The organism is Melioribacter sp. Ez-97, assembly GCF_051488665.1.
Lineage (GTDB): Bacteria > Bacteroidota > Ignavibacteria > Ignavibacteriales > Melioribacteraceae > Melioribacter.
The window spans coordinates 288,357-345,082 of the sequence record NZ_JBPSEG010000002.1; the positions used below are offsets into that span (position 1 = coordinate 288,357).

Consider the following 56,726-nt stretch of genomic DNA (forward strand, 5'->3'; position numbering starts at 1 on the left):
CCACAGAAGCGCTGCGGCTATTCCAATCATCATTATAAAAGCGTAAAATTGAACGAAGCCGTTTTGAATTTTCCTGATTACTCCTGACAAACCGCCGATAACACGAGCCGTTCCGTTAACGATCCCGTCAATTACGGCTGCGTCGGTAAACTTCCAAAGAATTTTTTCGGAGCCTTTCTGGATAGGCTGAACTACGGCGGCTTCGTATATTTCGTCCACGTAGTATTTATTCAATAAAATTTTGTAAAGCGCGGCAAATTTTTCTGACATCCTGCGGGCGATATCAGGTTTTTTAGTATAGATTTGCAAAGCGGCATAAATACCCGTCAGAGCCAGCGCTACCGAAATAGCCATCAACAATATTTCTTCGAAATGAGTATGGAAACCGTATACGGATAATTTTTCCATTGCCGGCTGATAAACCGGCGCAAGCCATACTTCGAACAGATTTCCATGCTCGCCCGAAAACACTTCCGGTATTCCGATGTAACCCCCGACAACCGATAGAAACGCCAGAACCATTAAAGGCGCCGTCATTACCGCAGGAGATTCGTGCGGATGAACTTCGTTGTGATTAAACCTCTCTTTGCCCAGGAATGTAAGCGAGAAGAGTCTGAAAATATAAAACGCCGTCAACATTGCGGTTATAGCGCCGACGATCCAGTAGAACAAACTGCCGTTTGCATAAGAATACCATAAAATTTCATCTTTGCTGAAGAAACCGGATAAGCCCGGAAAGCCTGCGATTGCCAGCGAGGCAATTAAAAACGTTATGTAGGTTTTTGGCATATACTTTTTAAGACCGCCGTAATGACGAATATCCTGTTGCTCGTGCATACCGTGAATTACAGAGCCTGCGCCTAGAAACAAAAGTGCCTTAAAAAACGCGTGAGTCATTACGTGAAATATCGAAGCTCCGAAAGCGCCGACGCCGGCTGCAAGAAACATGTAACCCAATTGACTTACCGTCGAATATGCCAATACTTTTTTAATGTCGTTTTGGACTAATCCGATAGTCGCCGCAAAAATAGCAGTAGCCAATCCGATTACGGCAACCACGGTCATAACTGCCGGCGCGGATGCAAATATGATCGAAGCTCGAGATACCATATAAACTCCGGCCGTAACCATCGTAGCGGCATGTATTAATGCCGACACGGGCGTTGGACCTGCCATTGCATCAGGGAGCCATACGTAAAGCGGTATTTGAGCCGATTTACCGGTAGCTCCGATAAATAAAAACAATGCTATTAATCCGAAAGTTGTTTCCGATACAGGGAACGAAGCTGCTTTGCTGAAAACTTCGTTAAACGTAAGCGAATCAAAAGTGTAGAAAATTAAAAACATGCCGAGAAGAAAGCCGAAGTCGCCAATTCTGTTTACAACGAACGCCTTTTTTGCAGCTTCGGAAGTTGTGCCTTTTTCGAATTTTCTGTCGTACCAGAACCCGATCAAAAGATATGAACAAAGACCGACGCCTTCCCATCCAAGAAACAGAAGCACAAAATTATCGGCGAGAATAAGATTCATCATAGCGAAAATGAATAAATTCAGATACGCAAAGAAACGCCAAAAAGCTTTGTCGCCGTGCATATAGCCGATCGAATAAACATGAATCAAAAACCCGACTCCGGTTACAATCAAAGCCATGGTAAGAGAAAGCTGGTCTACCAGATAAGCGGCGTTTATTTTCAAACCCGCTACGGATATCCACGTAAACAATTCAACCGTATTAGATCTTTGATCGGCCGGTAATCCGAGAGTTTCGACAAAAGCCAGAACCGTAATAATGAAACCGAGTCCGACGGCGCCGCTGCCGATTATACCGATTATTTTTTCATTTTTAATCTTTCTGCCGAATAGTCCGTTAATCAGAAATCCGATAAACGGAAATACAACAGTTAAATAGATTAAGTCGATCATTAATACCTTACCATTTGAAAATATTGATTTCGTCTATATTGACCGTAAGTTTATTACGGAAGATTGCTATAATTATCGCCAGTCCGACGGCTGCTTCGGCTGCCGCTACCGTCATTACAAAAAATACGAACACCTGACCGGCGGGATTTCCCAAATACGAAGAAAAAGTAACCAGCGCCAAATTCGCAGAATTGAGCATCAATTCGATACACATAAAAACAACAATTGCATTCCTGCGTAAAAGCACGCCCGTAACGCCTACGGTAAACATAAACGCGCTTAAAACAAGATAATATTCCATTGGTATGTTAGTCATTACAACGGCTCCGTAGGAATTTATTCAAATTTTTTCTTTGCCAGAATCAAAGCTCCTATTGTGGCAGCCAACAGCAAAAAGCCCGCCACTTCAAAAGGAATAATATAATTAGTATAAAGCTCTTTTCCGATTGATTGGATTGTCCCGATTTCAACGCTTTTCATTACGTCGGGCGACAGGTTTCTCGACGGGGCTCCGTAAAAGATGATGTATGCCACCTGAAGAAATACGAATATCGAGATTCCTATTGCAAAATATTTCAATAATTTCTTTTCGCTGAAGATCCTGGCTTCGCTGTCGGTACGCAAAAGCATAATTACAAAGAGGAAGAGCACCATAATCGCGCCGGCGTAGACGATAATTTGAGCGACTGCAATAAATTGCGCGTTGAGCAATAAATAGAGTCCGGCGAGCGCAAAGAAATTCAGTACCAGAAAGAGAGCGCTTATCACCGCATTCCTTCTCGTAATCATCATAACCGACGAAACTGCCGCAATGAGCGCCAGGATAATAAAAAGTGCTAATTCCATCTAAGGTGTATTCCTGTATATCATTCTGGGAAATGGTATTGCTTCTCTTAAGTGTTCAAGACCGCAAATCCAGCTGACGGTTCTTTCCAAACCGAGCCCGAAGCCCGAATGCGGTACCGAACCGTATCTGCGCAAATCAAGATACCACTCGAAAAATCCCTGCGGCAGATTGTGCTCTTTTATTCTGGAGATTAGCGTATCGTAATCGTCTTCTCTCTGGCTTCCTCCGATAATTTCTCCGTAGCCTTCGGGCGCAAGCACGTCGACTGCCAATGCAAGTTTCGGATTTTCGGGGTCTCTTTTCATATAAAACGCTTTAACTTCCGCAGGGTACCGGTGAACCATTACAGGACGATCGAATTGTTCGGAAATGATTGTTTCGTCGGCTCCTCCGAAATCGTCGCCCCATTTAAAATCGACCCCGTTTTTCTTCAGGATTTCGACCGCTTCGTCGTATGTAATTCTTGGGAACGGTCGCATTACTTTTTCGAGTTTCGAAGTATCGCGTTCAAGTTCTTTCAATTCTTCTTTTCTCTCTTCGAGAACCGTTTGAACTATATATTCCAGAAATTCTTCCGCCAAATCCATATTATCGTTCAAATCGTAAAATGCCATTTCCGGCTCTACCATCCAGAACTCCGTAAGGTGTCTTCTGGTTTTCGATTTCTCGGCTCTGAATGTGGGACCGAAAGTATAAACTTTTCCCAGAGCCATTGCCCCGCTTTCGGCGTAAAGCTGACCCGACTGCGTAAGGTAAGCTTTTCCCAAATCGAAATAATCCATTTCAAAAAGAGTCGAAGTGCCTTCGCATGCATTCGGGGTTATAATCGGCGCGTCGAAAAGAGTGAATCCGCGCGAATCGAAAAAGTCCCGAATTGCTTTAACAATACGATGCCTAATTTTAAGGATAGCCACCTGTTTTTTCGACCTTACCCACAAATGACGGTGATCGATCAAAAATTCGATGCCGTGTTCTTTAGGCGTTATCGGATAGTCCTGCGAAAGGGAAATTAAATTGAGATCCGTCACGTCGAGTTCGTAACCGCCGATAGCGCGTTTGTCTTCCCTTACAACGCCCTTGACTTCAAAAGAAGATTCTTGCGTTATTTTATCGGCTAATTCAAAAATCTCGGGAGAAACATTCCCTTTGAAAACGACGCACTGGAGATAGCCGGAGCCGTCTCTCATAATAAGGAATTTGATTTTTCCGCTGGAGCGTTTGTGGTAGAGCCAGCCTTTTAAGCTGACTTCTTTACCGACGTGCTCTCCTAAATCTTTAATATAAACAGAAGGTCTCATTATCTGGAAATTCTCGAAAAATTATAGTCAAATATAATGAAGTGACTTATTATAATGCAAAAAAAGATGACTCTTTATGCTCATTGTTTCACCAATTCGGTATAAACCTTTTTGCCGAAGACTTCCTCAAACAGTTTTTTCCTGCGCTCCAGGTTCCACAACTCGATGGCAGGTTCCATACTATTTTTGTGCGTAACCGTAATTTTTACTCTCTTGCTCTCGATCGAAGCGTTAAGATGGCTTACAATCTTTCTGTGCGTCCTGTCGAAAGAATCGGCAATTCTCAGGATCGACGAAAGTTTTTTTACCGTTTCTCTTGTCTCCTGGTTTAATTTCATAAATTCAGAATGCCCCGGTTTGGGATGACTTTTTCTGTGATATCTGGCGGTGTGAGCTATTATGTCGATTTCGTTTTCAGAAAAACCGAGCAGCTCGCTGTTCTTAATTATATAATAGCTGTGGTGATGATGATTTGTATGGGAAATGTGATAGCCGACGTCGTGCAATATCGCTGCGGCTTCGAGGTACTCTCGACATTCCGGTTTTAATTTATGAAGCGGAACAAGGTCGTCATAAAGCTCCAAAGCCAATCGCGACACATGAATGCAATGTTTTCTGTCGTATTCGCATTTCTCAGCCAGATGCATAACGGATTCCTTGCGAATATTCGCCAGCACCGGCTTCGATTTTTCCGACGCGCTCTTTTGCAACGTATCGATGATTATGCCTTCGCGAAGGGCATATCCGGAAATTGTCATTTCGTCGATATCGAGCAGATCGAAAATCGTGTCGAGTATTATAACGCCTGCGGGAATAATATCGGCGCGTTTTTCGTCGAGCCCTTTTATTTTTTTTCTTTTTTCAGGCGTTTTTTTGGAAAGCGTTTCTTTGACGACTTCCTTTAATTCGCTTTTGGAAAAAGTAAAATTGTTGAGAATTGCCGCTTCGTTTGGCTTTTTCTTCTTGGCATTAATCATAAACCCGCACGACATTATTGTGCCGGAAGAACCGACAATTTTATCGAGACGGTATTGTTTCAATTGATTTGCCAGTGGAAAGATTTCGCCTTCCACCCATCTTCTGCAGGTTTCGATGCGCGAATTAGTTACCTTGAAATCCGGGAAAAATTTTTCAGTAAGCCGCACGGCGCCCAATTTCAAGCTGACCGAGAAATCGATGCGCCCTTTCAATCCCACTACAAATTCGGTGCTGCCGCCGCCGATGTCCACGAGCAAAGTTCTGCTGTCATAAATCGGAAGGGCTTTCAATGCGCCCAGATAAATCAAACGGGCTTCTTCGTGCCCGCTGACTACTTCTATATCAATTCCTGTTTTTTGCTTTGCCAATTCTATAAATTCGTTTCGATTGTGCGCTTCCCTAACGGCGCTTGTGGCAACTGCCCGAATAACCGCGTTATGCGAAACGGCAATTTCCTTGAATCGTACCAGGCAGTCGATTGCTCTTTCCATCGCTTCGGGCAGTATTTTTTTAATATCGGTGCTGCTGCCTTCGCCGAGTCGAATAACTTCTTTTTCGCGGTCGATAATTTCAAAATTTCCTTTGTTCTTAATTTTAACCACAATAAGATGAAACGAATTCGTGCCGATATCGATGGCGGCAAGATTTTTATTTATCATTGCTCTTTATCCCGTGAATTTAAAATGGAGTTGCATAAAGATATAACCTCTTCGACGCTGATGTCCGCAACCAGGTCGGATTTTCTCAGGAAAAATTTATTATTTCCCAGAGGAGCCCAATTGAAAGGATTCGTCGGCCCGAAAAGCGAAATCTGCGGAGTATTAGTAGCTCCCGCCACATGCATTATTCCGGTGTCGTTCGTAATAAAAAGATCGCTGATGGAAATCAAAGCGGCAATTTCAGGGATGCTTCGGTTAATAAAATATCCGACTTCAAAATCGATATTATTCCGGAGGAACTCAATTTCGTTTTTATCGGCGGAGCTTCCTGTAAAGTAAATTTTCGCCTTGAACTTTTCTTTTACATACAGAATCAGTTTCAGAAAGTTTTCCATCGGCCATCTGTTCTGAGGCTTTCCTGCGCCTACATGAAACCCGATCAGCGTTTCTCCCCGGAGTCGCGACGCGAATTTCCGGGCATAGTCGAGATCTTTTTTGTCGAATTCGATCCCGGATTTGAAATCTTTAGTCGATACTTTAAACGGTCTGACAATATCAAGGATAAAGTCCGAAACATGAGCGTCCGGGTTAACCCGCCAGTCGAGGTCAATCCTGTAATTAAACAAATACGATATGTAATTTTCCTTGCCGTTCAAAGAAGCAGGACCTATCTTAATCCCGCTGTTCGAAAATACCGCCAAGATGCAACTTGTTTTCGAAATTGCAACGGTTGCCGGCACTATCGCCACATCGTATTTTTTCCGCAAAATGCGAAATAACTTTATAAGGTAAAAGGGATTGAATATTTTTTTCTTATCGAAGACAAAGAGTCTGTCGACAAATTTATTTTTCGTTACAGCATAAAAATTTTCGGGACTTGCGATCAAAGTCGTTTCAGCCTCCGGGAACGATTCCTTAACCGCTCTGAAAAGGGAGACGCTTGCCAGCATATCTCCGAGCTGATTATGCTGACGAACAATCAGGATTCTTTTCGGCTGACCCAGGTCGAAGTCGTTCAGGCTTTCGGCTGAGAAATACTTTTTCAGAAATGATTCGAAAGGATTTTTATTTTGACGGGGCATCAGGAATTATTATTATTTTCTTTCGGTTTAATTTCTTCGAATTTTGCTTCTATTACGTCTTCTTTATTGATTTTATATTTAGAATTCTTTCCGGACTCAGGTTTCTTATGCGATTCCGAACCGCTCGATTTGAGGACGCGGTACACAGTTTTAATCAATCTGTAAATTATCGTTATTAACAGTATCCATATAATAACTCTCAAAATACTAATCATTATTGCTCGCCTCCGGTTTGAAATACTCGATAAATCCTCTGTCTTCCCTGAATATCTGCTCGTAAAGTTCGTCGAAATCCTTTTTATTATTTACAAAATCGATTTCAGATGTATTGACAATAAGCAGAGGAGTTTGGCTGTATTTGAAAAAGAAATTGTTGTAGGCTTCGGACAATTCTACAATGTAAGCCCGGGTCAGGTGTTTTTCCATAGGCCGGGCTCGTTTTTTGATGTTGTTCATCAATCGGTCGATGCTCGCCTGAAGAAAAATCACCAAGTCCGGTTTCGGAATATCCCTTTCCAATAAAGGGAAGATCGACTCGTAGAGTTTTAATTCTTCTCCCTGTAAATTGAGATATGCAAAAATCTTATCTTTGTCGAAAATATAATCGGATACGATATAACGCGCGAATAAATCCTGCTGGTTGAGCCGCTGCTGTTGTTTGTAACGATTGATAAGAAAAAACATTTGCGTCTGGAACGCATAGCGATGTCGGTCTTCGTAGAATTTTTCGAGAAAAGGATTTTCCTGAAATTCTTCGAGAATCAGATTGGCGTCGAGCTTTTCTGCAAGCATTTTTGCCAGCGTCGTTTTACCCGCTCCTATAACGCCTTCGATTGCTATGTATCTGATATCCTGCACCGTAAAACGCCTTATATTAAAGTTGAATCGAGTTTGCCGATAATATATCGATCGAGATCGGAGAAATCAATTTCCCTCAGTTTTTTCTTTTGACCGGGCGGCACGTAATCCGGCGCAATTTCCAATAATGGAACAATTACAAAATCTCTTTTGAAAACCTCCGGATGGGGAATAATAATATCGCCGGTGTCGTAGACCAAAGTATTGAGGAAAAGTATGTCGAGGTCGATTTCGCGCGGACCCCATTTTACGTCGTCTTCTTTTCTGCCCAATTCCTTTTCGATGCTTTTAAGAAATTCAAACAAACCGATTACTCCAAGACCCGTATCGATTTCAATTACCGCGTTATAAAAATTCTCCTGGTTGGGATTGCCGTACGGTTTGCTTTCGTAGACCGAGGAGACGGCAAGAACTTTGCAACTTTCGTGCTCTTTGATTTTTTTAACGGCTTCTCTCAGGTACTGAATGCGATTTCCTTTGTTCGAGCCGAGACCGATATAGATATTATCTACCATTTTCCTTAACTACCTCCGCTTCGACATAATCGATTACACCGCCGACGGGAACGTGATGCTTTCTTACGCGTACCGCAACTTTCTTTATTGAAGGATATTTCTCCAATAATCCGTCGGCAATAATTGTCGCCAAAGTTTCGATCAAATATAATTTTTTATGATAAACGAGACTATTGATGTACTTATATACTTCGTCGTAATTGATTGTAAGTTTAAGATCGTCCTTTGCGGCGGCTTCGGAGAAATCCGTATAGATGTCGACGTCCGCTTCAAACTTACCGCCGATGTTTTGTTCTTCCTGCAAGGCGCCGTGATACGCATAGAAAACGGCATTCTTCATCCGGATAATATTCGTCATATATTCACTCTGCTCCTGCGCATATGAAAATATTTTATTAACCCTTTAAAATTAGCAAATAATATTCCGATAAGCACTAAAGAACTTCCTATTATTACTCTTTTAGAAAAATATTCGTCGAGTATCAGCCATCCCAGAATAACCGCAATAATCGGAGTAATAAACGCGCTTAAAGAAAGTATCACAACGTTCATTCTTTTTAACAACCAGTAATATGTCGTAAACGTAATAACAGTGCCAAAGAAAGCAAGGTACAAAATCGAGCCTATCGATTTTGCGTCGAAAATCCATTCAGACGGATTTTCGAATACAAACGCTACCGGGATCAATACAATACCGGCAATTAAGAGGGGTAGAAAATTCATTGAGAGCGGATGCAGGTGACCTCCGTGTTTCTTCATTGCAACCGCAATAAAAGCCTGCATCATCGAACTTACGAGCACGGCAATCATTCCCCACAAATAATTTGTGATTTCGATATTAATATTTTCCGAAAAAATTATCACGATTCCAGCAAAGCCCAGAACCACGCCTGCAATTTGGCTTAAACTAACGCGGTTTTGCGGCAGCATTAATCGCGAAAATATTATCACGCCGAAAGGCATTATCGCGAACAATATCGAAGCAAGCCCGGAGGGTATAAATTGTTCAGCCCAGTAAACCAATCCGAACGGAATTATAAATGAAAAGAACGCCAGCATCAAATAAATTTTGACAGACTTTTTATCTACCTGAAGGTCTAAATCGTTGAATTTCATCAAAGAATAGATAAAACCGGAAGCCAACAGAAATCGTATACCCACTGATATAATCGGGTCGATCGAATCGAGCCCCAGTCGAATTGCCAGCCACGTAGAGCCCCAAATAATACATATCAAAATATAGCCGCCTGCAATTTTTAAGTTTTCCAAATTTTACTCCTTCATATAAATTACTCCGAGCGCTCTGCCCGATAGTTTGCCGTCCCTGCGGTAAGAGTGAAGCAAATCTTTTTCCTTAAATGTGCATCCCTCATAAATTTCGACGTTCGATTCGGGTATGCCGTAATTGAGCAAAACGTCGACACATACGCCTTTCAAGTCCAGATAATATTTCCCGTCGTTCTTCAAAAAATATTTGTCATCGAACTGAGACGCAACCTCCTGTCCGACTTCATAATTATCCCTCGATATCGAGGGACCTAAATAAACGAACAATGAATCGGGATTAACGTCGAAGTTATGCAGTAAATAATCGAGCGTTTTACCCAAGATATTTGCTTTTGTGCCGCGCCAGCCTGAATGTATGCCTGCAATTATTTTTTTCTTTTTATCGTACAAGAAAACCGGGATGCAATCCGCGACAGAGATTGCAATTGCTATACCCGGCTGGGTTGTTATCATTGCGTCGGATTCTCCGACAAAACCGCCTTTGTCCACAACTTTTATAATATCCGAATGGATTTGCTTTTGATATGCTACATTTTCGGACGCTATTCCAAGACATCCGAAAAATGCTTCCCGGTTTTCTTTCACTCTGTTGGCATCGTCTCCAACGTTGTACGACATATTAAAATAATACGGAGCTTTTCTTTCGAGCCCTATCTTAGTCGAGAATCCGAAAACGAGATTGTCAAATTGTTGAAACAGCTTGCTTTGAATTATTTTTATCATAAATCCGCTTATGAAAATCTAGATAATTATAAAAATAAAATTAACGCCGGAATTATCAAGAATAAAATTTAGATAAAAAAAATAATTCTTGACACTTCCAAATTCGATGGCTAAATTAAACAGGAGATTTGCCTCTCATTAAAATCCGGAGGGTTATATGAAGAAACTAATAGTATTATTATTAATGATTGCCGGAACTATTACGGCTCAACCCGAGCAAGGGAAATTTTCTTATAAAGATTTTAAGAAACCCGAATTCTGCAGGTCGTGTCACAACGATTTTTATCAACAGTGGAAACAGGCAATGATGTCCCGGGCATATACTCACGAATGGGACGAAATAGAATATTTCAAATTGGCTGTGCCGCACGCTGAGAAGGACGAGAAAGTGGCGGAAGTAAAAGCCGGTTGCAACGGCTGTCATTCGCCTATCGCTTATGTTACAGGCGATACTCCCCCTCCCCTGCCAAAAGAGAATTCGCGCGCAAACGAATCGGTCTCGTGCGATGTTTGTCACAGCATTAAAGGCTATTCCGGAGACGTACCGTATAATTTCAATTATATCATCGACCCGGGTAAAACCAAGTTTACGTCGAGAAAAAACAGCGTTGATTCGCCCGTGCACGAAATTGTCGTTACGGAGCTTCATAAGAGCGGAGATTTTTGCGGCATCTGCCACAACGAAAAAAGTCCCTACGGCGTCTGGGTAAAATCGACTCATCTGGAATGGAAAGAAGGACCGTATGCCAAAGAAGGCGTACAATGCCAGGATTGTCATATGACAAAAGGCGAAATGAAAACCGCATCGATGGGACCCGCATATAAAGATGCGAAACTTCATCTGTTTCACGGCGCGCACGATCCGGGCAAAGTACGCGGAGTAATTGAACTGCGTATCAATCCGGATATGCGCGAAGCCGAACCCGGCGAAACCGTAAAATTTACGCTGGCTCTTTTCAATCAAAAAACGGGTCATAAATTTCCTACCGGGTCAGTAGAAGATCGTATAGTATGGCTGCATGTGGAAGCAGTCGATGCAAACGGAAAAGTTTATCATCTGCCGGTCGATAAAAAAGGCTTCGAAGGGGAAGAATATACAATAGCAAGTAAAGAACTCGCTTATCAGGATATGGGAATTGCGCTCGGCAATCCGGATTTCAAAGGAGTCGAACGCGACGGTGTGCCCGAAGGCGACAGAATTTTCAGAATGCCTTACTTCGATCCTCAGGGCAGAATGACTATTCAACAATGGAACACTGCGTCTTTAGGCGTCGATTACAGAATCGGTCCGCGCGAAACCAAATTGGAAACGTTCACTTTTCACATACCGGACGACATGCCGCCGGGCAAACTCAAAGTGACCGCCGTTTTAAATTATCAGTTGTTGGTTAAACCGGTAGCCGATTTTCTCGGGGTTCCGGAAGAAGAATCGAGAATTGTAGAAGTCAACAGGCACTCGACCGAAATCGAAATTTTACCATAACAAAACGCGGGCTATAAGATGAAAAAATTAATACTCTTATTCGCGCTTATTATTTTTTCGGCTGAATTCATTTACGGCATACCTGCTTTTGCCAGAAAATACAGAATGAGCTGTCAAACTTGCCACGCTCCTTTTCCTAAATTGAAACCTTACGGAGACGAATTTGCAGGCAACGGTTTCAGATTATCCGATCAGGAAGCGCCGCGATATTACATTAACACAGGCGACGACGATCTATCCCTTATCAGAGAACTGCCGCTTGCAGTTCGTCTTGAAGGCTACACAACTTACAATATGAACAATTCTGACAAATTTGACTTTACAGCTCCGTATATCTTAAAATTACTTTCGGGAGGCGAACTGTCGAATAAGATTTCATATTATTTCTATTTCTTTTTTAGCGAAAGAGGCGAAGTGGCAGGCATCGAAGATGCTTTTCTTATGTATAACGACCTGTTCGGATACGACCTCGATATTTATTTGGGTCAATTCCAGGTGTCCGACCCGCTGTTTAAAAGAGAGTTGAGACTTACGCTCGAAGACTATTCGATCTACAAAGCCAAACCGGGATATGCCAAAGCCGCCTTAACTTACGACAGAGGATTAATGATAACGTACGGCGCTCCAAGCGGAACTGATATCATCCTGGAGATACTCAATGGCAACGGAATCGGGGAAGCAAATAATCTGAAAATATTCGACGACGACAAATATAAAAACGTTTTGTTGAGAATATCACAGGACGTAAACGATAATCTAAGACTCGGAGCATTCGGTTATTACGGAAACGACGAAATCGAGGACGATTTCGGCTACAATTTCACAAACGAATTTTATTCATGGGGCGCAGATTTTACTTTATCGTATGAACAAATATGGGAACTGAACGTTCAATATCTCTACCGGAACGACAAGCAAGCCACGTACTTTAACAACGACATAGAAACCCAGGGCGGCATGGCAGAATTGATTTTCAGTCCCCTGGGAGACGAAAGCAAATGGTACGGAGTCGCTCTATTCAACTGGGTCGATTCCGAATGGAATCCTCTCGACTATAAAACCGCAACTCTTAGTATCGGTCATTTGTTGAACCGGAACATAAGATTGATAGGCGAATGCACTTACAACATTAAGAATGAATTCGCTCAGTTCAGCCTTGGTATAATCTCGGCGTTTTGAGATCAATGAGTTCCCAATAATTATTGGGAACTCATTTTTTTTCTTCGGCTTTAAGTTTTTGCCCTTCGATTATTACAGAAGCAACATAAATAATAAATAAGCCCGAAGCCAATAAAACGGCAGCCACATCGATTACGGTTACAATCCTTCTGCCCCATAAAAACGGGAAAGCGCCGAAATAATAAAGAATCGTATTCAAAATTATTATAAATACTCTTACTTCGGTTGGTCCGATTTTGTAATAAGACAATCGGAAGACGCCCTGGATATAAGTTCTGATATATACAAGTATCGACATAAGAAAGTAACTGAGAAGCGCCATTAATACAAATTCAAACTGCGCGTACGGTGAAAGACCTATTCCGAAGGCAATGAAAATCATACTTATGGAATCGAGCGTGTGATCGATAAAAAAACCGTAACGCGGTCTTTCGATATGACGATACCGAGCCAATGTTCCGTCGAGACTGTCGCCGAACCAATTTATTACGAGTCCTAAACTTGCCAACCACAGATAATTTTTATCGTAGTTGGTCATATAATAACTCCATCCTGTAAGGAAAGAACCAAACAATCCCAATAACGTTAATTTGTCCGGCGTCATAAATTCCGGCATTTTGGATGCAAGCCACTTGAGCGCGGGTCTTTCGAGCGGTCCCAACAAAATATCATTAATTCTTTCGTGCGGTTTTTGCATTGCTCTCTTAAAATATTGTGAATTATTAAAAGAAATATAAGAAATACTTATAACTTTCCATTATTATCTCTCGAATACATTAGAAAGAATCAATATATTCGACGTTTAATTTTTGTCTGAATTTTTTATTGAAGCCCTGCTTTTATCATGGTAACGCGCCAATTCTTTAAAAACAAAAAAGGATGATTTCTCATCCTTTTTTAATGGTGGGCAGAGACCACGCCTCCGTCGTGGTAAACTCCATCTCACCGCCGTATCTTCTTTAAAAACAAAAAAGGATGATTTCTCATCCTTTTTTAATGGTGGGCAGAGACCACACCTCCGTCGTGGTAAACTCCATCTCACCGCCGTATCTTCTTTAAAAACAAAAAAGGATGATTTCTCATCCTTTTTTAATGGTGGGCAGAGACGGAATCGAACCGCCGACACAAGGATTTTCAGTCCTTTGCTCTACCGACTGAGCTATCTGCCCAACCTAAAACAGCATATTGCCACTAAATTGTGGCAACAAATCTATAGAAAAAGAGAAATAAAATCAAAACATTTTCGCACAAAATTACATTACGAGAGCCATAATTGCTTTTTGTACGTGCAATCTGTTTTCGGCTTCGTCGAAGACTACGGAGTTAGCAGAGTCGATTACATAGTCAGTCACTTCGTCGCCTCTGTGAGCGGGCAAACAATGCATAAACAAATAATCGTCTTTTGCATTTTTAACCAACTCGCTGTTGACCTGATATTTTTCAAAATGTTTGCGGCGCTCGTTAGCTTCAGCTTCCTGTCCCATGCTTGCCCATACGTCTGTGTAAACAATGTCTGCGTCTTTTACGGCTTCTACCGGGTCGGAAGTAATAATGATTTTACTTCCCATGTAATCCGCATTCTTTTGGGAATTATCCACTATTTCTTTCTTGGGCGTATAACCGGATGGAGAAGCTATTGCAATATCCATTCCGACTTTCGAACAGCCGTGAAGCAACGAGTGAGCCATATTGTTGCCGTCTCCGATATAAGCGAGTTTTAATCCCTGCAGTTTTCTTTTCTTTTCAAGAATCGTAAAAAGATCGGTCAATACCTGACAGGGATGGAGCAAATCCGTTAAACCGTTGATTACCGGGATATCCGCGTATTTGGCTAACTCAATTACATCGTCATGCGAAAATGTTCTGATCATAATACCGTCGAGATATCTCGACAACACTTTTGCCGTGTCGTGAATATTTTCGGACTTTCCGAGCTGCAAATCGTCCGGTCCGAAATAAAGCCCTAGACCGCCCAACTGGTAAATTCCGGTTTCAAAAGATATTCTGGTTCTTGTCGAACGTTTATGAAAAATCATACCGAGCGTTTTGCCTTCCAGCAGTCGATGAGGCTCGCCGGTTAATTGCTTTTCCTTCAAAGTTTTCGACAAGTCGAATATTTGATAAATTTCTTCTAATGTTAAATCGTTGATGGAAATTAAATCTTTCCCTTTCATGTTGATTGCCATAAGTCACCTGAAATTTTAATTTAATGCAAAAATAAAAAAGATTTGGTTAGGACGGAATAATTCTTGTCCCGCAATTCTCTTTTTCTATTTCTTCTTCGTTTGTAATAACTGCTTCGTTGCCTGTTTTTTCTACAAATTGAATGGCGGCGAGAATTTTCGGGCCCATGCTTCCTGGCGGAAATTGTCCTTCGTCGTATAATTTTTTGGCTTCTGTAACGGTTAATTTATCGAGCTGCTTCTGATTTTCCTTTTTGTAATTTATATAGACCTTCGGCACGTCCGTAATGATGTAAAAACGGTCGGCTTTTATTTCGCTTGCCAGAAGTCCCGACGCCAGGTCTTTGTCGATAACAGCTTCGATGGCTTCAAGATATTTCGTATCCTGATGCCAGTAGACGGGTATTCCTCCGCCGCCCACGCCAATTACGATATGACCTCGTTCGACCATTTCTTTTATTACCTGCTTATTCATAATATCGACAGGCTTGGGCGAAGGCACAACTCTTCTCCATCCTCTTTTGGCTGAATCTTCTTTGAATATCCAACCTTTCCGCGCGGATAAATCGTCGGCTTCTTCTTTTGAATAAAATCTGCCGATCGGTTTTGTCGGATTTTGAAACGCCGGGTCGTTGATGTCAATAAGAACCTGAGTAATAATCGCCAGGACGTTCCTTTGAATGTCCGTCTTACTCATGGCGTTTCTCATTTGCCTTTCAATCATGTAGCCGATTCCTCCCTGGGAATCGGCTACGCAAATATCTAAAGGCATTTTGGGAATATTGAATTGATTGTAGCCGGCTTCGTTTCTCAGCAATATATTGCCGACTTGAGGACCATTGCCGTGAGTAAGAACGAGATTATAACCGTTCCGTAACAGACCGATCAATTTTTCGCACGTTTCAAGCGTATGCTTTTCCTGTTGCTCGATTGTTCCGGTTTCGTCCCCCCTCAGCAGGGCATTACCGCCCAATGCGACAACGGCTATTTTATTCATAACAATCCTTTTGACCTTAACACGGACTCTAAAGTATTTTCGCCTTTTTCGTCGAGTTCGTACATTACTCTCGTTGTCGGTTTGTTTATTTTGAGTATTCGTCCAAGATCTATCGGAGTGCCGATTACAACCGAGTCGCAATCGGTGCGGTTAATTGTTTCTTCAAGATCTTTAATTTGCTGTTCGCCGTAACCCATTGCCGGCAAAAGAACGCCGATATTCGGATATTTTTTGTAAGTGTCTGCAATCGACTTAACGGTGTAAGGTCTGGGATCGACTATTTCTTTTGCATTCAGCTTTTGGGCTATTACGGTGCCGGCTCCGTACTTCATTTCCCCGTGAGTCAAAGTCGGACCGTCTTCAACAACCAGAACGCGTTTTCCGGTTATCAACTCTGGTTTATCGACTGTAATGGGAGAAGCCGCTTCGATTATAACCGCATTCGGATTTACATTGCGGACGTTTTCCCTTACCGTTTCGATGCCTTCTTTTGTTGCCGAATCGATTTTATTTATGATAACGGCATCGGCCATTCGAAGCGAAGTATTGCCCGGATAATATCTCAATTCGTGACCCGGACGATGCGGATCGACAACGGTGAAAGTAAGGTCGGAATGATAAAACGACATATCGTTATTGCCGCCGTCCCAGAGAATTATGTCAGCTTCCTGTTCGGCTTGTCTTAGAATTGCTTCGTAATCGACTCCCGCATAAATTACGCCGCCTCTTGCAATATGAGGTTCGTATTCTTCGCGCTCTTCAATTGTGCATTCATATTTATCCAGATCTTCGTAGGATGCAAAACGCTGTACTTTTTGTTTAACAAGGTCGCCGTATGGCATAGGATGACGAATTGCCACAACTTTCTTTCCCGCTTCCGACAATAATTTTACTATTTTTCTGGAAGTCTGAGATTTACCGCATCCGGTTCTTACGGCAAGCACCGATACAACCGGTTTGCTGCTTTTAATCATAGTTTCCTGAGCGCCCATTAATCTGAACGATGCGCCGGCGGCATTAACAATCGACGCTTTAGTCATCACGTACTCAAAAGGCACATCCGAATAAGCGAAGACGACTTCATCGGCTTTGAGTGTTTTGATTAAATCGACAAGTTCGCTCTCGTCGTATATTTTAATACCGTCGGGATAAAGCTTGCCCGCCAATTCCGCGGGATAAACTCTTCCTTCGATATTGGGAATCTGTGTTGCCGTAAAAGCGACAACTTCGTAATTTTCATTGTCCCTGAAATAGACATTGAAGTTATGGAAATCGCGTCCGGCTGCGCCCATAATAATTACTTTTCTTTTAGTCATACTACACCTCAGTTTATTTATTCTACAGTTACGCTTTTAGCCAAATTTCTGGGTTGATCTACATTCAATCCTCTCTTTACAGCCACATGATATGCAAGCAGCTGAAGCGGAATAACGCTTAGTATCGGTTGAAGCATATTAATTGTTTTAGGCACTCTTATAACGTGGTCGACCAATTTCTCAATATAATCGTCGTCTTCGTTAACAATAGCCAGAATTCTTCCCTTGCGGGCTTTAACTTCCTCGATGTTGCTGATAACTTTATCGTAAACAGCATCTTTGGTTGCAATAAAAACAACCGGCATATTTTCGTCTATCAATGCAATCGGTCCGTGTTTCATTTCGGCTGCGGGATAACCTTCCGCGTGTATGTAGGATATTTCTTTCAGCTTGAGAGCTCCTTCCAGAGCGACGGGGAAATTATATCCTCGTCCCAAATAAAGGAAGTTTCTGCACGACATATACTCTTCGGCAATTTTTTCTATCTGGTCGTTCGATTCAAGAATTTTTTTAACTTTTTCGGGCAGCGATTGCATTTCGCGTATAATGTTTTGACCTTCAATAAGACTCAGATTTTTCTTGCGCGCAAGCAACAAAGTAATCAATGAGAGAACCACCAACTGGGAAGTAAACGCTTTGGTCGACGCCACTCCTATTTCGGGACCCGCGTGTATATAAACGCCGGCGTTGCTTTCTCGAGCAATCGAGCTTCCGACAACGTTACAAATACCGAGGCAGAGCGCGCCCTTTTTCTTAGCCTCCTTGAGCGAAGCCAACGTATCCGCGGTTTCGCCGCTTTGGGATATAAAGATTACGGTATCTTCGGGACGAATTATCGGGTGTCTGTAACGGAACTCAGAGGCATATTCGACTTCCACCGGAATGCCCGCATATTCCTCAAGCATATACTCGCCCACAAGCCCCGCATGCCAGGATGTGCCGCACGCCGAAATAATAATTCTTTGCGATCGTACAATCCTGTCCTCGTATCCCTGAAGTCCGCCGAGTTTGGAAATTCCTTCTTCGAAGAGCAATCTGCCTCGCATCGAATTAAATATCGAATCGGGCTGTTCCATTATTTCTTTGAGCATATAATGCGGGTAACCGCCTTTTGTTATTTCGTCGACGTTCATGTCGACCTTGTGAATTTCTTTGATAATTTCTTCGTCGTGAATTGTTTTTGCGTGGAAATGGTCTTTATAGATTTCGGCAATTTCGCCGTCTTCAAGATAAACGACCTGACTGGTATGAACAATCAGAGCATTCACGTCGGAAGCGATAAAATTTTCGTTTTTCCCTATCCCGATTACCAGAGGCGAACCTTTTCTTGCGGCGATAATTTTGTCGGGTTCTCCTTTGTATATGACGGCGAGCCCGTAAGTGCCTTCAACTTCGTTGAGCGCGTAGCGTACCGCCTGGAATAAATTATTTTTCAGTTTCAGGTAATAATCGATTAGATGCGCCAGAACTTCGGTGTCGGTTTCGCTGACGAAAGTATAGCCTTCATTAATCAAATTATTTTTTAGCGTGGAGTAATTTTCAATAATGCCGTTATGAATAATAAAAAGAGTTTGCTCTTTATTGCTATGGGGATGCGCGTTTGTAACGCTCGGCTCGCCGTGAGTAGCCCAACGGGTATGACCGATGCCCAAATTAGCGGATATATTTTGTGAATAGACGTTTTTTTCCAGCTCGGAAACTTTGCCCTTTGTTTTGATTGCCCTGCATTCTTCCCGACCGACAACAGCGATTCCCGCCGAGTCGTAACCCCGGTACTCCAAGCGTTTGAGCCCCTCGATTAAAATAGGAACGCAATTCTTGTCGCCAATATAGCCAACAATACCACACATAGATGGTTCTCCTATGTTTTGATTAAATAAAAATGATTTTCAATATAAGGAAATTAGTGGTCAGGGCAAGGACGCAACAGAAGGAGTTCCGAGGAAATAAAGAGTCTGTTTGTTTTATGAGGGTGCTTAATTAACATATTCGCAAAAATTTGTTATCAGAATTTATAAAAAATCTTTGTGAATAGTCAATACCGCCCTTAAATCAATCCCATGGATTTCTCTTATAAAGATTATTCAACGGATGAAGTTCTTTTCGCCCGTCGGCATATACGGCTACCCATTCAGCCAGGCGTTTTCCTAAACGTCGACACGCTTCAATTTCTTTATCGAGTCTCGGTTCGCCGGCTTGAACGGCTCCGTAATGAGCGGTAAACTGATGACCGCTATAATCAGTAACGCCGAATACCAGAAATCCGTAATTCATCAAAACCGTCAGAATCGACATACAGGTTAATTCGCCGCCGCCTCCCCAGCCTCCCTGGGAACTGAATGCGCAGCCGATTTTACCGTCGATTCTTTGCCAATCCGGGAGCAAATCTTCCCAGAATTTTTTCATCCCGGAAGATAGAATTCCCAGATGAGTCGGCGAACCGACAGCCACTCCGTCGCACCAAATTATATCCTCTCTCGAAGCGGTATTGGTGTCTTTCAATCGAATTTCGGTGTCCGGAATTTGCGAAGCTCCTTCCGCAACGTACTTAGCCATTTTTTCCGTATTGCCGTCCTTGCTGTAATACAGGATAAGTACTTTGCCCATCTCTGCCCTGAGAAATTTTTTTGTATAAAAATTTTTAAAATGCCCTGCAATTCAAGCAGTTACAGATAAAAAGTCTTATGATTTCAAAACTATATCGTCGAGAGAAATTTTAGTAAATCTCATTGAATGCACTTTGTTCGGAACAGGGATTACAACCTGAGGCTTAACATATTTTTCGAACTCGTCTCTGAATCTCTGAATCATAAATTTAACCGGCCATGCGGCGGCGTCTCCGAGAGCGCAAATCGTATTTCCTTCGATATTCTGAGCGACGCTTACCAACAAATCGAGGTCTTTCGAAGTGCCATTACCCTGGTCAATTCTTTTCAGAATTTTTTCCATCCATCCTGTGCCTTCGCGGCACGGCGTACACTGTCCGCAACTTTCGTGATGATAGAAGTGAGTAATTCTTAGCAAAACTTTGAGGAGGTTAGTATCCTCGTCCATAACGATAACGCCGCCCGTACCGATAGCCGAGCCTGCTTCTTTAAGCGATTCGGCGTCCATTCTTATTCCTTCTAGTTGGTCTCCTCTCAGCGGAGGCATAGAAGAACCGCCCGGAATAACGCATTTTATTTTCTTATTGCCCGGCACGCCTCCCGCTACATCGTAAATTAATTCCGTTAACAAAATACCCGTAGGCAATTCATAAACGCCGGGTTTGTTTACATGTCCGCTAATGCCAAACAGCAGAGTGCCGGGATGTTTCGGCGCTCCGATTTTGGAGAACCATTCCCACCCCTTCAAAATTATCGGCGGTACGTTTGTAATTGTCTCTACGTTGTTTATTGTAGTAGGGCATCCCCATAAACCTTTTTGAGCCGGGAAAGGCGGTTTGACGCGCGGATAGCCTCTTTTTCCTTCAATCGAATTCATTAATGAAGATTCTTCACCGCAGATATAAGCGCCTGCTCCTTTATGAATATATAAATCGCAATGAAAATCGACGCCGAATGTGCTCTTCATTTTTTCGCCGAGATAACCTCTCTCATAAGCCGTATCGATAGCCTGCTGCATCAATTTAATCCATTTATGGTATTCGCCTCGAATGTAGAGGTATGCGGTTTTTGCTCCAATAGCGTAACAAGCAATGATAGCGCCTTCGATTAATTGGAAAGGATTGTATTCGAAAATTTGTCTGTCTTTGAATGAACCGGGTTCGCTTTCATCTCCGTTAATGCAAAGATATTTGGGCATATCCGTAGTCTTAGGCATAAAGCTCCATTTCAAACCCGTCGAAAACGCCGCGCCGCCTCTTCCTCTCAATCCGGATTTCTTCACATGGTCGATAATATCGTCGGGAGATTGGGAAAAAGCTTTTTTAGCAGCTTCGAAACCGCCATTCTGAAGATAGACGTCGATTTGATTTAAATTCGGTATTTCGGGTAATACAATTCTTTCCATTATCAATAGACCTGATATTATTTCAGAGAATTGAGAATTTCTTCAACTTTTTCTTTTGTCAAATTTTCATAATAATCTTCATTGACCGCAATCATAGGCGCATAGCCGCATGCGCCCATACATTCTACTTCTTCGATCGAAAACTTCCCGTCGGGTGTCACTTCCATATTATCGATTCCGAGTTTGCTTTTAACCTGTTCCCAAATTTCATAACCGCCCCGCAGCATACACGAGACATTCGTGCAAACCTGAATATGATATTTGCCGACGGGTTTAGTATGAAACATAGTATAAAATGTTACGACCCCCAGAACGTCCACTTTGTCGATACCGAGCACATCGGCAATTTCAGCCATAACTTCGTTAGTAATATAACCGTTTTGCTCCTGCGCAATATAGATTGCCGGCATTACGGCAGCTAACGACTCCGGATACTTTTTACGAGCTTCTTCTATTCGCTTGAGATTTTCTTCTGTAAATTTAAAACTCATATTCAATTATTCCCGACAGCTATTTAAATAATTATTTATCGGCTTCGCCCATAACGGGGTCGAGACTTCCGATTATTGCAATAACATCCGATATCATGGCGCCTTTACAAAGTTGCGCTATTGCTTGCAAGTTGCAGAACGAGGGCGAACGAATTTTCAATTTCCATGGATTTCCTTTGCCGTTGCTGACAATATAGAATCCCAATTCTCCTTTCGGATTTTCGGCCGAAAAGAAAACGTCGCCTTCAGGAGGATTAATTCCGTAATTAATTATCATAAAGTCGTGTATCAACTCTTCCATCTTCGTGTAAATTTCGGTCTTGTGAGGCAGTACGTGCTTCGGATCGTTTGCCATAACTTCACCCGATGGCATTTTATCGAGAATTTGATAAAGAATTTTGACGCTTTCCCGAACCTCGTCGCCTCTCAGGAAATAACGCGCAAGACAATCGCCTTCGGTATAGACAGGTATATTAAAATCCATTTCATCATAAAACAAATAGGGCTTTGCTCTGCGAACATCGTATGCCACTCCGGAAGCTCTCAGATTGGGACCGGTAACTCCCAATTCGATTGCGTCCTCTTTGGTAAGAACTCCGATGCCTTCAAGTCGGTCTATGAAAATTCTGTTTGCGAGCAAAAGTTTATCCATTTCTTCCAAAGCCGGATGGAACTGGTCGAGGAAATCGCGCACCATTTTCAGAGTTTCGTCGTCCGCGTCGGATGCGACTCCGCCTATTCTGGTATAACTCGTTGTAAATCGCGCTCCGGCAAGCCGGTCGAAAATATTTTGAATTTTTTCGCGTTCCCGGAATGTCCACATCACCATAGTAACGGCGCCCACATCCATAGCGTATGTGCCGATGGCGACCATATGAGCCGCAATACGCGATAACTCCGCTACCATCATACGGATATATTGAGCGCGTTTCGGCGCTTCGATTCCCAATAACTTTTCAACAGCCAGAACATAAGCGACGTTATTGCACATTGTAGCCGTATAGTCGAGGCGGTCGGTATGAGGAATAAATTCGATATAACTCATCTCTTCTGCCATCTTTTCGTAACCGCGATGCAGATAGCCGAGTTCCGGCACGCAGTTAACCACTGTTTCGCCGTCGATGCGCAGTAATAGTCTGAGCACTCCGTGAGTAGCCGGGTGCTGAGGACCCATATTGATAACCATCTCGTTTTCGAGAGCGTCTTCGATGGTTATGTTTGAATCTTCCAATAATTTTTTGTAAATCTTTTCGTCGGTATAAACTTTTTTATTATTCGTCATAGTTATTCCGGTTTTTCTGGCAGTGGTAATGAGCCCGGTATTCCTAAGACAGGAAATTCTTTACGAAGAGGATGATATTCGAATCCTTCGGGCATATACATTCTTCTCAAATCGGGATGATTCCGGAAACTAATGCCGTACATATCGTAAGTTTCGCGTTCGTACCAGTTTGCGCTTCGCCAAACAGAAGTAACTGAATCGATCGCAGGCGGTTCTTCAGAAATGTTGGCTTTGATTCTGAGATTAAAATTATTTTTAAACGAATAGATATGATAAACGACGGTAAATCGATTTTTGCGAGTAGCCCAATCGATTGCCGTAACGTCCTTGCACATTACGAATTGAAGCTCTTCGTCGTTTTTAAGAAAGCCGGCAATCTCAACTATTTTGTTCGGGTCAACGGATATTGAAACGTCGCCTCTGAATTCAGCAATTTCAAAAACCGATTCTCCAAATTTCGCTTTGATTTTTTCAGTAATATTTTTTTGATCCATATTATCTATTTCTGCAGTTCTAATAATGGTTTGTCCTGAAAATCCCGCGCGCGGGTTTTGGCAATTTTCTGTTGAATAGTCATAACCGCATTTATCAGGTTTTCCGGTCTCGGCGGGCATCCCGCAGTATAAACATCGACGGGAAGAAACTGGTCGATACCCTGAACGACGTTATAAGAACGATACATCCCGCCTGAAGAAGTGCAGGCTCCCATTGCAATAACCCACTTGGGTTCGGGCATCTGGTCGTAAATTCTTCTGACCACCTGAGCCATTTTATACGTAACCGTGCCGGCGACAATCATCAGGTCGCATTGACGCGGCGTGAATCTCATAACTTCGGAACCGAATCGCGCAAGGTCGTATTTAGGGTCCGCCGAAGCAATCATTTCGATAGCGCAGCACGAAATACCCATCGGCATCGGCCAGACGGAACTTTTACGAGCCCACGCTATAACTGCGTCGATCGTTGTCGTAATAAAACCATCCTGCGTCAGCTTGGCTTCTAATCCCATTTCAATCCTCCTTTCATAAGGATGTACAAATACCCGAGCTCGAGTACAACCAAAAAGATAAACATCGGCATAAAAGCGAATAATCCGTGCGAATGGAACATATTTCTGAATTCGACAGCCCACGGATAAACATAAATAACTTCGATATCAAAAATTATAAACAGCATTGCGACAAGATAATATTTTACAGAAATTCGCTCGTGGGTGCTGCCTACCGGGTCTTTACCGCTTTCATACGAAAGATTTTTTACTTTGTTGGGTCTGTAAGGTCCGAATAACCGTGAAGAAAAGACTATTGCCAGACTTACGATTACGGAAAATGCAAGCACCAGAAAAATTGGGAGATAGTCTAATAACATGAGTAAATCTATTTTTTTTATTCGGTAAAATAAGCTAAAAGAGGGTATAAAGTCAAAGTATCTCAATTAAAAAGGGAAGGCTTTCTCACCCGGAAGTTTTTTGTATATGGTGAGAAAGCCTTTCGGTTACGCCAATACCGCGGCAATTTTATCGGCGGCTGCGTCGAGATCGGAATAATCGATCGTAAGGGGAGGAAGCAATCTCAAAACCGTAGCGCCGGCAGGCAGCGTTACGACTCCTTGCGACAGTAATTCGACAATGTACGGTTGAACTTTTTCTTTCAGCTCAATGCCAATCATCAAACCGATCTGGCGTATTTCTCTTACTTTGGATAGTTGACGAGCTTCGAGCTTTTCCCTGAAATATTTTCCTTTCGCTGCCGATGCTTCCCATAATTTATTTTCCACCATAAAGTCGATAGCTGCAATTCCGGCTGCGCATGCGAGGGGATTTCCGCCGAAAGTCGAGCCGTGTTTCCCTCTTTCGATCTGAATTTTATCGGAACAGAGCAGGGCTCCCATCGGAAAACCTCCGGCAATTGATTTTGCAAGCGTCATCATATCGGCTTCGATTCCGTAATGTTCGATTGCAAACATTTTTCCTGTTCTGCAAAAGCCGGTTTGTATTTCGTCGATGATGAGCAAAATATTTTTCTCGTCGCACAATTCGCGTACTTTCCGGAAATATTCCTTGTCGCCGATATTAATTCCTCCTTCCCCCTGCACAACTTCGAGAATAATACCCGCGGTGTTTTCATCAGCGGCTTCCGTCAATTTTTCAAAATTATTATACGGTACAAAAGAAAAGCCGGGCACAAGGGGTTCGAATGCTTCTCTGTATTCCTTCTTAAATGTCGCGCTCAGCGCTCCCATTGTTCTGCCATGGAATCCTTTCATAGCGGCAATGAAATTTCTCTTTTTGGTGGTAAATCTGGCAAACTTGATTGCGGCTTCAACAGCTTCGGCGCCGGAATTGGTTAAAAATGCTTTTTTAAGATTTTTAGGCGCAACAGAAAAAAGTTTTTCCAGGAACAGCGCTTTTTTATCGTTATAAAACGTATTTGCGCAAGTGATTAGAGTATGCGCCTGTTCGGAGATTGCTTGCGCAACCTGTTCGTTGGAATGTCCGATATTTGCGACGCTGATTCCGGAAGACAAATCGATATATTCGTTTCCCTTGTCGTCCCACAATCTGGAATTTTTTCCTTTTACAAAAACCACGTCCCTCATCGGATAAACGTCGATTTCGTATTGTTGCTGCAGAGTTTTGAAGTCTTTCATAACACACCTTTATGAAATTGTTGTTCCTTTTCCGTTAAGAGCGTCGTCCACAGGATGTTCGGTTCTGCCGTCTGATATTATAACGGTAGTAGGCGAGCCTTCGAACAATTTTCTAAGAGCAAGTATTTTTCTCTTCATCCTGCCTTCAACTTTTTGTTCCATCGCTTCAAGTTCATAGCGGGAAATATTTTTAACCAAGGATTCCGGGTCGTTTTTGTCGAGTAAGAATCCCGGTGCTTCAATCAGCGAAATTATTTTATCCGCATTAAATTCTTTCTGAAGGAGAGCCAGAATATCGTCGTTCTCGGAATTAACGGCGAAATTATTTTCGTCAATCAAAGGCACCGACAAAACCGGCGTATAACCGTTTTCAAGGAGCAGATCGAGCAAATGTTTGTTGATCGATTTCGGCTTGCCCGAAAAATCTCTTAGCAAAAGCGTTTTGCCGTTTTCCCGCACACGAATGCCGCTGTTGCGTTTGGCTTCCATAACTTTTCCGTCCAGCCCGCTTAAACCGACGGCGTTTATTCCGTTCTGATGGCACAATTCGACTATTCTTTTATTTCTGAGTCCGGCGTATGTCATCATCATCAAATCGATTGTTTCCTCGTCGCTGAAGACGGAATCGTAGCCGGAAACAGAAGTAACAACGCGTTTGTTGTACCCGAGCTTTTTGCCTATGTTATCGCGCAACGCATTTGCCCCGTGCAGTAAAATAAATTTGTCGTCAATTTTGGCGAGGTCTTCTATAATTCCTTTTATATTGATATCCGCCCCGCCGCCGATTTTAATCAAAAGCATTTGAACTCCGTTATTGATTCGTTTTCAATTTTTTGCCAGCCGGATTCACCCGGGAAAGGATCCGAACAAACGAGAACGAGATCGTCCTCAATCTTTTTGTGCATTGTAAAATAATCGGGGTCTTCGCCGAACTTAGAATAAACATAAGCGAAGTCGTTATCGGCTAAAATGATATTCATAGCTCTTATATAAGCGCTTTTCTTTTCGATTATCGAAGCTCCTTTCAGGATTGCGTCTTTAATCGATCCCTTGTCGAACCTTTTAATGTAATTAAAAATTTTTTCGGCGCCTATTCTTCCTCCTTCTTTTATTCTTACGCCTCGCAATTCTCCGTTAAAAATAAAAACATACTTATCGTCGTAAAAAGGCATATTGTTTCCAACAACTATACCTTCATCCCTGAAAGCGCTGCGGGCGTGCGCAATAATTCTGTTCGTAAATCCGAATTGCGAAAGGTCGTCTTCCCAGATCGGTTTAATATTCTTATAAATTTTACGTTCGCCGTCGATCCAATACGCCATACCCCATCCGTGCCCCTGAAATTCCTTACTGTTTTTGGAAATAAGGGCAAATTTTTCGAGGTATTCTCTGGCATTAATTTTTTCTTTCGAATTAAGATAGAATAAACGGCACATATCCGGTCCGGTTAAATTGGATGAAGACCCGGGAATTCGAGCCCGGTTTTTTCATCGAATCCGTTCATAATATTGAACGCCTGCAGAGCCTGTCCGGCGGCGCCTTTCATCAGATTATCGATTGCGCTTATTACGACCAGTCTGTTCGACAATTCATCCTTCTTAAAACCGATGTCGCAATAATTCGTTCCTGCCAATAACTTCGGTTCGGGGAATCTGTAAATTCCTTCGTTTTCCTTGACGATTCTGATAAACGGTTCTTCAGAATAATATTTGCGATAAATTTTCCAGATGTCTTTTTCTTCAAGATTTTCTTTCAGGAAGAGATGGCAAGTGGCAAGCAAACCTCTTACAAGGTCGATTGCCGTCGCAGAAAAATGGACGTTAATATTTTTTCCGAAACTCAGTTCCTGAATTATCTCTGCAGTATGTCGATGCCGCGTCGGCATATAAGAGCGAACAACATTGCTGCGCTCGGGATGATGAGAACCTTCATTTGCTTTATTGCCGCCTTCGCTCGAACCGACTTTCACTTCGATAACGGTTTTGTCTTCTTCGACCAAACCTTCTTTATAAAGCGGATACAAACCGAGAATGGAAGCCGTGGCATTGCATCCTGCGCTCGAAATATAATTTGCCTTTTTCATTTCTTCGCGATGAAGCTCGGGAATTCCGTAAACAAACTTATCCAGCAGGTCGGGACGAGCGTGGTCGTGTCCGTACCACTTTTTATATTCCTCGCTGTTTTTCAGTCTGAAATCCGCGCTCAAGTCGATTATTTTCGGAGCGAGTTTCATAAAGTCGTCAATTTTATTCTGCGAGCTCTTATGAGGCAGGCAAAGGAATAATACGTCGCATTCTTCAAGCTCGGTAACCGAGCAGAATTTCAACTGTGTGGCTTTGCGCAAATTAGGATGAACTTTGTAGACAAATTTCCCGGTATACGATTCCGAAGTGACCTGCTTAACTTCAGCATTCGGATGGAACAGCAATAATCTCAACAATTCGCCGCCCGTATATCCGGAAGCTCCGACAATAGAAACTTTCAATTTTTCCATTATTCTCCTCCGGCGACTTTTAATACATATTCGACCATTTTAGCTGGTATATTTACGCCCGTCGTATCGATGCTGTTTTTGTACTCCATTGTATAATTCACTTCGTTCACCATATATCCATCATCGGTTTCGAAAATATCGATAGCTACTATTCCGCCGCCTACGGCTTTAGCGGCGTTTAATGAAATTTCTGCAATTTCATTTGTTACGGGACAATTCGTGGCTTTACCGCCGCGAGCTGTATTTGTAATCCAGTGAGGCGACGTTCTGTAAATTGCCGCGATGCATTCGTCGCCGACGACAAAACTGCGAATGTCTCTTCCTTTTTTCTCAACGTATTTTTGAATATAGAAAATCGAATGATGATAAGAGCCCAAAATTGTTTTGTGTTCCAGAATAGCTTCGGCGGCGTCCCTGTCGTTAACTTTTGAAAGCAATCTTCCCCATGAACCGACGGCGGGTTTGAGAACAACAGGATATCCCATTTCTTCAATCGCTTCAAGAGCCGATTCTTCGGTAAATGCAATTCGTACTTCGGGTTGAGGAACGTTGTGTTCAGCCAGTGCTACTGAAGTCAAAAGTTTATCGCCGCAAATAGTAGCCGTTTTATAAGAATTTACGCATTTTACGCCGGCAGCTTCGAACAGTCGCAAACCGTGCAAAGCTCTCGAGTGATTTATGCACCTTTCTACGATTACATCCACATCAAATTTGTCTTTGCCGATATTAAACTTGACCTTTCTGTCGTCAATCATAACAAGTTCGACGCCTTTAACTTTATTAAATTCGTCTATTAAAAATTTTTCATCTTTTCTTAATAATGAATGAAGTAACCCGACTTTCATTTTAGTAATCTCCTCTTATTGTAATTTATTTAGAAGAGCTATAAAACATCAAATATGTTTATAGGTCTGATGATGTTTTACAGCGTCGACGATATGTTTAAGTTCGGAAAGGTCAACTGTTCTGCCGCGTTGTCCTACGGCTTTAACTTCTTTTAGAATATCGTTCTGCATTTCTTCGTCAAGCTCATTTTCGCCGATGAGACCGAGAGCATATCTGAGAGATGCAATACCGGACATATGGTCGAGAGCAAAGGCTCGCTGACGTCCTAAAATTTCGGGCGTAAGACTTTCGTAGTGCATCGGATTTATCGAAGCCGCGTGAGTGTGAACGCCTGCGCAATGCGTAAATGCATTTTTGCCAGTCATAGGGAAATTATGGGGAATCGGGACTCCGGAATGTTTACTGACCAGATCATACAATTCAGGCAATTTATTCAAGTTCCATCTGTTTTCTCCGAAATCAACCGTAAGGACGACGAGCAGTTGCGCGAGGTCGGTTATACCGGCGCGTTCTCCTAATCCGAGAGTAGCCGCGTCGATTATATCGGCGCCAGCCCTGTAAGCGTCGAGCGAATTTGCCAATGCCAGTCCCCTGTCGTTATGGCAATGGACTGCGACTTTGGGATTCAAATTCCTTTTGGCGAACTCATCTTTCAAACGCGATATATAATCGTACATACTCCTTTTAGTTCCGGGCACCATATAACCGGTTGTATCGGCAACGCTTATAATATCCGCTCCGGCTTCCACTGCTGCGACCGCCGCGGTTACAACGTTTTCAAATTGGGAGCGCACTGTATCTTCGGGAGTATAACGCACAAGTAAATTCGGTTTTTGGGATTTGGCGTATTTTATTACGTCGGTAATTTGATTAATTGCCGTATTAAGATCTTTTTTGAATACTGTATTAAGACGCTCGTCCGATACGCAATAAAAAATGCCGATAAATTTAACGCCGCATTCGAGAGCCAGATCGACATCGGCTTTTAGAGATCTCGAATGCGCCCCGACGATCGCCTTGTAATCTTTTTGAGCAATCGATTTAACGGCTGCGTGTATTTCGGGAGTGACCATCGGGTGTCCCGCTTCGATTATATCGACGCCCACTTCGTCGAGCATGTTTGCTATTGCCAGCTTGATGTGTTTATCGAAATAAACACCCGGCGTTTGCTCGCCCTCTCTTAATGTGGAATCGAGAACCCAGACCAATTACTCACCCCAATCTTCTTCTTCTTGAGGGGCTTCGTTTAATTTGGGCGGGTCTAACGAAATCACTTCGAGTTCGGTTCCGCAATCGGGGCATTCGAGCAATTCACCCGTAACGGTTCCTTCGGCTAATTCTATTTCTGCGCCGCAGACCGGGCATTCCGCTTTCATAACATGACCTCATTAATTTGGGAAAAATTAATTGCAAAAATAAAAAAATTTTTGCGCCTTTACAAAATTATAAAAATAATTTTTATGCACAATCATGCATAATTATAAATTTTTTGAATAAGCGTCTGTTGATATCAGATTGCGTCCCGGTTGAGAATTTCAAGATAAGCAATTTTCAAAGAATCGAATTTGGCGCGGCTTTCCTCCGAAATGCCTTTCGAGGGAGGTATCTTTTCCCGAAAAGGATCCACCTGTCTTCCGTTTTTCCAGAACCTGAAACATACGTGCGGGCCGGTGGCGAGTCCGGTTTTGCCCACATATCCGATAACCTGCCCCTGTTTAACATAAACTCCTTTGCGTATTCCTTTGGCAAAACGCGACATATGCAAATATTGAGTGGTATAAACAGAGTTGTGTTTTATTTTCACATAGTTCCCGTTTCCTCTCGTATAACCCGCCGCGATCACCACGCCGTCTCCGACGCTCATTATCGGCGTGCCCGTCGGAGCTGCATAATCTGTACCCAGATGCGCTTTGACTCTGCCCAGAATCGGATGCAAACGTCGAGGCGAATACCTTGATGAAATACGGCTGAATTTCAGCGGAGCCTTCAGAAAAGCCTTTCTCAAACTATTTCCTTCTTCGTCATAGTAACCCGACTCTTTACCGTTTTCAAAATAAAACGCATTGAATTCTGTTCCCCGGTGGAAAAATTGAGCCGCCAGTATTTTCCCCGTCCCCACATATTGGCTGTCCACATAAACATTTTCGTAATAAACCTTAAAACTGTCGCTCGGTTGAATTCTGAAAAAGTCGATTTGCCATGCGTAAATATCGGACAGTCTAATGGCCAAATCCACGCTCAGATTTTTTTTGTCGAGGGTTTCGTAAAGAGAATTGACAATCTTACTCTCGGCAACGCTCAATTCTACGTATTTTTCCTTTTCTCCCTTTTTGACCGTAACCGAATCCCCGAATTCAAAAACAACATAGTTAATCATATCCTCGTTGTAGACAAAATATTTAGGGGTGTTGAGCGAATCTTTATTTAAATAAATATAATACGGATTGCCGACTTTAATACTCCGCAAACTGAAAATGCCGCCGGAAGCTTCTTTCATTTTATGAATTAACGAATAGTCCGCATACGGAGCCAATAGATCGGTAACGGTTTGCCCGGCTTTTACTTTTCCGGAAACGATTTCCAGAGTATCGGCTACTATACCGTAAGAATTCTTTTTGTATTCATTTTGTTTTGTAATTTTATCGTTTTTGGAACAGGCAGAAAATATTAATACTGCGAACGCCAGCGCAACGAGAATTTTTGTTGATTTGAGCATATTACCCGGTTGAATAATTGACGATTAACTATAAATTATTTTGCAGTTTAGAAATAATATCGAGCGTGGAAATTCCTTCCGCTTCGGCTGAAAAATTAGGAACGATTCGATGTCGCAGAGTCGGATAAAGAAAGCTTTTAACATCGTCGATGTTCGGAGTAAATCTGCCGTCGACGACAGATTTTGTTTTTGCAGCCATTATAAGATATTGCGAGGCTCTGGGACCGGCTCCCCAATTTACCCATTTATTGATAAATTCAGGTTTGCCGTCGCCCGGTCGAGTTGCATTTACAAATTTAACCGTATATTCTATAACGTTGTCCGCAACGGGAACGCGTTTAATCAAATTCTGGAATTCGATTATTTCTTCAGAAGTGATAACCCTTTCCAAACCGGGCAGATAATCGCTAGTAGTTTGTTTTATGATTTCGATTTCTTCTTCAATCGCAGGGTAATCGAGCCAAAGACTGAACATAAACCGATCGAGCTGCGCTTCCGGCAGCGGATATGTGCCTTCCTGCTCAATCGGATTTTGAGTTGCCAAAACAAAAAAAGGCTCTTCGAGTTTGTACGTAGCTCCCGCAGCAGTCACTCTGTGCTCCTGCATGGCTTCCAGCAAAGCCGACTGTGTTTTGGGCGGCGTTCTGTTTATTTCGTCCGCCAAAACAATATTCGCAAACAAAGGTCCCTTAATAAACCGGAAATTCCTTCTTTTCGTTGTTAAGTCTTCTTCGATTATTTCCGTACCCGTAATGTCGCCCGGCATTAAATCGGGCGTAAACTGGATACGGCTGAATTTGAGGTCCATTACCTCGGCGAGAGTTTTGATCAATAAAGTTTTGGCAAGACCCGGAACGCCGATGAGCAAACAATGTCCCCGCGAAAGGAGCGACACCAATAAGTTATCAACTATATCGGTCTGTCCAATAATTACTTTCGATATTTCCTTTCTGACTTTATTAATTTTCTCGCTTAATTTTTCGGCGAGTTCCAGGTCGACTGAATTATTGTCATTATTTTTCAATTTTCTTCCTTGTTATAGTCTAATTTCCCAGTAGATTCTTTTCTTGATTTCCTGCATCCATTCGTTATAGATCTTTTGTCTTTTATAATATTCTGCCAGGCGTTTCAATTCGTCATAGTCCTGCTCGAGATTCGGTTTGTGCTGGGGAATTCTGCGGATTAATTTAACGATATGATATCCGTACGAAGTCGGGTCAAGCTCCATTCTTTTTGGATAAGAGATATCTCCTTCTTTCATTTTATAAATTAAATCGAGCAAAGATTTGTCGAGCTGACTCGCTTCGAAAATTCCGAGTTTGCCTCCGAACTTTGCGCTTTCTTTATCGTCACTATATTTTTTTGCATAATATTCAAATGAATTATAACCCGCTAAGATACTGTCGCGTATTTCGTTAAGGAATTCGATAGCTTTCAAATCGGCTTCGTCGTCGGCTTTCAATTTTACGAGAATATGTCTAACGTGGATAGACTCTCCTCTCCTGTCGAGCAATTGAATAATATGATATCCGACGGGAGTTTCGACGATATCGGAAATTTGATTTGGAACAAGAGAGAAAGCAGCCGCTTCGAATTGAGGATAGAAAACGCCTCGTTTAACATAGCCGAGATCGCCCCCTGCCGATGCGCTTCCCGGATCGTCGGAATATTTTCTCGCCAGATACGCAAAGTCGGCTCCCTGAATCAAACTGTCGAGCAGCGCTCTGGCGAATTCATACGCGCGTTTTTTGGTTTGTTCTCCTGTTTTGGGATTCTGGAATATATGCGCCAGCTCGAATTTTTCCGGCACCATTCCGAGCGAATCTTTGTAGGTCTCGTAAAAATCTTCAACTTCTTTGCGCGAAACCTGAATTTCTCCGAATTTCTTTTGCTGAAGCATCTGAGCCATAAGGTTTTTTCTGGTGTCGTCCCTCAGAACTCTTTTAATTTTTTCGACCGGCATACCGTATGCTTCTTCGAGCTTTTCCTGCGAACCGTACTGTTGAATAAAATAATTGATCTGATAATCGAGCTGACTTTTCACCTGGTCGTCGGAAACCACCACCGAGTCGAGCTCCGCCTGAGCGTAAAGAAGTTTTTCTTCGACCATACGCATCAAAACGTTTCTGAGCAAAGTCGAATCGACCTGAGGCAATTGTCTTTGCGCCGCTTCTACGTTTGCTCGAAATTCGAGCTCCGACTGGAGTATAATATCGTTATCCACTACCGCCACAATTCTATCGATAGTTTGCTGTGCATAAATTCCCGAGACAAGTAAAAAAAACAAAAATATTTTTTTCATTCTGATTCCCTTTTAATTTCGGTTTCCATCACTAACCGTTCAATGTATTCTTTTATTTTTTCTTTCTGCTTGTACTGTTTACACCTTTCATAAACAATATTCTTTACAACTCTTAATTCGGGCAGCGTTCCTTTTGCATATCGTTTTAAGTACTGAACCACCGCATATTTTCCGGGATTAACTTCCGTTACGACGCTGACTTCATTTTCATAAAGATTTTTTACAATGCGATTAAGAGCAATCGGCGTAATTTGATATTCATAAAAAAGTTTGCCGGTTTCGTTCTCAATAATTGACTTGTTATCGCGAAAAACGTTGAGGGCTCTGTTCCAATCGCTTTCAATCAGAATTCTTCTGAATTCACCCGCGCTTTCCGCGTTATTGAACGAGATATAATTTAATAAGTACGCATCCTGTTGAAGCGCAAAATCTTGTTTGTACTTTTCGTAAAAATCAATCAATTCGTTTTCTTCAATAACGACCGGATTTTCTTTTAAGTATTTTTCAATAAGCAAAGCGCCGGCAAGTTCTTTTTTTGAATTTTCGATCAATCTGATATAATCATCGGATTCCGTAACGCCTTCGTCGATTGCTTTTTGATAGAGAGCCTCTTTTTCAATCCAGTCGTTAATAAATTGTTCACGATACATAGACCTTGCGGCGCCTTTTCCAATTTCTTTTTCAATATCTTCTTCGGTCAACACGGCATCGCCGATACGCGCAACCTCATTGCCGGTTTCCTTTTTGTGTTCGCATGCAGCCAGAAATAACAAGAGCGACGCAACAATCAGCGTTTTATTTTTTAACAACTTCTGCGAGTTTGTCATAATGATATTCCGGATGATACAATTTTTTCAATCTTTCGATATATTCGTTTTCAAGGCGTTTGCTTTCCTGTTCCTGCAATATACCTGTAATTTCGTTCCGCGCTTCTTCAAATGTTTTAATTCTTGCGGGTTCATGTTTTATTAATTTCAAAATTACCCAGTTGCCTTTGAACTTAAACGGCTCGGAAATTTTACCGACCTCGCCGAGTTCGAGAGCTTTGTCAGCCAGACTTCCGTCGTTTTTAACTTCCACCAATTCCGATACAATGGTAGAACGAGTATACTTTGAAGCCACCGAATCGAAATCGGCTCCCGATTTCAATTCCCCATAAATTACATTCGCAAGCGAGTCCGACCTCACCTGTATTTGCTTATATTGAACCCTGTCGTTCAGTCTGAAGTTTTCTTTGTTTTTTTCATAATAATTTTTAGCCATAGCGCTGTCGATATTAACTTTCGACCAGACTTCTTCGTCAAGTATCTTAAATAAGTAAACGCCTTTCTCGTATTCGTCCATCAAGGAAGCGAATTGCGCGTTAACTTTATCATAGTTCATTACTTCGTCGCGGACAACCAATTCGTCCGAATATTCTTCGATAGAATTATTGATTATGGTTTCGCCTACTTTTCCTCTTGTAATTTTCTTTTTTGTTATCATAAAGTTGAACAATGAATCGACGATTACGTCTCTTCCATTAAGTTTGAAAACTGGCATATTTCCAAAATCATTGTGAATTTTGCAAGTCCAGTAATCTTCGCCCATTTTCATCGAGTCGACGTTTTCCAAAATTTTGTCTATTGTAGTCCGGACGATTGTAAATCCGGCTTTTTGTTTAAGGCTGTCGACAAAAATATTTTTGTCATAGTTATATCGCGTTTTTTGATAGATATTTTTCAATTCTTCTTTTATTTCGTCAATCGGGGGCGTCGGTTTTTCGTCCGTAACTTCGATTATATGGTAGCCGAATCGTGTTTTGACAATCGGAGAACGTTCGCCCACTTTCAACTGAAAAGCCGCATCCTCAAATTCCCTGACCATTCTTCCTCTTGCGATAAAGCCGAGGTCGCCGCCTCTTTTAGAACTGAATTTATCGTCCGAATATTCTTTAGCCAGTTCTTCAAAATCGCCGCCATTCTTCAATTTTTCATCCACCTCGAGAATTTTTTTATAGGAAGCGGCAGTATCGATAACTTCATTGGAATCCATTACGGAAGCCATGATATGCCTGATTCTAATCATATATCTGCGGGGTTGCTTTTCGAGAACCTTCAAAACATGATAAGCAAAATTCGATTTTACCGGTTCGGGATAAACCGAGCCGGGCGCGGTGGCATAAATGGCGTCTTCAATTTCCGGGAATGGAATGTCGCCTGCGGTAATGTATCCGATAACTCCGCCTTTGTTATTTGTAAATTTGTCTTTTGAATATTCTTTAGCCAGAGCTGCAAAATCCTCGCCGTTATTAATTCTTTGAATTAATTCTTTGCCCAAAGCGATTATATCTTCAACGGTTTTACCGGAATCGGGAACGAGCATTATATGAGCCACTTTGAATTCTTCTTTTCTTTTGTCGTAGAGTTTTTGAATTCCGGGTTTAATAATTTCATTTTCATAATAGAGAGCTGTGCCGATATTCACTTTGTAGTCGGTCAATTCCTTTTGTAAATCTTCGTCTTCATAATACCCTCTTACCCAGGCGTCTCTTAACTTCATTCTGTAATTGACATAAAGGTCGAGAAAATTTTTGTAACTGTCGAGCGAGTCGCCGGCGTTTTTTTCAAGCGCGGCGTTTTTTTCGTAAGCTTTTTGAAATTCATCAAGCGTAATTTCGTTGTCGCCGAATTCGGCAACCACAATTTTGGAATTTTGAGCAGAACATGCAGACAGAACAATGATAAAAATCAGACTCAGGACTTTGACAGATTTTAACGACATGAGATTCCTCCCGCTATTTTTTAACGCTTCTTTTTAACATTCAAATTGAACGGAAACGGTTTGGTATTACGTTCCCAGAAATAGCCATAATTATAACCCTGAATATCGGAATTTGTTTCTGCTAATTCCAATCGCTTTTCGGTAAGACATGCAAAATAATTATCAGCCTCGATTCCCACGTATTTTCTACCCAGTTTTTTAGCTACTACGGATGTAGTGCCGGAGCCAACAAACGGATCGAACACAACGTCGTTTTCGTCGCTGCTTGCTAATATCAATTTGGCTATTAACTTCTCAGGTTTTTGCGTGGGGTGTTCGGTATTTTCAGACATCGACCAAAACGGCACCGAAATGTCCGTCCAGATATTGGAAGGATGCGTCAGTCTGTAATTCCCGTTTTCGACTTCAATCCAGTCCTTGGGCAAACCGTTTGCGTCCCTGTACGGAGCGATTACTTTCTTAATCAGTTTAACGTCGTTGACGTTAAATTTATATTTGTCCGACATTGTGCAAAACCAGATGTCTTCGGAATTATTTTTCCAGTTTTTTACCGAACCTCTTCCTTTCTCTCTTTCCCACGTTATTCTGTTGCGCACAATAAAATGTTTGCAGAGCACATTTGAAATGGAAATCGAAGTGTACCAATCGCCGCAGAAGTAGATCGACGCCTCTTTCTTTAAAGACGGCTTAAGAGCCGTAATTATTTTATCAATCCATTCGGAATATTTTTCGACGCTTCTCGAAGTAAATTTTATCGAGTTAAACGACTTATTCAAATTATAGGGCGGATCGAGAACCAGAAGGTCTACGAATTCTTCGGGCAAATATTTGACTGCTTCGAAAAAATCCTGGTTAATCGTTTTGTTGATCAAAGAATTTATTTCCGTATGCGAATCGAGTCTTATAAGTTTTTTCGAATAAATATTTAATTCGTCATTATCAAGAATAATAGTCTTGTTCCTCGTCTTCGTTTCTTTGCCCGCCTTCATATCAATAATCCATAAAACTATTTAGCCAGGCGCCCCGGCGAAACGGAAGAATCGATTTCAATTATTTTTACCTTGTCTTTTTCGTCTGTATCGAGAGCGAGAATCATTCCTTGCGATTCGATTCCGAAAAGCTTCGCCGGCTTTAGATTTCCGACTATAAGCAAGTTCTTTCCTACTAATTCTTCGGGACTGTAACTTTTTGCAATTCCCGCCACTACCTGTCGTTCGCCGTCGCCGGTGTTCAATTTTAATTTAAGAAGCTTATCGCTCTTCGGAACTTTTTCGGCTTCGATAACTTTAGCCACGATCAGTTTGACTTTCTTGAAGTCGTCTATCGAAATCAATTCGTCTTCTTTTGCAGGTTCTCCCTCTTCCAGTTTTGAAATCTGTTCTTCAATTATTTTGTCTTCAATTTTAGTAAAGAGTATTTCGGGCTTCTTCAATTCCCTGCCCGGTTCGAGACGGAACCGACCGGCTTCATACCACGGGACTCTTTCCGCGCCAAGCATATTGAATATTTTTTGAGACGTAAAAGGAATAACAGGTTCAAATATTTCCGCCAGAGTGTAGATTGTATTAAGACAAACGTTAATCGTAGCGGCGCATTTGCTTTTGTCTTTCTTTACCGTTATCCACGGTTCGGAATCGTTGAAATACTTGTTTGCCGCTCTTGCGAGACTCATCATTTCAAAGACGGCGTCTTTAATTTTATATCTCTCGATTAATTCGCCTACTTTTGACGGATAATTTTTTACCAGTTCAATCATTTCCCTGTCGATATCCTCGAGTTTATCAACGGGCGGAACTTTCCCTTCGAAATGTTTGAACGCGAACGTAAACGTGCGATTAATAAAATTGCCAAGTATGTCGGCTAGTTCGCCGTTGTTGCGGGATTGAAATTCTTTCCAGTAAAAATCCGTATCCTTATTCTCGGGCAGGTTTGCCGCCAAAGTATATCTCAAAGGATCCGGCGGAAACATATCGAGGAATTCCAGAACGTCAACGCCCCAGCCTCTCGATTTTGAAAACTTCTTACTTTCAAAATTCAGGAATTCGTTCGCAGGAACGTTCTGCGGCAATATATATTTGTCTTCATTGTAATCGTTCCAAGCCATCAGCATGGCGGGAAAAATAATTGTATGGAAAACAATGTTATCTTTTCCGATGAAAGCCACATATTTTGTTTCGGGATTCTGCCAGTAATTTTTCCATAAGTCGGGTTGATTTCTTTTTTCCGAAAGTTCTTTGGTTGCAGAAATATAACCGAGGACAGCTTCGAACCATACATAGATTACTTTTCCTTCGGCATTTTCGAGAGGCACTTTAATGCCCCAATCGAGATCTCTCGTCACGGCTCTGTCTTTCAAGCCGTCCTTAAACCAACCGCGGCAATATTGAAGCACGTTTTCTTTCCAGCCGTATTTTTTGTTCATCTCGTCGATATACTTTTCGAGACGCTCCTGAAATTTACCGAGGGGGAAATACCAGTGCGAAGTTTCCTTTAATACGGGCGTTTCACCGGTAATTTTACTTTTGGGATTTTTCAATTCCGAAGGTTCGTATAACGATCCGCATTTTTCGCACTCGTCGCTCCTGGCTTCTTCGTTGCCGCATTTCGGGCATGTGCCTTCGACGTATCTGTCGGGTAAAAACATTTTGGCTTTCGGATCGTAAAACTGCATCGATTTTTTTTCGACGAGCAGACCGTTATCGTAAAAACATTTGAAAAATTCCTGAGCCGTTTTATGATGAATCGGAATGCTGGTTCTCGAATAGATATCGAAGCTCATACCGAATTTTTCGAAAGCCTGTTTATTGAGTTCATGATATCTGTCGATAATTACTTTAGGACTAACTTTTTCTTTATCCGCTGTAATTGTAATAGGCACGCCGTGCTCATCCGAGCCGCAAATATAAATCACATCGTCGCCTTTAAGCCGTTTGTAACGCACATAAATATCGGCAGGCAAATAAGCTCCGCTCAAATGTCCGAGATGAATTCTGCCGTTTGCGTAAGGCAGAGCCGAGGTAACGAGCACCTTTTCCTTCTTCAATTTTTCACTCATTTTTATTAATGATTGAAGGCAAATATAAGAAATTTCCCAGAATAGAATTGAAACAGACTGCGGGTTAAAATGATTTGTTGTATTAAGCGCCCGGCGATCTCAACCGCCGGGCATTGAGAATATCAAAGACCGGATTACCCTTCCAAGCCTTTATACATTTCGTCGATTAAGTCGCGATATCTTTCTTCTATCACTTTTCTTTTTACTTTTAAAGACGGAGTAAGTTCGCCGTCTTCAATAGTAAACGGTTTGTCCAGCAAGGTAAATTTGCGCACCCTTTCGAAAGAAGAAAGCTTCTTCTGGAACTGTTCAAGTTCTTTGTCGAGCAATTCGTAGATTTGCTTCATTTTAACGAGTTCTTTTTCATCTTTATACTGTATCCTGTTGGCGTCCGCATATTCTTTCAGGGCTTCGAAATCGGGAACTATCAATGCCGTAATGAACATTCTGCGGTCGCCGATAATTACAAATTGTTCTATGTATTTACTTGCAAGAAACATGCTTTCTATCGGAGTTGGAGCCACGTATTTACCCTGACTCGTCTTGAACAAGTGCTTTTTTCTGTCCGTAATGATCAGAAATCCTTCGGCATCAAACACGCCGATATCGCCAGTATGGAGCCAGCCGTCTTTAATAGTCTCCTCGGTTTCTTTTTTATTTTTATAATATCCCTGCATGATGTTGGGGCCGTGCGCCAGTATTTCGCCGTCTTTGGCAATTTTCACTTCGACGCCGGGTAAAGGCTTACCGACCGTTCCGAATTTATAATCGTTCAGTCTGTTAACAGCAATTACGGGAGAAGATTCCGTCAAACCGTAGCCTTCGATAATAAGAATTCCCGCTGCTTCGAAAAATATACCAAGTTCTCTTGCCAAGGCGGCGCCGCCCGATATAAAGAATCTCATTCTTCCGCCAGTTCTTTCGCGCAGCTTAGAAAGCACGAGTTTGTCGGCAAGTTTGTGTTTCAAAGTCAATGACACTGGAACCGGCTGTCCCGATTTTCTTGCCAGTTGATATTCTTTGCCGGTTTCAATCGCCCAATTAAAAATTTTCTGTTTCTTTTCAGATTGATTTTCGATGTTCCTTTTGATTTTGGTGTACATTCTTTCGAAGAGCCGCGGAACTGCCGTCATTATTGTAGGCCGTATTTCGAGCATGTTCGATGCAATTTTTTCAATCGATTCCGCGTATGCTATCGTACCTCCGCACGAAAATGCAGTGTAGTATCCCGCCATTCTTTCGAAAATATGGCACAAAGGAAGGAAGGAAAGAAAGATATCATTCTCATCGATGTCGAAAACTTCATGCGCCGCTTTGACATTCGATACAATATTCTTATGCGTAAGCATTACGCCTTTCGGCTCGCCCGTTGTGCCGGATGTGTAAATAATAGTGCAAAGCTGATTCTCGTCCACCAATTCGCTTTTATCTTTGAAATATCCGGGATTTTCTTTTCGAAACTCTCTTCCTTTATTTAAGATATCTTCAAATGCATAGACGCCCTTGTCAGGAGATTTTTCGGCGTTGTTCATTACTATAATAAACTTGAGGTGTTTACACTTGTCCTTTATCTTCAAAATTTTGTTGAGATGAAATTTATTGGAAACAAATATGCCCACAGCTTCGGAATTATTGAGAATAAACTCGATAGTGTCAGCGGTTGAAATCGGATACAAAGGCACGTCAATGGCTCCGAGTCCGAGAATCGCCATGTCTGCATAGACCCATTCGGGTCTGTTCTCGGAAATTATCGCTATTTTATCGTCTTTTTTAACGCCCATCGATGCCAATCCGCAAGCCAATAACTCCGTTTCTTCATACAGACGGTCGTAACCGATGTCGACCCATTTGTCTTTCTCCTTGTATTTGAGCGCGGGTTTTTCTTTTCCTTTACCAAATTCAACGGCTATAATATGAAATAATTCAGGAATGGTTTTAAAGTCTTTTATTATAGGCATATCATCTCCCAAAATGTTTTATACAAGATAAACGGACAAAATAAAAAAGGCAATCAAAAAAGGACGGCAGCCATATTCGATTTTATCCTGACAATATTTTTGCTATAATTACGGATTAAAATTAATACAATATGCAATTTTTAAGAAAATTATACGATTGGGTGCTTCACTGGTCGGAAACTCCCTACGGAGCGGCGGCATTGTTTCTGCTGGCTTTTGCAGAAGCGTCATTTTTCCCGATTCCACCCGACGCGCTTTTGATAGCGCTTGTTCTCGGTTCCAGGGAAAAAGCTTTCAGATTCGCTTTAATTTGTACCGCGGCTTCGGTGCTGGGCGCAGCCGCGGGATTCGGTATCGGTCATTACTTGTGGTGGGATTCGCCGGAAAATTTTTCGGCTTTAGCCGATTTCTTTTTTGCCAACGTCCCCGGTTTTACTAAAGAATTATTTTTTAACGTACGTAATCTTTACAACGAGTGGAACTTCTGGATAATTTTTACGGCAGGATTTACTCCCATACCTTATAAAGTGTTTACAATCTCCGGCGGCGCTTTCGACATAAATTTTCTACTTTTCATAACAGCCTCGCTTGTAGGCAGAGGACTTCGTTTCTTTCTGGTTGCAGGACTGATATGGAAATTCGGCGAACAAATAAGAACCTTCATCGACAAATATTTCAACACGCTGGCTATTCTCTTTACTGTACTGTTAATAGGCGGATTTGTGGCAATAAAATATCTTATTTAATCCGCTAAAATTTTTCCCTCGAGAACCGGAGTTACGCAAATCAAAGGATTGTCCGGCGCTTTGAAATAGTCAAAAATTTCCTCGTACAATTTGTAATGATATCCTTTGGATTCGAGTCGGGAGAATTTTCTGTAGGAGATAAATTTCCCTTTATCATTAACTGGCGCTTCGAAACGCGCTGCGCGCATGTAATCTTTCTTTGCCTGCTGTTTAAGAAAATTAATTTTTTCGGCGTCCGTGCCGTCTGCTTCGTATGAAATCGCTTTAAATCCGATTACTTCCTTGTTTTCTATTTCGACGTAAATATTTAATATGGTTTCTTTCATAAAAATAAAGGCTGCCCTTTTGAATAAAGGACAGCCTTCTTTGCCTTATAATTTATTTTTTGTTCGGACCGACCATATTTTCCGGTCGTACGTATTTGTCAAATTCTTCTTCAGTCAAGAGTCCCAGTTCGACAGCGGCTTGCTTAAGAGTTTTATTCTCGGCATAAGCTTTCTTTGCTACTTTGGCGGCATTATCGTATCCGATGACGGGATTCAATGCAGTAACAAGCATAAGCGAATTGTTCAGATTCTTGTTAATTACTTCTTTGTTCGGTTTTATACCGACTACGCAGTTGTCGGTAAAGCTTTCGCACGCGTCTGCAATAAGTCGTATCGACTGAAGAATATTGAAAGCGATAACCGGCATAAAGACGTTAAGTTCGAAATTGCCGCTTGCGCCGGCAAAGTTTATCGTAACATCGTTGCCGAATACCTGCGTACAAACCATAGTCATAGCTTCGGATTGAGTCGGATTTACTTTCCCGGGCATTATAGAGCTGCCGGGTTCGTTAGCAGGCAAAATAATTTCTCCGATGCCGCAGCGGGGTCCCGAACCGAGCCATCGAATGTCGTTGGCAATTTTCATCAAAGATGCCGCTATGGTTTTCAGAACGCCGCTGAATTCCACAAGCGCGTCTTTGCCAGCCATAGCCTCGAATTTATTCGGAGCGGTACGGAAAGGTTTGCCTGTAAGCTCCGAAATTTTTTGAGCCGCTTTAACGGCATAATCAGGATGCGTATTCAAACCCGTTCCAACAGCAGTTCCTCCGAGAGGTATTTCGTAAAGGCGATTCAACGCGTCGTTTATTCTTGCCAATCCGTTAGTTAATTGTTGCGCATAACCCGAAAATTCCTGTCCCAAAGTCAGCGGCGTAGCGTCCATCAAATGAGTTCTTCCGATTTTAATTATCGGCTCGAACTCTTTTGCCTTTTCCTGCAGCGCGTCTCTTAATTTTGTGATCATCGGAATAAGTCGACGATGAATTTCTTCAACTGCCGCAACATGAATAGCGGTCGGAAATGCGTCGTTTGTGGATTGGGACTTATTAACGTCGTCGTTAGGATGAATGGGAGTTTTGCTGCCGAGTTTCCCTCCGGCAATTTCAATCGCGCGGTTAGAAATAACTTCGTTTACATTCATATTCGTTTGCGTGCCGCTTCCGGTTTGCCATACTACCAACGGAAAGTGCTCGTTCAGTTTTCCCTCTATAACTTCGTCGGCGGCTTTAATTATCAGATCTTTCTTTTCGTCCGGTAAAAGTCCCAGCTCGTTATTTGTCATCGCGGCGGCTTTCTTAACGATTGCAAGCGCTCTAATCAGTTCGAATGGAAATCTTTCGCCCCCGATTTTAAAATTTTGCAACGACCTTGCAGTCTGAGCGCCGTAATATTTGTCTGCGGGAACTTTAATTTCGCCCATGCTGTCGGTTTCAATTCTGTAATCCATCTTTGACTCCTATAAATTTGATTAGATGCCACAAATTAATGGAATGAATAAATTAATGCAATCGTTAATATCGGTTATTGTGATAGGGGAAAACGGCGGGCGCCGATAAATCTTTTTTTGTAATAATTTTCGTCCAGCGAAGAAATGGTAACGCCCAGCGTCCTGCTCGAATGGATGAATTCCCGGTTTCCAAGATAAATTCCCACATGCCCGGGATAACTTCGTTTGGAAGTATTAAAAAACACAAGGTCGCCGAATTTTAATTCGTTTTCATTAACGCTTGTACCGGCGGCGAATTGTTCTTTTGCGGTACGTGGCAAATCTACGGAAAAGGCGCTCAATATTTGCTTGGTAAACGCCGAGCAATCAATGCCTTTATCCGAATTGCCGCCGTATTTATATGGAGCGTCGATATACTTGATTACTTCGAGAAGTAATTTTTCCCTGAACGAAATGGGCGCGCCGGAGCTTATCGTAGTTCTGTATTCTTCAATAAATTCTTCTTTATTGATGGAATTGATTTCTTCCGGCAACTCATCGAATTCAGAAACTCCGGAATCCGCAACCGGAACGTTATTATTCAACGTATCGCTTTTAAAGTTATCTTCGGAAGTAAACCTGGGCGTACGGTTTACTTCTTCCTTTTTTTCTTTCGGTTTGTTATATCTTACGGAAGAAGAAGTCGAAGAGCATCCGGTTGTCAGGACAATCGCAATGAGTAAAAGGGATATAGCTATTTTCCTTGGCATCCGAGTTTTATCCCAGATATGCTCTTAAGTTTTTACTCCTGGAAGTATGCCTGAGACGTCTAATTGCTTTTTCCTTAATTTGCCGGACTCTTTCCCGCGTAAGGTTGAACTTTTCGCCAATTTCTTCGAGCGTAAGGGAATGTTCGCCGTTGAGTCCGAAATAGAGTTTTATGACTTCCGCTTCTCTGTCGGTTAAAGTTGAAAGCGCTCTCTCAATTTCTTTTTTCAGAGATTCCGACATCAAAGTCTGGTCGGGCGACGGAACTTCGTCGTTGGGCAGAACGTCGAGCAGACTGTTTTCTTCGCCCTGGCTGAAAGGGGCGTCCATCGATATGTGTCTGCCGGCATTTTTAATTGCGTCGGCTACTTCGGAAACGTCCATATTCAATTGTTCTGCGAGCTCCTCTGCATTCGGTTCCCTTTCGAATTCCTGGACAAGATTACTGTAAGCTTTGCCGATTTTGTTAAGCGCCCCGACCCTGTTGAGCGGAAGACGAACGATTCTCGACTGTTCTGCAAGCGCCTGTAGAATCGACTGCCTGATCCACCATACAGCGTACGAAATAAATTTGAAACCGCGTGTTTCGTCGAAACGTTTTGCCGCTTTTATCAGTCCCAGATTTCCTTCATTAATCAAATCTCCGAGCGACAGCCCCTGGTTTTGATATTGTTTTGCAACCGAGACAACGAATCTCAGATTTGCCTTGACGAGTTTTTCCAGAGCTTTCTGATCGCCTTTTTTTATTTTAATTGCCAGTTCAATTTCTTCCTCCGGAGTAAGCAATTCAACTTTACCGATTTCCTGCAGGTATTTATCGAGAGAAAGACTTTCACGATTTGTAAATTGTTTTGTGATTTTCAAGATTCCTCTCCCCTATCTATTTTTCTGTATTTATAGAATCGACAATACCGACAATCGAAGCGTCCACGGGAGCCATATCCACATCGAGCGGAATAACAGCCTCGCTAGCCGTAACGTAAAAAATAATTTCGCCCGGACCTGCGCCGACCGTATCGAGAGCTATGATAGGACTCGCCGTATTTTCCAGTTCGTAATTGATCGGTTGAACCAGCTGCATTTTATAACCTGCAACGGCGTCATACTTTCTAGTAGCCCAGATTGTTCCGATCACTTTTCCCAGATGCATTAAATAATACCTACTTATTATCGTTAATTGCGACGTCAAGTTTATCAACAATAGCCATTATCACGGCGTCGACCGGTTTGTTTTTCGTAAAAGTAGTCTGTCTTGCCGAGCTGCCCTGAGCTACCAAAACCGTCTCTCCTATTCCAGCTCCCACAGAATCGACAGCTATTACAGTCGATGCTTTTGGGGTTAAATCGAGATTCAATTCGCGGACGATCAAGAATTTTGCGCCTACCAGATTCTCGTCCTTACGCGTTGACCAGACCGTTCCAATTACCTTTCCGAGTACCAGAACTACCTCCCTGTTTTAATTTCTTCCGGGTCAATTATTTTAATGCCGGCATTCAAATACTTTTCTTTTTGCCTTGTTACCAGCGGCAAGTTATTATTTAACGCCACTGAACAGATTAAAGCTTCACGGACGCCTGCAACTTTATTAAAAAATTTCGAAATGTTCAAACTGTATCTTGAATTTAAGCCGAGCACTTTCAGGGCTGAAAGCAATTGTCGAACGGCTTCGTTGCGAATTTCGTTGTGCGCGTTGAAAAAGAGTTCAGCCGAATTAATTACCGTCGTAAAGCAAACGCTGCGCTCCATAAGTATCTCAAGTACGGTTTCTTCAACAGCGGCGGAGTCTAGATACTCAATCAATATATCGGTATCTATTAAATATTCCGGTTTCTTTTTTTCCATATTAGTACCAGATAAATCCCTTCCCGAAGTTTTCTTTATTCAAACTTCCTTTAGCTTTCAAAAAATCATAAACAGACGAATACGGTATTCCCTGGGTATTTTTAATTTTGTCTACCCGCTCTTCAGAAAAACCGTCGAGAAAAGCAGCTCGTTTTGCGTCGTAGTATATTGTCACGAAAAATTCGCTGATATTATTGTTTTTAATTTTATCGAGAACGCCTTCCGGTAAAGTTATCGTATTGTTTTCATCAAGGCTTGCTTTGAATGAAATTATTTCCGTCAAGTTATCTTTATCCATATAAAAAGCTTGTTCCTTTCAAATCGTTATTAACTTTAAAAAAATGAGCAATAGTTTGCGCGACGTCTGCAAATGTATTTCTAACGCCCAGATTGCGCGGCGGCTCTTCTTTCGAATAAAAAAGCAAAGGAACATATTCCCTGCTGTGATCGGTACTCGGAGTAGTAGGGTCGTTGCCGTGGTCTGCGGTTATTATCAACCGGTCGCTCGTATCCATTTTATCCAGAAGCGACGGCAAAAAATTGTCAAACTCTTTTAACGCTCTTGCGAATCCCTCGGGATCGTTACGATGACCGTAATAAACGTCGAAATCGACAAGGTTGACAAATATAAAAGACGAAACAGCTTCGGAACTGATCCGAAGCAGTTTATCCATCCCTTCGGCGTTCGATTTAGTCTTATAACCGGTTTTGATTCCCCGGTAATTGAAAAGGTCGTTAATTTTACCGATGGCAATCGTATTTATATTATTGTGGTACAAATAATCGAGTATTGTATATCCGAACGGATCGAGCGAAAAATCTTTTCTGTTTGTAGTGCGCGTAAACTTACCCGGCTTTCCGATAAAAGGACGGGCTATTACCCTGGCGACGGCATTATCTCCGGTCAATACTTTGTTCCGCGCAATTTCGCATATTTCATAGAGTCTTTCCAGAGGAATGATTTCTTCATGAGCGGCAATCTGAAATACCGAATCTGCCGACGTGTAAACAATCGGGTACGACGTTTTTAAATGCTCTTCTCCAAGTCTTTCTATAATTTCCGTTCCGGAGGCAGGAATGTTGCCGAGGATTCCTTTGACTCCGGTTTCTTTAATGAATTCATCGACGATACTTTTCGGAAAGCCTTCGGGATAGAGCGGAAATTCTTTGTTGATATGAAGCCCGCCCAATTCCCAATGCCCGGTAGTGGAATCTTTTCCGACGGATACCTCATTCATTTTTCCGAAAGACGCAAGAGGTTTTCCGACGGGGTCGACGCCTTTGATCGAATCGATATTGCCTAATCCTGATTTTTGTAAATTAGGTAAATTCAACCCGCCCACGTATTCGGCCATGTTAGCCAAAGTATTGCTGCCCCGATCGCCATATTTGTCAGCGTCCGGCAGCTCGCCGATACCGACACCGTCTAAAACTATTACAATAAAATTATTCACAAACTGTCACAAACTTTTTACGGTATTCCCTCCTTTTTCGAGGGCTTTATTGAGCGCCAATTCGGCGTTTGTTAATATTTCGTCTACGTCGGTTTTGTTCGATGTCGAAGCCACTCCTACCGAGATTGTAAAAGTGGTCTGTTTCGACACTACAGAAATCGGCTTACGAGCGACTTTAATGCGCAGTTTTTCAGCCCACAGAAATACGTCTTTCGGAGCGGTATTGAAAAAGTAGACAGCGAAAATCCGCTCGCTCAAACGTCCTATTAAATTCATCGGGGTCGTTTCGTCTCGAATCATCTGCGCTATCGCTTTCAAGACTTTCGGGAACGGATTGCCGTCGAAGAGAGAATCTTCTTCGATGAAATCATCAATTTTAATAAGCGCAAGAGCGCCGGGAAGTTCGAGTTCTTTGCTCCTTACCAAATCCGTTGTCAGTCGTTCGATAAACGACCGGTGATTTAATACTTTTGTTTCGACGTCGTGTGCCAGCAGACTTTTCAGAACATTAATCGATGCGTGTGAATAAAGAATGAAAGCGAAAATTTTAGTGGCATTTTTTACGAAGGTTACTTCGCTGTTCGAATAATAATTCTTTTTAAGACTCTCGAAACACAATACACCGTAATTTTGTTCGTCGTAAATTAACGGTATAGCCAAAAAAGAACCGTCGAAACTAACGTCTTCGTTTCTGTTGAATCGCGGAATATCGGTTTGGGTTGTATCGTCAATTTTAACAGGGATGGAACTCATTATCGATTTGCCGACCAGAGTATCTTTGAGTTCGACCTCGAGATTTTCGCCAACGTATTTCAATGAAGTTTTATTGATTATGCGGGTAGTCTTAAATTTTTGTTCTAGCGGATTATAAAGTACGAAAGCAAATGCATCCCAGTCAAGCAATCTTTCGACCGTCCTGTCGAGCATTTCGAAGATGTCTTCTTCCGATTCGAATTTTCTGTCCTTTTCCAAAATTTCCGTCAAAGCTTTCAGGCGTTGTTCGGCTTGCGATTCCGAAAATTTATCTTCGAAGAGCGAGATTATAATCGAGATAACTCTTACAATCTTTCCGAGCGAATAGATTTGTTCGATGCCAAAAGCGTCTTTAACTTTTGAATCGAGCACAAGCAGCCCGGTAAGATTTTTTCCGTAAAAGAGAGGCACACCGACAAAGCTCTTAATTCCTTGCGGCGCGCTATAGTAACGTATGACATCCGCTTCCGCATTTGGCGTAATATCCGTCAGCAATTCGGGCTCTTCATTCTGTATTATTTTACCGAGAATGTCGTCCTCAAGGTCGAACTTTTGGCGCGTAATGGCCGAAGAACTGGAGACATAACGTTCGAGAGTCAGCCGCTGTCTTTTTTTATTGTACCAGAAAAACGCCACCGTGTGCGCAAGAAACGCTTCCTTAAGTACGCTCAATATTTTTTCGAGTAAGAACCCGAATTGTTCGTCGTGACTTACGTCTTTCGGTAGTTCTTCGAGAGCAATTTTCTGAAAATTTTCTTTAAAGTCGGAAGGCTTAAAAACTTCACGGTTTCCTGTGCGCGGAAAATACGCGCCCATATTTTCAGCGGTCAGCACTTCTATATTTTTAACGGGCGAGACAATCTTAAATTCTTCTCCCTCGTCTGTTTGATAACCTTGATCCGTATCAGTTTCGTTATCCGCCAAAGTTCCGGATTCCGGCATGTCGGGTTCGGCGTTCTCATGACCGCGCGAAGAATCGCGCAGAAAAATTATAAAGCCGATGTAAATAACTAAAATTACGCTTGTAATTATTCTTGTCAAAAAATCATCTGTAATAAAAAGGATGGTCAGAAGGATGGGTATTAACATAAAAATAAGAATTCTTTTTTTGTACTTTGACGATAAACCCATCTCTTCACTCAGAATGTTTACAATTTCGATTCAATAATAATAAAGTTTTATGAAATTTTCATGATAAGTAGAGCGAAGCAAGCAGTTTTATTATTTCTTTTTTGCCCGTATGCTTTACCGACGAAAAGAGAAAAGCATTGGTTCCGAAAATAATTTCCGGAAACGCTTCTTTAACGGTTTTCTTTATGCCCGCGATTTCGGATTGTTTCAGTTTGTCGGTTTTATTCAAAATCAGGAAATAGGGCAACTCTCTGGAACGCACGAATTCGTTCAGCATCAGATCCAGCGGCTGAGGTTTGTGGCGCGCGTCTATCAAATGGAAAACCGTCGAAATGTTTTTATTGGTGTCGAAGTAATTGGTGATGAGCCGTTCCCAATAATTCTTCTCGCTTTTTGACACTTTGGCGTAACCGAAGCCCGGCAAGTCCACAATATAAAATTTTCTTTCGACGAGATAATAGTTTATCGAACGCGTTTTACCGGGCGTAGAACTTGTCCGCGCTACTTTCAGAGGAGAAAACAGAGTATTTATAAACGAAGATTTACCCACGTTCGACCTTCCGCAAAGCACGGCGCAAGGCAGGTCGTCTTTCGGTATTTCGTTTATATTGAAAGCCGACGCGACAAATTCTATTTTTTTCATAGGCACAACAAAGATTTAAAAAAGAAACGTCCGGAACCAAACGGAGATCCGGACGCGTCTAAAATTCAAAAAAGGAATCGATTATTTTTCTTCTTTATTTTCTTCCGATGAAGATTCCTCTTCCTTGGATTCGCCTTCTTCTTTGGCTTCGGCTTTGGGTTCCTGGCTTACTTCGGAATCTGTTTCAGCTGCCGTTTCCTCTTTAGCTTCTTCGGCTTTTACTTCTTCGGCTTTTACTTCTTCGGCTGCGGTATCTTCCGCTTTTGCCTTATCTTCTTTTTTCTTTTTCGGAGCTTTTTCTTTTACGATGTCGCTGTAGTCAACCAATTCGATATAAGCCAGTTCGGCTCCGTCGCCTTTTCTTTGACCCAGTTTGATTATTCTTGTATATCCGCCGGGTCTGTCGCCGATTTTAGGAATAATAGCGGTAAAGAGTTCCTTTACGACTTCTTTATCCTTAATATCGGCAGCCACGTATCTGCGGTTTGCAACCGAATCGACTTTGGCTTTTGTAATAATCGGTTCTACAAAAGTGCGCAACTCTTTGGCTTTAGCCAGAGTAGTTTTAATCTTTTTATGTTTTAGCAAAGAAGTTGCTAAATTTCTCAAAGTAGCCAGTCTGTGTTCCGATGTTCTTTTTAATTTTCTACCTTTTACTCTGTGTCTCATTATTGAACCTTCGCAGTTTTAATGATTATTTTTTATCGGGTTTTTCTGACAAATATTTATCGACGTCCATACCGAAATGGAGTCCGTAATTTTCAACAATTTCTTTCAGTTCGGCAAGCGACTTGCGTCCGAAGTTTCTAAAGCGGAGCATTTCGTTTTCGTCGCGGCGAACCAAATCGCCTAATGTTTTGATATTGGCGGTTTTAAGACAATTATGAGACCTTACGCTCAATTCGAGATCGTCAACGCTGGTCGAAAGAATTTTTCTCAATCTTTCGGATTCTTCGTCTCTTTCGGTCTCTTCTTTTACTTCTTCGGGTTCGGTTTCGAAATTAATGAACATCTGAATATGATCTCTCAAGATTTTGCCCGAAGTGGAAAGAGCTTCTTCGGGAGTAATAGAACCGTCGGTAGTAATTTCGAGAGTAAGTTTTTCGTAGTCGTTTCGTTCGCCAATACGCACGTTTTCAACGTCGTACTTTACGTTAACAATCGGGGTATAGATCGAATCGATCGGAATTGTGCCGATAGTCATATCGGGAGTTTTTTGTTCCTGAGCCGGAACATAGCCTTTACCGATACCGAAACGAAGTTCGAGATTTAACTGAGTATCTTTATTCAAGTGAGCGATATGTAAATCGGGATTAAGAATTTCAACATCAGGGCAAGCCTTTTGAATATCTTCCGCTTTGAAGTCGCCTTCGCCGGTAACCGTGACCTGGCATCCGGTTACCTTTTTATCGAGAAGTCTCATACGAACTTTTTTGAGATTCAGGATAATTTCGGTAACGTCTTCCTGAACTCCCTGAATTGTAGAGAATTCGTGAAGCACGCCTTCGATTTTAACGGCTGTAATAGCGGCTCCCGGAAGCGAGGATAATAATACCCTTCTCAACGAATTTCCTAATGTAACGCCAAATCCTCTCTCTAAAGGTTGAATAGTAAATCTTCCGAATGTAGCGCTTTTTGAGGATTCTTCTTGTACTACGCCATCGGGCATTTTAATTAACGGATAGCTCATTTAATATATCCTCTATTATTATAAAATTACTTAGAATACAATTCGACAATTAATTGTTCATTGGCGTTCAACGGCACGTCTTCTCTTTCGGGAATGTTCATAAAAGTACCCGAGAGCGAAGCTTTATCGACCGAAAGCCAACCGTATGCGTTGTCTTTAGTTCTTCTCAACGAGTCGTGAATAATATCGAGTTTTTTGCTCTTTTCTCTAACGGCTACAACGTCGCCGGGCATTAGCAAATACGACGGGATATCGACAACTTTGCCGTTAACGGTAAAATGCCTGTGAAGCACTAATTGTCGGGCTGCCTTTCTCGAAGGCGCAAATCCGAGCCGGTAGACAACGTTGTCCAGACGTCTTTCGAGCAACTTGACGAGGTTGGCGCCTGTAACGCCTTTCTGGCGCGTTGCTCTGAAGAAGTAGAGCTTGAATTGCGTTTCCTGCAATCCGTAAATACGTTTAACTTTTTGTTTTTCTCTTAACTGAACGCCATACTCGGAAAATTTGGATCTACGGGACAAACCGTGCTGACCCGGGATATAATTTTTCTTTTCGAGCGGGCAACGCTCGGAATGGCATTTAGAACCTTTAAGAAATAATTTTTGTCTTTCTCTTCTGCATAATTTGCAACTTGGACCAGTGTATCTTGCCATCTAAATTTTCTCCTGTTATACTCTTCTACGTTTTGGTGGTCTGCATCCGTTATGCGGAATCGGAGTAATATCCTTAATGGAAAGGATTTCCAATCCGGCTGTATTGAGAGCGCGGATAGCAGCTTCTCTGCCTGCGCCGGGACCTTTAATTAAAACGTCGACTTTGCGCAGACCTAAGTCGTAAGCTTCTTTAGCGGCGGCTTCTGCGGTAACTTGAGCTGCAAAGGGTGTGTTTTTTCTGGAACCCTTGAAGCCGTTTTTACCGGCAGAAGACCATGAAATTGTATTGCCGTAAATATCCGTTATAGTAACGATCACGTTGTTAAACGAAGCTTTAATGTGCGCTACTCCGACCGAGTCAACGTGAACTTTCTTTTTAGTCTTTTTTCCTGCCTTAGCCAATTTAAATCTCCGTAATTAATTATTACTTCTTAGCCGGTGCTTTTTTCTTTCCGGCTACTGTTTTTCTTTTACCTTTTCTGGTTCTTGCATTTGTTCTGGTTCTTTGTCCTCTTACAGGCAAGCCGCGGCGGTGTCTCAATCCGCGATAGCACCCGATGTCCATCAAGCGTTTGATGTTTTGCTGCACTTCGCTTCTGAGCGCGCCTTCAACTTTATAGTCGGATGTCATGATCGCGCGAATCTTAGCTACTTCTTCTTCGGACAAATCAGCTATTTTCTTTTCGGGATCGATGCCTGCTTTAGACAGTATATCCAAAGCCGTCCTACGACCTATACCATAAATATAGGTTAATCCTATATACGATTTTTTTTGCTTTGGTAAGTCAATTCCTGCTATACGAGCCAAATCTTTTCCTCCTATCCTTGTCTTTGTTTGTGTTTAGGATTTTTGCAAATTACTCGAACAACGCCTTTTCTTTTAATCACCTTGCAATGGTCGCACATTTTTTTTACAGATGCTCTTACCTTCATAAATGCTCCGTTATTTATATCTGTATGTTATTCTTCCTTTATTAAGATCGTACGGAGATAATTCAACTGCCACTTTATCTCCCACAAGAATTTTAATAAAATGCATTCTCATCTTACCGGAAATATGCGCAAGGATCTCGTGCCCGTTGTCAAGTTTAACCTTGAAATGAGCGTTGGGTAACGTTTCCGTTACAACTCCGTCTACTTTTATCGGTCCTTGTTTTGCCATTTTTTATTTCAGCATTTTGTTAATATTTCCGGTTTACCGTCAATTATTGCAATGGTATGCTCGAAATGAGCCGACGGTTTACCATCCATTGTTTTCACTGTCCATCCGTCTTTTTCCACGAAGACTTTGTGAGTTCCTAAATTAATCATCGGTTCGATAGCCAGCGTCATTCCGTTTTTCAAGAGCGCTCCGCTTCCCTTTTTGCCGTAATTGGGAATTTGCGGGTCTTCGTGCAAATGTTTTCCGACGCCGTGACCGCATAAATCGCGCACTACCGAGTAACCGAAACTTTCGACGTACGATTGCACCGCAAATCCGATATCGCCGATTCTGTTTCCGGGACGCGCTTCTTCAATCGCCAGATAGAGCGACTTTTCCGTAACATCCATCAACTTTTTCTTTTCGTCGGATATATTTCCGACCGCTACGGTTAAAGCAGCGTCGCCGTAGTAGCCGTTCTTTTCGACGCCTACGTCTATCGAAATAATTTCGCCTTCTTTAAGAACTCTGTTGCCCGGAATTCCGTGAACAACCTCGTCATCAATCGAAGAACAAATTGAGCCGGGAAAATCAAACGACCCGACCTGCGAATAACCTTTGAATGCCGCGCGGGCATTGTTGCTGAGAATATAATCCTCAGCCATTTTATCGAGCTCGAGCGTTGTAACGCCCGGCTTAACGTAATTTTTCAGTAATTGAAGAACTTCGGCAACAATCTGACAACTTTCTCTTATATAATCGATTTCTTTTTTAGTCTTAATTAAAATCACAATACGCTACACTATTGTATTAAAATCTTCTGCCTCTTATTTTACCTGATTTCATGAATCCGTCGTAATGGCGCATCAAAAGGTGCGACTCGATTTGTTGAAGAGTGTCGAGCGCAACTCCAACGATAATCAATAAACTTGTTCCGCCAAAGAAAGAAGCAAAACTACCAGATACGCCGAACTTAGCCACAAACGCAGGCAATATAGCCACGATTGCAAGGAAGATTGAACCGGGCAATGTAATCTTTGTCAAAATGTTATCGATAAATTCCGCAGTCTGTTTACCCGGACGAATACCCGGTATAAAGCCGCCTTGTTTTTTCATGTTTTCTGCCACTTCCTGCGGATTAAATGCAATTGCCGTGTAGAAGTAGGTAAAAAATACGATCATCAAAGCATATATAAAAGAATACGTAAACGACTGATAATTAAAATATCCGGCAATCGAAGCTATAAATTCATTATTAGGGAAAAATGAGAACAAAGTGCTCGGAATAAACATAATCGACTGAGCGAAAATAATCGGCATCACACCCGCAGTGTTCACTCTCAAAGGAATATATTGAGTAACTCCGCCGTAAACTTTTCTTCCGACAACACGTTTTGCATATTGCACCGGAATTCTTCTTGTTCCCTGAGTCACAAGTATTACGCCGGCAATAACCAATAACATGAACGCAATTATTACGATTTCAATTACGAGGTTACGCTGCCCGGCAGCCAACAATCTGTATTCATCGAGAACAGCAAACGGAAATCTATCGATGATTCCTATAAATATGATAAGAGAGATACCGTTGCCAATGCCTTTGTCCGTAATTTGTTCACCGAGCCACATAATAAATACTGTGCCTGCAACAAGAAAAACTATTGTAGAAAACGTCCATCCGATGCCTCTTATTTCTTCGGGCACAACAGGCGAACCGTTAAAATTCATATTAAGAAGATGAATAGTAACTCCCCACGCCTGGAAAGCGGAAATTATTACGGTGCCGTAACGCGTCCATTGCGTAATTTTCTTTCTGCCTTCTTCTCCTTCGCGCTGTAGCTTTTGAATATAAGGAACAACCGCTCCCGCAAGCTGGAGAATAATCGAAGCTGAAATATAGGGCATTATACCCAGAGCGAAAAGGGCTGCGTTTCTGAATGCTCCGCCGACAAATAAATCATAAAGACCGAAAAGATTGTCGGAAGTGGAGTTCGACATAGCCGAGCTGAGCAAATGCGAGTCGATGCCCGGCAGCGTTACGTGAGCTCCTATTCTTACAATCACAAGCAGGGCTAAAGTATAAAGGATTCTTTGCCTCAGCTCGTGAATCTTAAATATGTTCCGGAATGTTTCTTGAAAAGTTGCCATTAAGCTTTAATCTCTTTTATGGTTCCACCGACTGATTCAATTTTTTGTTTAGCCGAAGCGCTGAAAGCATGCGCTTCAATATTAATTTTCGATTTAATTTCTCCGCTGC

At 42.1% G+C, this 56,726-nt stretch carries 63 protein-coding genes and 1 tRNA gene (2 of these 64 cut by a window edge); 3 read left to right on the forward strand and 61 right to left on the reverse strand.

Annotated features, from left to right (window positions below; genetic code table 11):
• From nuoL to pgeF, 12 genes are all read right to left on the reverse strand, one after another.
• Positions 1–1,923, reverse strand: the 5' portion of a protein-coding gene (gene nuoL / locus ACSSWA_RS03565) for an NADH-quinone oxidoreductase subunit L (protein ID WP_437355208.1). Its footprint begins 18 nt before the window's first position; the window shows 1,923 of its 1,941 coding nt (coding positions 1–1,923); its start codon is at positions 1,921–1,923; the stop codon falls past the left edge of the window.
• Between the two features lie 7 nt (positions 1,924–1,930).
• Positions 1,931–2,239, reverse strand: coding sequence for an NADH-quinone oxidoreductase subunit NuoK (nuoK, locus tag ACSSWA_RS03570; protein ID WP_014854818.1), 309 nt, complete (start codon positions 2,237–2,239; stop codon positions 1,931–1,933).
• A gap of 20 nt (positions 2,240–2,259) precedes the next feature.
• Positions 2,260–2,769 carry an NADH-quinone oxidoreductase subunit J gene (locus tag ACSSWA_RS03575; protein ID WP_437355209.1) on the reverse strand — a complete coding sequence of 170 codons (510 nt, stop codon included), beginning with the start codon at positions 2,767–2,769 and terminating at the stop codon, positions 2,260–2,262.
• Entirely contained in the window at positions 2,770–4,068 is a 1,299-nt protein-coding gene (asnS, locus tag ACSSWA_RS03580; protein WP_437355210.1) for an asparagine--tRNA ligase, read from the reverse strand.
• Between the two features lie 80 nt (positions 4,069–4,148).
• Positions 4,149–5,705: a Ppx/GppA phosphatase family protein gene (locus tag ACSSWA_RS03585; protein ID WP_437355211.1), complete on the reverse strand. Its 1,557-nt coding sequence runs from the start codon at positions 5,703–5,705 to the stop codon at positions 4,149–4,151.
• The gene (locus tag ACSSWA_RS03590) at positions 5,702–6,787 is read right to left on the reverse strand and encodes a glycosyltransferase family 9 protein (RefSeq protein WP_437355212.1); all 1,086 of its coding nucleotides are present in this window, start codon (positions 6,785–6,787) and stop codon (positions 5,702–5,704) included. Before ACSSWA_RS03590 ends, ACSSWA_RS03585 begins: the two co-directional genes overlap by 4 nt.
• Positions 6,787–7,002, reverse strand: coding sequence for a hypothetical protein (locus tag ACSSWA_RS03595; protein WP_437355213.1), 216 nt, complete (start codon positions 7,000–7,002; stop codon positions 6,787–6,789). The genes ACSSWA_RS03590 and ACSSWA_RS03595 overlap by 1 nt, the downstream gene beginning before the upstream one ends.
• Entirely contained in the window at positions 6,995–7,645 is a 651-nt protein-coding gene (locus ACSSWA_RS03600) for a deoxynucleoside kinase (protein WP_437355214.1), read from the reverse strand. Before ACSSWA_RS03600 ends, ACSSWA_RS03595 begins: the two co-directional genes overlap by 8 nt.
• Positions 7,646–7,656: 11 nt before the next feature.
• On the reverse strand, positions 7,657–8,160 hold the full coding sequence (gene folK / locus ACSSWA_RS03605; protein WP_437355215.1) for a 2-amino-4-hydroxy-6-hydroxymethyldihydropteridine diphosphokinase: 504 nt from the start codon (positions 8,158–8,160) through the stop codon (positions 7,657–7,659).
• Positions 8,150–8,518: a dihydroneopterin aldolase gene (gene folB / locus ACSSWA_RS03610; protein ID WP_437355216.1), complete on the reverse strand. Its 369-nt coding sequence runs from the start codon at positions 8,516–8,518 to the stop codon at positions 8,150–8,152. Before folB ends, folK begins: the two co-directional genes overlap by 11 nt.
• Positions 8,515–9,429, reverse strand: coding sequence for a DMT family transporter (locus ACSSWA_RS03615; RefSeq protein WP_437355217.1), 915 nt, complete (start codon positions 9,427–9,429; stop codon positions 8,515–8,517). The genes folB and ACSSWA_RS03615 overlap by 4 nt, the downstream gene beginning before the upstream one ends.
• Before the next feature lie 3 nt (positions 9,430–9,432).
• On the reverse strand, positions 9,433–10,170 hold the full coding sequence (gene pgeF / locus ACSSWA_RS03620) for a peptidoglycan editing factor PgeF (protein ID WP_437355218.1): 738 nt from the start codon (positions 10,168–10,170) through the stop codon (positions 9,433–9,435).
• Positions 10,171–10,327: 157 nt separating this feature from the next.
• On the opposite strand from pgeF, the gene ACSSWA_RS03625 reads away from it, so the two are divergent.
• Complete coding sequence (locus ACSSWA_RS03625; protein ID WP_437355219.1) at positions 10,328–11,653, forward strand: multiheme c-type cytochrome; 1,326 nt, start codon at positions 10,328–10,330, stop codon at positions 11,651–11,653.
• Between the two features lie 18 nt (positions 11,654–11,671).
• Positions 11,672–12,832: a hypothetical protein gene (locus ACSSWA_RS03630; RefSeq protein ID WP_437355220.1), complete on the forward strand. Its 1,161-nt coding sequence runs from the start codon at positions 11,672–11,674 to the stop codon at positions 12,830–12,832.
• 31 nt (positions 12,833–12,863) lie between these two features.
• Here ACSSWA_RS03630 and ACSSWA_RS03635 read toward each other — a convergent pair whose 3' ends face one another.
• From ACSSWA_RS03635 to ACSSWA_RS03770, 28 genes are all read right to left on the reverse strand, one after another.
• Positions 12,864–13,529 carry a CDP-alcohol phosphatidyltransferase family protein gene (locus tag ACSSWA_RS03635; protein ID WP_422881360.1) on the reverse strand — a complete coding sequence of 222 codons (666 nt, stop codon included), beginning with the start codon at positions 13,527–13,529 and terminating at the stop codon, positions 12,864–12,866.
• A gap of 396 nt (positions 13,530–13,925) precedes the next feature.
• Positions 13,926–14,001: transfer RNA gene (locus ACSSWA_RS03640), tRNA-Phe, on the reverse strand.
• Between the two features lie 84 nt (positions 14,002–14,085).
• A complete protein-coding gene (gene argF / locus ACSSWA_RS03645) occupies positions 14,086–15,018 on the reverse strand; it encodes an ornithine carbamoyltransferase (RefSeq protein WP_437355221.1) in 933 nt (310 codons plus the stop codon).
• A 46-nt stretch (positions 15,019–15,064) separates the two neighbouring features.
• A complete protein-coding gene (arcC, locus tag ACSSWA_RS03650) occupies positions 15,065–16,012 on the reverse strand; it encodes a carbamate kinase (protein ID WP_014854832.1) in 948 nt (315 codons plus the stop codon).
• Positions 16,009–17,328: a cyclic 2,3-diphosphoglycerate synthase gene (locus ACSSWA_RS03655; RefSeq protein WP_437355222.1), complete on the reverse strand. Its 1,320-nt coding sequence runs from the start codon at positions 17,326–17,328 to the stop codon at positions 16,009–16,011. The genes arcC and ACSSWA_RS03655 overlap by 4 nt, the downstream gene beginning before the upstream one ends.
• A 17-nt stretch (positions 17,329–17,345) precedes the next feature.
• On the reverse strand, positions 17,346–19,178 hold the full coding sequence (gene glmS / locus ACSSWA_RS03660; RefSeq protein ID WP_437355223.1) for a glutamine--fructose-6-phosphate transaminase (isomerizing): 1,833 nt from the start codon (positions 19,176–19,178) through the stop codon (positions 17,346–17,348).
• Between the two features lie 202 nt (positions 19,179–19,380).
• A complete protein-coding gene (locus ACSSWA_RS03665; RefSeq protein ID WP_437355224.1) occupies positions 19,381–19,935 on the reverse strand; it encodes a flavodoxin family protein in 555 nt (184 codons plus the stop codon).
• A 75-nt stretch (positions 19,936–20,010) separates the two neighbouring features.
• Entirely contained in the window at positions 20,011–21,339 is a 1,329-nt protein-coding gene (gene nuoF / locus ACSSWA_RS03670; protein ID WP_437355225.1) for an NADH-quinone oxidoreductase subunit NuoF, read from the reverse strand.
• A gap of 17 nt (positions 21,340–21,356) precedes the next feature.
• Positions 21,357–21,830: an NADH-quinone oxidoreductase subunit NuoE gene (gene nuoE, locus ACSSWA_RS03675; RefSeq protein WP_437355226.1), complete on the reverse strand. Its 474-nt coding sequence runs from the start codon at positions 21,828–21,830 to the stop codon at positions 21,357–21,359.
• A 31-nt stretch (positions 21,831–21,861) separates the two neighbouring features.
• Positions 21,862–23,112, reverse strand: coding sequence for an NADH dehydrogenase (quinone) subunit D (gene nuoD, locus ACSSWA_RS03680; protein WP_437355227.1), 1,251 nt, complete (start codon positions 23,110–23,112; stop codon positions 21,862–21,864).
• 2 nt (positions 23,113–23,114) lie between these two features.
• A complete protein-coding gene (locus tag ACSSWA_RS03685) occupies positions 23,115–23,606 on the reverse strand; it encodes an NADH-quinone oxidoreductase subunit C (protein WP_437355228.1) in 492 nt (163 codons plus the stop codon).
• A gap of 5 nt (positions 23,607–23,611) precedes the next feature.
• The gene (locus ACSSWA_RS03690) at positions 23,612–24,121 is read right to left on the reverse strand and encodes an NADH-quinone oxidoreductase subunit B (RefSeq protein WP_437355229.1); all 510 of its coding nucleotides are present in this window, start codon (positions 24,119–24,121) and stop codon (positions 23,612–23,614) included.
• Positions 24,112–24,480, reverse strand: coding sequence for an NADH-quinone oxidoreductase subunit A (locus tag ACSSWA_RS03695; protein ID WP_437355230.1), 369 nt, complete (start codon positions 24,478–24,480; stop codon positions 24,112–24,114). The genes ACSSWA_RS03690 and ACSSWA_RS03695 overlap by 10 nt, the downstream gene beginning before the upstream one ends.
• Before the next feature lie 126 nt (positions 24,481–24,606).
• Complete coding sequence (locus ACSSWA_RS03700; RefSeq protein ID WP_437355231.1) at positions 24,607–25,761, reverse strand: aspartate aminotransferase family protein; 1,155 nt, start codon at positions 25,759–25,761, stop codon at positions 24,607–24,609.
• A 9-nt stretch (positions 25,762–25,770) separates the two neighbouring features.
• Positions 25,771–26,562 carry a [LysW]-aminoadipate kinase gene (locus tag ACSSWA_RS03705; protein ID WP_437355232.1) on the reverse strand — a complete coding sequence of 264 codons (792 nt, stop codon included), beginning with the start codon at positions 26,560–26,562 and terminating at the stop codon, positions 25,771–25,773.
• Complete coding sequence (locus ACSSWA_RS03710) at positions 26,553–27,197, reverse strand: class II glutamine amidotransferase (RefSeq protein WP_437355233.1); 645 nt, start codon at positions 27,195–27,197, stop codon at positions 26,553–26,555. The genes ACSSWA_RS03705 and ACSSWA_RS03710 overlap by 10 nt, the downstream gene beginning before the upstream one ends.
• Before the next feature lie 11 nt (positions 27,198–27,208).
• A complete protein-coding gene (gene argC / locus ACSSWA_RS03715) occupies positions 27,209–28,255 on the reverse strand; it encodes an N-acetyl-gamma-glutamyl-phosphate reductase (protein WP_437355234.1) in 1,047 nt (348 codons plus the stop codon).
• Positions 28,255–29,100 (reverse strand): lysine biosynthesis protein LysX, encoded by an 846-nt coding sequence (lysX, locus tag ACSSWA_RS03720; protein WP_437355235.1) that lies wholly within the window; start codon positions 29,098–29,100, stop codon positions 28,255–28,257. Before lysX ends, argC begins: the two co-directional genes overlap by 1 nt.
• A gap of 48 nt (positions 29,101–29,148) precedes the next feature.
• Positions 29,149–30,309, reverse strand: a complete 1,161-nt coding sequence (locus ACSSWA_RS03725) for a homocitrate synthase/isopropylmalate synthase family protein (protein ID WP_437355236.1) — start codon at positions 30,307–30,309, stop codon at positions 29,149–29,151.
• The gene (gene lysW, locus ACSSWA_RS03730) at positions 30,310–30,477 is read right to left on the reverse strand and encodes a lysine biosynthesis protein LysW (protein ID WP_437355237.1); all 168 of its coding nucleotides are present in this window, start codon (positions 30,475–30,477) and stop codon (positions 30,310–30,312) included.
• A 134-nt stretch (positions 30,478–30,611) separates the two neighbouring features.
• Positions 30,612–31,817, reverse strand: coding sequence for a M23 family metallopeptidase (locus ACSSWA_RS03735; RefSeq protein ID WP_437355238.1), 1,206 nt, complete (start codon positions 31,815–31,817; stop codon positions 30,612–30,614).
• A 28-nt stretch (positions 31,818–31,845) separates the two neighbouring features.
• Positions 31,846–32,841: an AAA family ATPase gene (locus ACSSWA_RS03740; RefSeq protein ID WP_437355239.1), complete on the reverse strand. Its 996-nt coding sequence runs from the start codon at positions 32,839–32,841 to the stop codon at positions 31,846–31,848.
• Positions 32,842–32,853: 12 nt separating this feature from the next.
• Complete coding sequence (locus ACSSWA_RS03745) at positions 32,854–34,119, reverse strand: peptidylprolyl isomerase (RefSeq protein WP_437355240.1); 1,266 nt, start codon at positions 34,117–34,119, stop codon at positions 32,854–32,856.
• Positions 34,116–34,946, reverse strand: coding sequence for a hypothetical protein (locus ACSSWA_RS03750; RefSeq protein ID WP_437355241.1), 831 nt, complete (start codon positions 34,944–34,946; stop codon positions 34,116–34,118). The genes ACSSWA_RS03745 and ACSSWA_RS03750 overlap by 4 nt, the downstream gene beginning before the upstream one ends.
• Positions 34,915–36,882, reverse strand: coding sequence for a peptidylprolyl isomerase (locus ACSSWA_RS03755; protein WP_437355242.1), 1,968 nt, complete (start codon positions 36,880–36,882; stop codon positions 34,915–34,917). Before ACSSWA_RS03755 ends, ACSSWA_RS03750 begins: the two co-directional genes overlap by 32 nt.
• 20 nt (positions 36,883–36,902) lie before the next feature.
• Entirely contained in the window at positions 36,903–37,871 is a 969-nt protein-coding gene (locus tag ACSSWA_RS03760; protein WP_437355243.1) for a DNA-methyltransferase, read from the reverse strand.
• Positions 37,872–37,888: 17 nt separating this feature from the next.
• A complete protein-coding gene (metG, locus tag ACSSWA_RS03765) occupies positions 37,889–39,937 on the reverse strand; it encodes a methionine--tRNA ligase (RefSeq protein ID WP_437355244.1) in 2,049 nt (682 codons plus the stop codon).
• A gap of 134 nt (positions 39,938–40,071) precedes the next feature.
• Complete coding sequence (locus ACSSWA_RS03770; protein ID WP_437355245.1) at positions 40,072–41,895, reverse strand: AMP-dependent synthetase/ligase; 1,824 nt, start codon at positions 41,893–41,895, stop codon at positions 40,072–40,074.
• 131 nt (positions 41,896–42,026) lie between these two features.
• Here ACSSWA_RS03770 and ACSSWA_RS03775 point away from each other — a divergent pair, with 131 nt between their 5' ends.
• Positions 42,027–42,641 carry a YqaA family protein gene (locus ACSSWA_RS03775; RefSeq protein WP_437355246.1) on the forward strand — a complete coding sequence of 205 codons (615 nt, stop codon included), beginning with the start codon at positions 42,027–42,029 and terminating at the stop codon, positions 42,639–42,641.
• Here the strand turns inward: ACSSWA_RS03775 and ACSSWA_RS03780 are convergent.
• The 21 genes from ACSSWA_RS03780 to rplO all read right to left on the reverse strand — a co-directional run.
• Positions 42,638–42,967 (reverse strand): hypothetical protein, encoded by a 330-nt coding sequence (locus ACSSWA_RS03780; RefSeq protein ID WP_437355247.1) that lies wholly within the window; start codon positions 42,965–42,967, stop codon positions 42,638–42,640. The genes ACSSWA_RS03775 and ACSSWA_RS03780 overlap by 4 nt on opposite strands.
• Positions 42,968–43,019: 52 nt before the next feature.
• A complete protein-coding gene (gene fumC, locus ACSSWA_RS03785; protein WP_437355248.1) occupies positions 43,020–44,414 on the reverse strand; it encodes a class II fumarate hydratase in 1,395 nt (464 codons plus the stop codon).
• 74 nt (positions 44,415–44,488) lie between these two features.
• Positions 44,489–45,163, reverse strand: a complete 675-nt coding sequence (locus ACSSWA_RS03790) for a C40 family peptidase (protein ID WP_437355249.1) — start codon at positions 45,161–45,163, stop codon at positions 44,489–44,491.
• Between the two features lie 7 nt (positions 45,164–45,170).
• Positions 45,171–46,025 carry a sigma-70 family RNA polymerase sigma factor gene (locus ACSSWA_RS03795; protein ID WP_437355250.1) on the reverse strand — a complete coding sequence of 285 codons (855 nt, stop codon included), beginning with the start codon at positions 46,023–46,025 and terminating at the stop codon, positions 45,171–45,173.
• A 16-nt stretch (positions 46,026–46,041) separates the two neighbouring features.
• Positions 46,042–46,311: a EutN/CcmL family microcompartment protein gene (locus ACSSWA_RS03800; RefSeq protein WP_437355251.1), complete on the reverse strand. Its 270-nt coding sequence runs from the start codon at positions 46,309–46,311 to the stop codon at positions 46,042–46,044.
• 10 nt (positions 46,312–46,321) lie between these two features.
• Complete coding sequence (locus ACSSWA_RS03805) at positions 46,322–46,603, reverse strand: EutN/CcmL family microcompartment protein (protein ID WP_437355401.1); 282 nt, start codon at positions 46,601–46,603, stop codon at positions 46,322–46,324.
• A 2-nt stretch (positions 46,604–46,605) separates the two neighbouring features.
• On the reverse strand, positions 46,606–47,004 hold the full coding sequence (locus tag ACSSWA_RS03810; RefSeq protein ID WP_437355252.1) for a PIN domain-containing protein: 399 nt from the start codon (positions 47,002–47,004) through the stop codon (positions 46,606–46,608).
• 1 nt (position 47,005) lies between these two features.
• Positions 47,006–47,302, reverse strand: a complete 297-nt coding sequence (locus ACSSWA_RS03815; RefSeq protein ID WP_437355253.1) for a hypothetical protein — start codon at positions 47,300–47,302, stop codon at positions 47,006–47,008.
• Positions 47,295–48,458 (reverse strand): phosphopentomutase, encoded by a 1,164-nt coding sequence (locus tag ACSSWA_RS03820; RefSeq protein WP_437355254.1) that lies wholly within the window; start codon positions 48,456–48,458, stop codon positions 47,295–47,297. Before ACSSWA_RS03820 ends, ACSSWA_RS03815 begins: the two co-directional genes overlap by 8 nt.
• A gap of 6 nt (positions 48,459–48,464) precedes the next feature.
• Positions 48,465–50,252, reverse strand: a complete 1,788-nt coding sequence (locus tag ACSSWA_RS03825; protein WP_437355255.1) for a sensor domain-containing diguanylate cyclase — start codon at positions 50,250–50,252, stop codon at positions 48,465–48,467.
• A gap of 148 nt (positions 50,253–50,400) precedes the next feature.
• Positions 50,401–50,985, reverse strand: a complete 585-nt coding sequence (gene yihA / locus ACSSWA_RS03830) for a ribosome biogenesis GTP-binding protein YihA/YsxC (protein WP_437355256.1) — start codon at positions 50,983–50,985, stop codon at positions 50,401–50,403.
• Positions 50,986–51,066: 81 nt separating this feature from the next.
• Complete coding sequence (gene rplQ, locus ACSSWA_RS03835) at positions 51,067–51,654, reverse strand: 50S ribosomal protein L17 (RefSeq protein WP_437355257.1); 588 nt, start codon at positions 51,652–51,654, stop codon at positions 51,067–51,069.
• A gap of 25 nt (positions 51,655–51,679) precedes the next feature.
• Positions 51,680–52,675: a DNA-directed RNA polymerase subunit alpha gene (locus tag ACSSWA_RS03840; protein WP_437355258.1), complete on the reverse strand. Its 996-nt coding sequence runs from the start codon at positions 52,673–52,675 to the stop codon at positions 51,680–51,682.
• A gap of 26 nt (positions 52,676–52,701) precedes the next feature.
• Complete coding sequence (rpsD, locus tag ACSSWA_RS03845) at positions 52,702–53,328, reverse strand: 30S ribosomal protein S4 (protein WP_437355259.1); 627 nt, start codon at positions 53,326–53,328, stop codon at positions 52,702–52,704.
• Positions 53,329–53,343: 15 nt separating this feature from the next.
• The gene (rpsK, locus tag ACSSWA_RS03850; RefSeq protein ID WP_014854872.1) at positions 53,344–53,730 is read right to left on the reverse strand and encodes a 30S ribosomal protein S11; all 387 of its coding nucleotides are present in this window, start codon (positions 53,728–53,730) and stop codon (positions 53,344–53,346) included.
• A gap of 22 nt (positions 53,731–53,752) precedes the next feature.
• Entirely contained in the window at positions 53,753–54,136 is a 384-nt protein-coding gene (rpsM, locus tag ACSSWA_RS03855; protein WP_437355260.1) for a 30S ribosomal protein S13, read from the reverse strand.
• 11 nt (positions 54,137–54,147) lie between these two features.
• The gene (rpmJ, locus tag ACSSWA_RS03860) at positions 54,148–54,261 is read right to left on the reverse strand and encodes a 50S ribosomal protein L36 (protein ID WP_014854874.1); all 114 of its coding nucleotides are present in this window, start codon (positions 54,259–54,261) and stop codon (positions 54,148–54,150) included.
• A 10-nt stretch (positions 54,262–54,271) separates the two neighbouring features.
• The gene (infA, locus tag ACSSWA_RS03865; protein ID WP_014854875.1) at positions 54,272–54,490 is read right to left on the reverse strand and encodes a translation initiation factor IF-1; all 219 of its coding nucleotides are present in this window, start codon (positions 54,488–54,490) and stop codon (positions 54,272–54,274) included.
• 8 nt (positions 54,491–54,498) lie between these two features.
• Positions 54,499–55,260, reverse strand: coding sequence for a type I methionyl aminopeptidase (gene map, locus ACSSWA_RS03870; protein ID WP_437355261.1), 762 nt, complete (start codon positions 55,258–55,260; stop codon positions 54,499–54,501).
• A 19-nt stretch (positions 55,261–55,279) separates the two neighbouring features.
• Positions 55,280–56,617, reverse strand: a complete 1,338-nt coding sequence (gene secY, locus ACSSWA_RS03875; RefSeq protein ID WP_437355262.1) for a preprotein translocase subunit SecY — start codon at positions 56,615–56,617, stop codon at positions 55,280–55,282.
• Positions 56,617–56,726: the end of a 50S ribosomal protein L15 gene (rplO, locus tag ACSSWA_RS03880; RefSeq protein ID WP_437355263.1), read on the reverse strand. It continues 355 nt past the right edge of the window; the window shows 110 of its 465 coding nt (coding positions 356–465); its start codon lies off the right edge, out of view — the gene reads right to left on this strand; its stop codon occupies positions 56,617–56,619. Before rplO ends, secY begins: the two co-directional genes overlap by 1 nt.

Bases quoted from the DNA above. Each gene is read 5' to 3' on its own strand.
- ACSSWA_RS03655 (WP_437355222.1), bottom strand. From the start codon at position 17,328: ATGACTAAAAGAAAAGTAATTATTATGGGCGCAGCCGGACGCGATTTC.
- rpmJ (WP_014854874.1), bottom strand. From the start codon at position 54,261: ATGAAGGTAAGAGCATCTGTAAAAAAAATGTGCGACCATTGCAAGGTG.
- arcC (WP_014854832.1), bottom strand. From the start codon at position 16,012: ATGAATAAAATAGCCGTTGTCGCATTGGGCGGTAATGCCCTGCTGAGG.
- ACSSWA_RS03665 (WP_437355224.1), bottom strand. From the start codon at position 19,935: ATGGGCAAAGTACTTATCCTGTATTACAGCAAGGACGGCAATACGGAA.
- ACSSWA_RS03750 (WP_437355241.1), bottom strand. From the start codon at position 34,946: ATGACAAACTCGCAGAAGTTGTTAAAAAATAAAACGCTGATTGTTGCG.
- secY (WP_437355262.1), bottom strand. From the start codon at position 56,617: ATGGCAACTTTTCAAGAAACATTCCGGAACATATTTAAGATTCACGAG.
- nuoK (WP_014854818.1), bottom strand. From the start codon at position 2,239: ATGACTAACATACCAATGGAATATTATCTTGTTTTAAGCGCGTTTATG.
- argF (WP_437355221.1), bottom strand. From the start codon at position 15,018: ATGGCAATCAACATGAAAGGGAAAGATTTAATTTCCATCAACGATTTA.
- ACSSWA_RS03690 (WP_437355229.1), bottom strand. From the start codon at position 24,121: ATGGGATTAGAAGCCAAGCTGACGCAGGATGGTTTTATTACGACAACG.
- ACSSWA_RS03755 (WP_437355242.1), bottom strand. From the start codon at position 36,882: ATGTCGTTAAAATCTGTCAAAGTCCTGAGTCTGATTTTTATCATTGTT.
- lysW (WP_437355237.1), bottom strand. From the start codon at position 30,477: ATGAAAGCGGAATGCCCGGTCTGCGGCGCAGAAATAGAATTAGCCGAA.
- ACSSWA_RS03800 (WP_437355251.1), bottom strand. From the start codon at position 46,311: ATGCATCTGGGAAAAGTGATCGGAACAATCTGGGCTACTAGAAAGTAT.
- infA (WP_014854875.1), bottom strand. From the start codon at position 54,490: ATGGCAAAACAAGGACCGATAAAAGTAGACGGAGTTGTAACGGAAACG.
- glmS (WP_437355223.1), bottom strand. From the start codon at position 19,178: ATGTGTGGTATTGTTGGCTATATTGGCGACAAGAATTGCGTTCCTATT.
- ACSSWA_RS03780 (WP_437355247.1), bottom strand. From the start codon at position 42,967: ATGAAAGAAACCATATTAAATATTTACGTCGAAATAGAAAACAAGGAA.
- ACSSWA_RS03815 (WP_437355253.1), bottom strand. From the start codon at position 47,302: ATGGATAAAGATAACTTGACGGAAATAATTTCATTCAAAGCAAGCCTT.
- ACSSWA_RS03585 (WP_437355211.1), bottom strand. From the start codon at position 5,705: ATGATAAATAAAAATCTTGCCGCCATCGATATCGGCACGAATTCGTTT.
- ACSSWA_RS03735 (WP_437355238.1), bottom strand. From the start codon at position 31,817: ATGCTCAAATCAACAAAAATTCTCGTTGCGCTGGCGTTCGCAGTATTA.
- folB (WP_437355216.1), bottom strand. From the start codon at position 8,518: ATGACGAATATTATCCGGATGAAGAATGCCGTTTTCTATGCGTATCAC.
- yihA (WP_437355256.1), bottom strand. From the start codon at position 50,985: ATGAAAAAAATAGAATTTGTCGCGTCGGCTTTCAATATAAACGAAATA.
- ACSSWA_RS03590 (WP_437355212.1), bottom strand. From the start codon at position 6,787: ATGCCCCGTCAAAATAAAAATCCTTTCGAATCATTTCTGAAAAAGTAT.
- ACSSWA_RS03705 (WP_437355232.1), bottom strand. From the start codon at position 26,562: ATGCTTTTGATTAAAATCGGCGGCGGGGCGGATATCAATATAAAAGGA.
- pgeF (WP_437355218.1), bottom strand. From the start codon at position 10,170: ATGATAAAAATAATTCAAAGCAAGCTGTTTCAACAATTTGACAATCTC.
- ACSSWA_RS03790 (WP_437355249.1), bottom strand. From the start codon at position 45,163: ATGCCAAGGAAAATAGCTATATCCCTTTTACTCATTGCGATTGTCCTG.
- ACSSWA_RS03695 (WP_437355230.1), bottom strand. From the start codon at position 24,480: ATGTTATTAGACTATCTCCCAATTTTTCTGGTGCTTGCATTTTCCGTA.
- lysX (WP_437355235.1), bottom strand. From the start codon at position 29,100: ATGAAAGTCGGGTTACTTCATTCATTATTAAGAAAAGATGAAAAATTT.
- rplQ (WP_437355257.1), bottom strand. From the start codon at position 51,654: ATGAGACACAGAGTAAAAGGTAGAAAATTAAAAAGAACATCGGAACAC.
- ACSSWA_RS03745 (WP_437355240.1), bottom strand. From the start codon at position 34,119: ATGAAAAAAATATTTTTGTTTTTTTTACTTGTCTCGGGAATTTATGCA.
- ACSSWA_RS03595 (WP_437355213.1), bottom strand. From the start codon at position 7,002: ATGATTAGTATTTTGAGAGTTATTATATGGATACTGTTAATAACGATA.
- ACSSWA_RS03840 (WP_437355258.1), bottom strand. From the start codon at position 52,675: ATGAGCTATCCGTTAATTAAAATGCCCGATGGCGTAGTACAAGAAGAA.
- folK (WP_437355215.1), bottom strand. From the start codon at position 8,160: ATGGTAGATAATATCTATATCGGTCTCGGCTCGAACAAAGGAAATCGC.
- ACSSWA_RS03575 (WP_437355209.1), bottom strand. From the start codon at position 2,769: ATGGAATTAGCACTTTTTATTATCCTGGCGCTCATTGCGGCAGTTTCG.
- metG (WP_437355244.1), bottom strand. From the start codon at position 39,937: ATGAGTGAAAAATTGAAGAAGGAAAAGGTGCTCGTTACCTCGGCTCTG.
- ACSSWA_RS03625 (WP_437355219.1), top strand. From the start codon at position 10,328: ATGAAGAAACTAATAGTATTATTATTAATGATTGCCGGAACTATTACG.
- ACSSWA_RS03710 (WP_437355233.1), bottom strand. From the start codon at position 27,197: ATGTGCCGTTTATTCTATCTTAATTCGAAAGAAAAAATTAATGCCAGA.
- fumC (WP_437355248.1), bottom strand. From the start codon at position 44,414: ATGGATTACAGAATTGAAACCGACAGCATGGGCGAAATTAAAGTTCCC.
- ACSSWA_RS03760 (WP_437355243.1), bottom strand. From the start codon at position 37,871: ATGAAGGCGGGCAAAGAAACGAAGACGAGGAACAAGACTATTATTCTT.
- nuoE (WP_437355226.1), bottom strand. From the start codon at position 21,830: ATGAGTTTTAAATTTACAGAAGAAAATCTCAAGCGAATAGAAGAAGCT.
- argC (WP_437355234.1), bottom strand. From the start codon at position 28,255: ATGGAAAAATTGAAAGTTTCTATTGTCGGAGCTTCCGGATATACGGGC.
- ACSSWA_RS03630 (WP_437355220.1), top strand. From the start codon at position 11,672: ATGAAAAAATTAATACTCTTATTCGCGCTTATTATTTTTTCGGCTGAA.
- nuoF (WP_437355225.1), bottom strand. From the start codon at position 21,339: ATGGAAAGAATTGTATTACCCGAAATACCGAATTTAAATCAAATCGAC.
- asnS (WP_437355210.1), bottom strand. From the start codon at position 4,068: ATGAGACCTTCTGTTTATATTAAAGATTTAGGAGAGCACGTCGGTAAA.
- ACSSWA_RS03635 (WP_422881360.1), bottom strand. From the start codon at position 13,529: ATGCAAAAACCGCACGAAAGAATTAATGATATTTTGTTGGGACCGCTC.
- ACSSWA_RS03700 (WP_437355231.1), bottom strand. From the start codon at position 25,761: ATGAAAGACTTCAAAACTCTGCAGCAACAATACGAAATCGACGTTTAT.
- ACSSWA_RS03810 (WP_437355252.1), bottom strand. From the start codon at position 47,004: ATGGAAAAAAAGAAACCGGAATATTTAATAGATACCGATATATTGATT.
- ACSSWA_RS03770 (WP_437355245.1), bottom strand. From the start codon at position 41,895: ATGCCTATAATAAAAGACTTTAAAACCATTCCTGAATTATTTCATATT.
- ACSSWA_RS03685 (WP_437355228.1), bottom strand. From the start codon at position 23,606: ATGGATCAAAAAAATATTACTGAAAAAATCAAAGCGAAATTTGGAGAA.
- nuoD (WP_437355227.1), bottom strand. From the start codon at position 23,112: ATGACGAATAATAAAAAAGTTTATACCGACGAAAAGATTTACAAAAAA.
- ACSSWA_RS03775 (WP_437355246.1), top strand. From the start codon at position 42,027: ATGCAATTTTTAAGAAAATTATACGATTGGGTGCTTCACTGGTCGGAA.
- rpsD (WP_437355259.1), bottom strand. From the start codon at position 53,328: ATGGCAAGATACACTGGTCCAAGTTGCAAATTATGCAGAAGAGAAAGA.